Annotated in this window: 47 protein-coding genes and 6 pseudogenes (1 of these 53 running past the window's edge); 30 read left to right on the top strand and 23 right to left on the bottom strand. The window is 57.7% G+C overall.

What is annotated here, in order from left to right; translation table 11 throughout:
• Positions 1 to 382, top strand: the 3' end of a protein-coding gene (locus EDF57_RS24380) for a UvrD-helicase domain-containing protein (RefSeq protein ID WP_166675395.1). The gene continues 2201 nt to the left of window position 1, outside the view; 382 of the gene's 2583 nt are visible here — the last part of the coding sequence; its start codon lies beyond the left edge, outside the window; its stop codon occupies positions 380 to 382.
• 18 nt (positions 383 to 400) lie between these two features.
• Here EDF57_RS24380 and EDF57_RS24375 read toward each other — a convergent pair whose 3' ends face one another.
• The 5 genes from EDF57_RS24375 to EDF57_RS24355 all read right to left on the bottom strand — a co-directional run bounded on the left by EDF57_RS24375 (position 401) and on the right by EDF57_RS24355 (position 5957).
• A complete protein-coding gene (locus EDF57_RS24375; protein WP_208324955.1) occupies positions 401 to 1774 on the bottom strand; it encodes a DNA-processing protein DprA in 1374 nt (457 codons plus the stop codon).
• Positions 1702 to 3780 carry a DEAD/DEAH box helicase gene (locus EDF57_RS24370; RefSeq protein WP_134096246.1) on the bottom strand — a complete coding sequence of 693 codons (2079 nt, stop codon included), beginning with the start codon at positions 3778 to 3780 and terminating at the stop codon, positions 1702 to 1704. Before EDF57_RS24370 ends, EDF57_RS24375 begins: the two co-directional genes overlap by 73 nt.
• Before the next feature lie 91 nt (positions 3781 to 3871).
• The gene (locus tag EDF57_RS24365) at positions 3872 to 4261 is read right to left on the bottom strand and encodes a DUF2628 domain-containing protein (protein ID WP_166675394.1); all 390 of its coding nucleotides are present in this window, start codon (positions 4259 to 4261) and stop codon (positions 3872 to 3874) included.
• A gap of 94 nt (positions 4262 to 4355) precedes the next feature.
• Positions 4356 to 4775, bottom strand: coding sequence for a hypothetical protein (locus EDF57_RS24360; RefSeq protein ID WP_134096244.1), 420 nt, complete (start codon positions 4773 to 4775; stop codon positions 4356 to 4358).
• Positions 4776 to 5264: 489 nt separating this feature from the next.
• A complete protein-coding gene (locus EDF57_RS24355; RefSeq protein ID WP_134096243.1) occupies positions 5265 to 5957 on the bottom strand; it encodes a hypothetical protein in 693 nt (230 codons plus the stop codon).
• Between EDF57_RS24355 and EDF57_RS24350 the strand changes: the two are divergent.
• Together EDF57_RS24350 and EDF57_RS24345 are read left to right on the top strand one after the other, a co-directional pair.
• Positions 5938 to 6606: pseudogene (locus EDF57_RS24350) on the top strand (IS3 family transposase); the annotation flags it as partial. The gene EDF57_RS24355 and the pseudogene EDF57_RS24350 sit on opposite strands and share 20 nt — an antisense overlap.
• A gap of 141 nt (positions 6607 to 6747) precedes the next feature.
• Positions 6748 to 6999, top strand: a complete 252-nt coding sequence (locus tag EDF57_RS24345; RefSeq protein ID WP_208324954.1) for a helix-turn-helix domain-containing protein — start codon at positions 6748 to 6750, stop codon at positions 6997 to 6999.
• A 681-nt stretch (positions 7000 to 7680) separates the two neighbouring features.
• Here EDF57_RS24345 and EDF57_RS24340 read toward each other — a convergent pair.
• The 4 genes from EDF57_RS24340 to traA all read right to left on the bottom strand — a co-directional run bounded on the left by EDF57_RS24340 (position 7681) and on the right by traA (position 13773).
• On the bottom strand, positions 7681 to 7896 hold the full coding sequence (locus EDF57_RS24340; RefSeq protein WP_134096260.1) for a Flp family type IVb pilin: 216 nt from the start codon (positions 7894 to 7896) through the stop codon (positions 7681 to 7683).
• Positions 7897 to 9066: 1170 nt separating this feature from the next.
• Positions 9067 to 9693, bottom strand: a complete 627-nt coding sequence (locus EDF57_RS24335) for an outer membrane beta-barrel protein (RefSeq protein ID WP_134096241.1) — start codon at positions 9691 to 9693, stop codon at positions 9067 to 9069.
• Between the two features lie 549 nt (positions 9694 to 10242).
• Complete coding sequence (locus EDF57_RS24330) at positions 10243 to 10938, bottom strand: DUF6118 family protein (RefSeq protein WP_134096240.1); 696 nt, start codon at positions 10936 to 10938, stop codon at positions 10243 to 10245.
• 9 nt (positions 10939 to 10947) lie between these two features.
• Positions 10948 to 13773 carry a Ti-type conjugative transfer relaxase TraA gene (gene traA / locus EDF57_RS24325; RefSeq protein ID WP_134096239.1) on the bottom strand — a complete coding sequence of 942 codons (2826 nt, stop codon included), beginning with the start codon at positions 13771 to 13773 and terminating at the stop codon, positions 10948 to 10950.
• Positions 13774 to 13944: 171 nt separating this feature from the next.
• Between traA and EDF57_RS24320 the strand changes: the two genes are divergently transcribed.
• From EDF57_RS24320 to EDF57_RS24305, 4 genes are all read left to right on the top strand, one after another.
• On the top strand, positions 13945 to 14271 hold the full coding sequence (locus tag EDF57_RS24320) for a conjugal transfer protein TraD (RefSeq protein WP_134096238.1): 327 nt from the start codon (positions 13945 to 13947) through the stop codon (positions 14269 to 14271).
• A gap of 16 nt (positions 14272 to 14287) precedes the next feature.
• Positions 14288 to 14500, top strand: coding sequence for a conjugal transfer protein TraD (locus tag EDF57_RS25885; RefSeq protein ID WP_134096237.1), 213 nt, complete (start codon positions 14288 to 14290; stop codon positions 14498 to 14500).
• A gap of 823 nt (positions 14501 to 15323) precedes the next feature.
• Positions 15324 to 15905 carry a hypothetical protein gene (locus EDF57_RS24310; RefSeq protein WP_134096236.1) on the top strand — a complete coding sequence of 194 codons (582 nt, stop codon included), beginning with the start codon at positions 15324 to 15326 and terminating at the stop codon, positions 15903 to 15905.
• Positions 15906 to 16275: 370 nt separating this feature from the next.
• The gene (locus tag EDF57_RS24305; protein ID WP_134096235.1) at positions 16276 to 16494 is read left to right on the top strand and encodes an AlpA family phage regulatory protein; all 219 of its coding nucleotides are present in this window, start codon (positions 16276 to 16278) and stop codon (positions 16492 to 16494) included.
• 61 nt (positions 16495 to 16555) lie between these two features.
• Here the strand turns inward: EDF57_RS24305 and EDF57_RS24300 are convergent, their stop codons facing one another.
• Positions 16556 to 16840, bottom strand: coding sequence for a sigma factor-like helix-turn-helix DNA-binding protein (locus EDF57_RS24300; RefSeq protein WP_134096234.1), 285 nt, complete (start codon positions 16838 to 16840; stop codon positions 16556 to 16558).
• The gene (locus EDF57_RS24295; protein WP_134096259.1) at positions 16837 to 17724 is read right to left on the bottom strand and encodes a zincin-like metallopeptidase domain-containing protein; all 888 of its coding nucleotides are present in this window, start codon (positions 17722 to 17724) and stop codon (positions 16837 to 16839) included. The genes EDF57_RS24300 and EDF57_RS24295 overlap by 4 nt, the downstream gene beginning before the upstream one ends.
• 173 nt (positions 17725 to 17897) lie before the next feature.
• Here EDF57_RS24295 and EDF57_RS25700 point away from each other — a divergent pair, with 173 nt between their 5' ends.
• The 4 genes from EDF57_RS25700 to EDF57_RS24280 all read left to right on the top strand — a co-directional run bounded on the left by EDF57_RS25700 (position 17898) and on the right by EDF57_RS24280 (position 21978).
• Positions 17898 to 18071, top strand: coding sequence for a hypothetical protein (locus EDF57_RS25700; protein ID WP_166675392.1), 174 nt, complete (start codon positions 17898 to 17900; stop codon positions 18069 to 18071).
• 434 nt (positions 18072 to 18505) lie between these two features.
• Positions 18506 to 19828 carry a TylF/MycF/NovP-related O-methyltransferase gene (locus EDF57_RS24290; protein ID WP_166675391.1) on the top strand — a complete coding sequence of 441 codons (1323 nt, stop codon included), beginning with the start codon at positions 18506 to 18508 and terminating at the stop codon, positions 19826 to 19828.
• A 723-nt stretch (positions 19829 to 20551) separates the two neighbouring features.
• Positions 20552 to 20932, top strand: a complete 381-nt coding sequence (locus tag EDF57_RS24285) for a hypothetical protein (RefSeq protein ID WP_134096232.1) — start codon at positions 20552 to 20554, stop codon at positions 20930 to 20932.
• Between the two features lie 89 nt (positions 20933 to 21021).
• The gene (locus EDF57_RS24280) at positions 21022 to 21978 is read left to right on the top strand and encodes a phytanoyl-CoA dioxygenase family protein (RefSeq protein WP_134096258.1); all 957 of its coding nucleotides are present in this window, start codon (positions 21022 to 21024) and stop codon (positions 21976 to 21978) included.
• Between the two features lie 149 nt (positions 21979 to 22127).
• Here EDF57_RS24280 and EDF57_RS24275 read toward each other — a convergent pair.
• A pseudogene (locus EDF57_RS24275) lies at positions 22128 to 22592 on the bottom strand (transposase); the annotation flags it as partial.
• 69 nt (positions 22593 to 22661) lie between these two features.
• Between EDF57_RS24275 and EDF57_RS24270 the strand changes: the two are divergent.
• The 5 genes from EDF57_RS24270 to rfbA all read left to right on the top strand — a co-directional run bounded on the left by EDF57_RS24270 (position 22662) and on the right by rfbA (position 26799).
• The gene (locus EDF57_RS24270) at positions 22662 to 22925 is read left to right on the top strand and encodes a DUF6429 family protein (RefSeq protein WP_134096231.1); all 264 of its coding nucleotides are present in this window, start codon (positions 22662 to 22664) and stop codon (positions 22923 to 22925) included.
• A 468-nt stretch (positions 22926 to 23393) separates the two neighbouring features.
• Positions 23394 to 23957, top strand: a complete 564-nt coding sequence (gene rfbC / locus EDF57_RS24265) for a dTDP-4-dehydrorhamnose 3,5-epimerase (RefSeq protein ID WP_134096230.1) — start codon at positions 23394 to 23396, stop codon at positions 23955 to 23957.
• Positions 23958 to 23961: 4 nt separating this feature from the next.
• Positions 23962 to 25023, top strand: a complete 1062-nt coding sequence (gene rfbB, locus EDF57_RS24260) for a dTDP-glucose 4,6-dehydratase (protein ID WP_134096229.1) — start codon at positions 23962 to 23964, stop codon at positions 25021 to 25023.
• Positions 25020 to 25910 (top strand): dTDP-4-dehydrorhamnose reductase, encoded by an 891-nt coding sequence (gene rfbD / locus EDF57_RS24255; protein ID WP_134096228.1) that lies wholly within the window; start codon positions 25020 to 25022, stop codon positions 25908 to 25910. Before rfbB ends, rfbD begins: the two co-directional genes overlap by 4 nt.
• 19 nt (positions 25911 to 25929) lie before the next feature.
• A complete protein-coding gene (gene rfbA, locus EDF57_RS24250; RefSeq protein ID WP_134096227.1) occupies positions 25930 to 26799 on the top strand; it encodes a glucose-1-phosphate thymidylyltransferase RfbA in 870 nt (289 codons plus the stop codon).
• A 47-nt stretch (positions 26800 to 26846) separates the two neighbouring features.
• On the opposite strand, the gene EDF57_RS26260 is transcribed toward rfbA, so the two are convergent.
• From EDF57_RS26260 to EDF57_RS24225, 3 genes and pseudogenes are all read right to left on the bottom strand, one after another.
• The gene (locus EDF57_RS26260; RefSeq protein WP_279587460.1) at positions 26847 to 27254 is read right to left on the bottom strand and encodes an ATP-binding protein; all 408 of its coding nucleotides are present in this window, start codon (positions 27252 to 27254) and stop codon (positions 26847 to 26849) included.
• Positions 27255 to 27736: 482 nt separating this feature from the next.
• On the bottom strand, positions 27737 to 29263 hold the full coding sequence (gene istA / locus EDF57_RS24235; protein ID WP_166675390.1) for an IS21 family transposase: 1527 nt from the start codon (positions 29261 to 29263) through the stop codon (positions 27737 to 27739).
• A 1018-nt stretch (positions 29264 to 30281) separates the two neighbouring features.
• A pseudogene (locus tag EDF57_RS24225) lies at positions 30282 to 31493 on the bottom strand (IS256 family transposase).
• 427 nt (positions 31494 to 31920) lie between these two features.
• On the opposite strand from EDF57_RS24225, the gene EDF57_RS24220 reads away from it, so the two are divergent.
• Both EDF57_RS24220 and EDF57_RS24215 read left to right on the top strand, forming a co-directional pair.
• On the top strand, positions 31921 to 33696 hold the full coding sequence (locus EDF57_RS24220) for a glycosyltransferase family 2 protein (protein WP_134096224.1): 1776 nt from the start codon (positions 31921 to 31923) through the stop codon (positions 33694 to 33696).
• Between the two features lie 50 nt (positions 33697 to 33746).
• Positions 33747 to 37661, top strand: a complete 3915-nt coding sequence (locus tag EDF57_RS24215; RefSeq protein ID WP_134096223.1) for a glycoside hydrolase family 99-like domain-containing protein — start codon at positions 33747 to 33749, stop codon at positions 37659 to 37661.
• A gap of 21 nt (positions 37662 to 37682) precedes the next feature.
• Here the strand turns inward: EDF57_RS24215 and EDF57_RS24210 are convergent, their stop codons facing one another.
• Complete coding sequence (locus tag EDF57_RS24210) at positions 37683 to 39095, bottom strand: BNR-4 repeat-containing protein (RefSeq protein WP_134096222.1); 1413 nt, start codon at positions 39093 to 39095, stop codon at positions 37683 to 37685.
• A gap of 777 nt (positions 39096 to 39872) precedes the next feature.
• Between EDF57_RS24210 and EDF57_RS24205 the strand changes: the two genes are divergently transcribed.
• The 4 genes from EDF57_RS24205 to EDF57_RS24190 all read left to right on the top strand — a co-directional run bounded on the left by EDF57_RS24205 (position 39873) and on the right by EDF57_RS24190 (position 44608).
• The gene (locus EDF57_RS24205) at positions 39873 to 41492 is read left to right on the top strand and encodes a glycosyltransferase family 2 protein (RefSeq protein ID WP_134096221.1); all 1620 of its coding nucleotides are present in this window, start codon (positions 39873 to 39875) and stop codon (positions 41490 to 41492) included.
• On the top strand, positions 41467 to 42267 hold the full coding sequence (locus tag EDF57_RS26135; protein WP_347876970.1) for a DUF5672 family protein: 801 nt from the start codon (positions 41467 to 41469) through the stop codon (positions 42265 to 42267). Before EDF57_RS24205 ends, EDF57_RS26135 begins: the two co-directional genes overlap by 26 nt.
• Positions 42268 to 42668: 401 nt before the next feature.
• Positions 42669 to 43754 (top strand): GSCFA domain-containing protein, encoded by a 1086-nt coding sequence (locus EDF57_RS24195; RefSeq protein WP_347876969.1) that lies wholly within the window; start codon positions 42669 to 42671, stop codon positions 43752 to 43754.
• 5 nt (positions 43755 to 43759) lie between these two features.
• Positions 43760 to 44608 carry a WcbI family polysaccharide biosynthesis putative acetyltransferase gene (locus tag EDF57_RS24190; RefSeq protein ID WP_134096220.1) on the top strand — a complete coding sequence of 283 codons (849 nt, stop codon included), beginning with the start codon at positions 43760 to 43762 and terminating at the stop codon, positions 44606 to 44608.
• Between the two features lie 348 nt (positions 44609 to 44956).
• On the opposite strand, the gene EDF57_RS24185 is transcribed toward EDF57_RS24190, so the two are convergent.
• Positions 44957 to 45193, bottom strand: a complete 237-nt coding sequence (locus tag EDF57_RS24185; RefSeq protein WP_134096219.1) for a hypothetical protein — start codon at positions 45191 to 45193, stop codon at positions 44957 to 44959.
• Between the two features lie 535 nt (positions 45194 to 45728).
• Between EDF57_RS24185 and EDF57_RS24175 the strand changes: the two genes are divergently transcribed.
• Positions 45729 to 46157: a lysozyme inhibitor LprI family protein gene (locus EDF57_RS24175; RefSeq protein ID WP_208324951.1), complete on the top strand. Its 429-nt coding sequence runs from the start codon at positions 45729 to 45731 to the stop codon at positions 46155 to 46157.
• 345 nt (positions 46158 to 46502) lie between these two features.
• Here EDF57_RS24175 and EDF57_RS24170 read toward each other — a convergent pair whose 3' ends face one another.
• From EDF57_RS24170 to EDF57_RS24150, 6 genes and pseudogenes are all read right to left on the bottom strand, one after another.
• A complete protein-coding gene (locus EDF57_RS24170; RefSeq protein WP_134096217.1) occupies positions 46503 to 46817 on the bottom strand; it encodes a hypothetical protein in 315 nt (104 codons plus the stop codon).
• Between the two features lie 130 nt (positions 46818 to 46947).
• Positions 46948 to 47562 (bottom strand): transposase, encoded by a 615-nt coding sequence (locus EDF57_RS26255; protein ID WP_279587458.1) that lies wholly within the window; start codon positions 47560 to 47562, stop codon positions 46948 to 46950.
• Between the two features lies 1 nt (position 47563).
• Positions 47564 to 48367 (bottom strand): annotated as a pseudogene (locus EDF57_RS24165) (IS66 family transposase); the annotation flags it as partial.
• A 283-nt stretch (positions 48368 to 48650) separates the two neighbouring features.
• Positions 48651 to 49004, bottom strand: coding sequence for an IS66 family insertion sequence element accessory protein TnpB (gene tnpB / locus EDF57_RS24160; RefSeq protein WP_134096216.1), 354 nt, complete (start codon positions 49002 to 49004; stop codon positions 48651 to 48653).
• Positions 49001 to 49159 carry a hypothetical protein gene (locus tag EDF57_RS26125; RefSeq protein WP_243841279.1) on the bottom strand — a complete coding sequence of 53 codons (159 nt, stop codon included), beginning with the start codon at positions 49157 to 49159 and terminating at the stop codon, positions 49001 to 49003. Before EDF57_RS26125 ends, tnpB begins: the two co-directional genes overlap by 4 nt.
• A gap of 68 nt (positions 49160 to 49227) precedes the next feature.
• Positions 49228 to 49830 (bottom strand): transposase, encoded by a 603-nt coding sequence (locus EDF57_RS24150; protein ID WP_166675386.1) that lies wholly within the window; start codon positions 49828 to 49830, stop codon positions 49228 to 49230.
• Between the two features lie 235 nt (positions 49831 to 50065).
• Between EDF57_RS24150 and EDF57_RS24145 the strand changes: the two are divergent.
• The 7 genes and pseudogenes from EDF57_RS24145 to EDF57_RS24115 all read left to right on the top strand — a co-directional run.
• Positions 50066 to 50317 (top strand): annotated as a pseudogene (locus EDF57_RS24145) (transposase domain-containing protein); the annotation flags it as partial.
• 303 nt (positions 50318 to 50620) lie between these two features.
• Positions 50621 to 52078: a class I SAM-dependent methyltransferase gene (locus tag EDF57_RS24140; RefSeq protein ID WP_134096214.1), complete on the top strand. Its 1458-nt coding sequence runs from the start codon at positions 50621 to 50623 to the stop codon at positions 52076 to 52078.
• 175 nt (positions 52079 to 52253) lie between these two features.
• Positions 52254 to 53375 (top strand): capsule biosynthesis protein, encoded by a 1122-nt coding sequence (locus tag EDF57_RS24135; protein WP_243841278.1) that lies wholly within the window; start codon positions 52254 to 52256, stop codon positions 53373 to 53375.
• Positions 53375 to 54154, top strand: a complete 780-nt coding sequence (locus EDF57_RS24130) for an ABC transporter permease (protein ID WP_134096213.1) — start codon at positions 53375 to 53377, stop codon at positions 54152 to 54154. The genes EDF57_RS24135 and EDF57_RS24130 overlap by 1 nt, the downstream gene beginning before the upstream one ends.
• Positions 54154 to 54801 (top strand): ABC transporter ATP-binding protein, encoded by a 648-nt coding sequence (locus EDF57_RS24125; protein ID WP_134096252.1) that lies wholly within the window; start codon positions 54154 to 54156, stop codon positions 54799 to 54801. The genes EDF57_RS24130 and EDF57_RS24125 overlap by 1 nt, the downstream gene beginning before the upstream one ends.
• Positions 54802 to 54963: 162 nt before the next feature.
• Positions 54964 to 56085: a polysaccharide biosynthesis/export family protein gene (locus tag EDF57_RS24120; RefSeq protein ID WP_134096212.1), complete on the top strand. Its 1122-nt coding sequence runs from the start codon at positions 54964 to 54966 to the stop codon at positions 56083 to 56085.
• Positions 56086 to 56564: 479 nt separating this feature from the next.
• Positions 56565 to 57603 (top strand): annotated as a pseudogene (locus EDF57_RS24115) (IS5 family transposase).
• Positions 57604 to 57671: the final 68 nt, after the last annotated feature.

The following is a 57671-nucleotide window of genomic DNA, read 5'->3' as shown; positions in this document are numbered from 1 at the left end:
TCGCCCCGAGACCTTTCCCATGGCTGAGGAACGGCGGCTATTCTACGTCGCGATGACGCGAGCGCGCAGACAGCTGAGGATTTACACTTCTACGTCCGCGCCCTCCCGCTTCCTTGTGGAAATGGCCAGGGCCGGTCACGTCACCATCCGGCGGGATCGTGGGGCCCGGCAGATGGGGGCCGAGGCTGCGACCTCCGCGCGACGGATCAGGCTCGACAAGCCCATGGGTGCTGAGGAACTCTGTCCGACTTGTCAGACAGGCAGGATGAAGATCCGGCCCGTCCGCTACAATGCCTTCGTGGGCTGCTCGCGCTATCCCGATTGCCTGACAACGGCGCCCTTGCTTTCATCCGGCCCGGCGATGGGGCGGGTCGCGGACTGACAGGCGGTAACAGGGCGATCAGATTAGGCTGGGGTGATCCGCCACTGCCACATATCCGGCGGGTCTGCTGCTCTTCACGATCTCACCGTCGCCCATTAGGCGGACCAGCCACGCCTTGGCCTGGGCTTTTTCGACGCCGAGTTCCTGCGCTATCTCTGCGTCCTTCTTCACGTTAGTGAGCAGGGGCAGGATTATCATGCGGACGGTGGTAAAGAGCAGGTCTGCAGGGCTTTGCTGGACAATCACCGGGTTCGACGTCGGAGGGGCGACGGGATCGCTTTGGGGCTTGTCTTCGTCCGCAGCGGACGGCGCTACCGGTTGCGGATCCTCAGCCATCTGGAGCAGCGGAAGTTCCGGCGAAGGGGCCTCGGGCGTGGCACTGGCATCAAACACACGCTGAAGTTCATCTGGATTCCGCGGCTCAGGCCAGTCGCGGGCGCCCTTGTTGCGCAGCGCGTCTAGCCCAGCGGAAGGCGAGCCGTTTACCCGAACATAAACGGGGACTAATCGCAGCTTGTTGAGCTGCTCCAGAGCTCCGTCCCGGGTTCCCCCTCTGACCGGATCTGCATCAATCACCAGCGCGGCATCGGACAAGGCGTAGATCAGTTTGTTGCGGGCCATCGCCGCCCAAGGCTGGAACCTTGCGCTGGGATCAAAAGGGGAGCACAAAACGAGCTGTCCGTTTATCAGGGGATCGCGATTAGCACGCTTCAGCACCCCTCGCTCAAGGTCGCCCGATAGGATGCCGATAGACCGGCCTCCTGCATTCAGTGCCGCATCCATGGCGGTCTGGTCCACGCCACGAGCGCCGCCGGATACGATGGGCACGCCGGCATCGGCGCAAAGCGCTCCCGCTGCGGTCGTGTAATCCATTAGCGCCTGATCCCTGTCGGCGTCTCGGCTGCCGACAACGGCGAGCCCTCCCGCCTCCAGCAGAGCACCATTGCCGCAACCATAAAGTATGGGCGGCGCATCCTTCTTCAGGCGGTCCTTCAGTCGTCGTGGATAGGTGGGATCGGCACGGCTGACGACCCAGATCGCCTGTGCCTGCCATCGCTCGACGACTTGCCCGAGCAAGAAGCCACGGTTTAACAGGCCGTAGAGCCGCGCGGTCTCGATCACGCTGGCGCAATCTTTCAATAGCGTATCCGAGCTTGGCAGCAGCAGGTCGGCCGGCTCACGCTCCAATTCCCCCAACCGTTTGGCCAGCTTGTTGTACTCGCCGAGCGACAGCACCTTTTCCCGCTCTCCGCCACCCTTCGCGAGCAGGGGCCCCGTCAGCAGTAGTATTGCTTTGGCATTGGAAGATAGGGAATGCATCAATCGTCGTGCCCTGTCTGGGAAAGCGCCATCGGCCACACCGCGCCGCTGCCCGCTCGGCGCAGCAGCCATGCGGCCACCGTGAATGTCCAGCGGGAATCGACCATGTCGTCAAGTAGGATCAACGGCCCTTGTGGCACGGCTTGGCCATTGAGGGCCAGTGACCCGTCGATATTCCGCGCCTGTTGCGTGCTGTTCTTCATCGTTTTCTGCTCGGGCCTGTCATCGGCCTTGGCCAGAACGGCATGGAACGGCAGCTGCAGCGCCCGCGCCAGGCGCTCGGCGAAATCCGGCACAAGGTCCGGATGGCGTAACGACGGTATGCACGAAACCCAGGTCGGGCGGGGCCGGGGGCTCCATTCGCGCAGCATCGTCACGCAGGCGTCCACTAGTTCGTCGGCAAAGCAACCATCCTGATATTTGCCTCGCCGGACCAAAGCGCCCCAGCCAGCGTCACCCCAGACGCACAGGGCGCGTCCTGGCTGTGCGATGAGAGCGTCGCCGATCCAGCCTTTCACCCCGTATTTCGGCATCCCGCCCTGCGGCCATTGAAGGCGCGGAGCTATCGGCAGGTTGATCCGACGCAGGAAATCAATGGCCTCCTGCACCAGATCCGGGCGGGTCTCGGTTGGGAGCGGGGCAAGCGGTGGGGCGCCGACGCCATCGGGATCGCCGTCCAGGGCATCGATCAGAAATCTCATATGCTCTCCGAACGGCAATCTCGCATATGCCTGCATCTGACGGTGCTCCGCCCGCCGCAGGTCCGTTAACCGTTCGGCCCGCTCCCAGAACTTTTCGCTCAGGGCAGCGGCAGTCAGCTGCCATCGCGTGCCTTGCTTGACGACGGGCGCCGGCGTCTCCAGTGATAGCAGGGACATCGTCTTCTCGATCCGCCCCTTGCTCAGGTTGACGCGGCCCAACAGCTGCGGGATCGACAGGCCATCCTCCTCGTCCTCCAGCGCACCCAGCACCTCGGCTACTTCCGCACGCGTGGGGAAGGCGCTGCGGATGAACCACTCGGTGATGTCGGTTTCCTCCTGTCCGCTGAGGAGTACACCATGCGCGGCATCCAGAGCTCGGCCCGCGCGGCCAACCTGCTGATAATAGGCCACCACCGATCCGGGCATCTGATAGTGGATGACGAAGGCCAGGTCCGGCTTATCATAACCCATGCCCAGCGCAGTGGTCGCTACCAGGGCCTTTACGCGATTGTCCAGCAGCGCCTGCTCGAGAACTTCTCGCCGATCGCCGGTTTCACCGGTATAGGCCTCCACGTCGTGGCCGCGGCTCTTCAGCCACGATGCTACCTGATGAGCGTCGCGCACGGTGAGAGCGTAGATGATGCCGTGCCCTTCAAGCGTCTCCAGCCTTTCGGCGAGCCATGCCAGGCGCTCTGCCTGGCTGGGCATGCGGATGGTCTGCAGCGCGAGCGAACTGCGATTGAGCTCGCCGCGCGAGACTCCGAGGTTCGGCCCGAGCACGCTGACCAGATCGGCCATGACGCGATCGTTCGCCGTGGCAGTCGTCGCGAGGAGGCGCATGTTGTGCGGCATGGCACGTAGGATCCGCTCCAGCAGGCGGTAATGCGGCCGGAAATCATGGCCCCAGTCGGAAATGCAGTGCGCCTCATCGACGACTAGCAACGCTATGCGCGCCGCGATGGGGGCAAGGACATGGGCCCGAAAGTGCTCGTTGGCGAGGCGTTCGGGTGAAATCAGCAGAATGTCGACTTCGCCGGAGATGACGCTGGCTGCCACCTGTTCCCAATCATCCCGATTGTCTGAATTAATCGTAGCAGCGCGAACGCCCATGCGCCGGGCCGCTACGATTTGGTTGCGCATTAGCGCAAGCAGCGGCGATATGAGGAGGGCTGGGCCGCCGCCCTGTTCTCGCAGCAGTTTCGTCGCGATGAAGTAGACGAAGCTCTTGCCCCATCCGGTCTTCTGCACGACGAGCAGGCGGCCAAGCCCATCGACGATGTGCCGAATCGCATCTTCCTGACCATCTCGGAAATGCGCGTCGTTGTTTCCAGTGCCTGAGCGCAGCAGTTGAAGAGCGCGTTGAGGGTCATACGGCATTCCGAATATCAAACCTTCCTGGAATGGCCGCAGCTGGGCGCATTGCCGCTTTTCAGATCGTGTCGGGAAACCTTGTAAGAAGAGGCAACGCTCAATCGAATGTCCCGCACTGGCCGATTGCATCCGCCTTGCTTGCCGCGCTGACCGTTCCGCGCAGTTCACAGCCTTGCCGGAGGTATCGGGCTCTGCGCCAGGTGTTGCCCTTCGCGCCGTAGACCAGACGGATTCCGAGCCCGATGACGGTGATAACGAGGACGGCCATCGCGATGGGTTCGGGCATTTCGCCGGCGTCGCGGCCTCTCTCAAGTCCGTTAGAGGCCACATTGAGAATGAGCTCGATGGGTAGCATGATCAACGCGGCCAGAAAGAATCCGCTGCACAGCGACCAGAACGAGCCGAAGAAGAACGCGGGCCAGCACCATCCGTTCTTCACTGCGCCCAATTTTCCCTTCGGGCTCGAATAAACATTAAATTCCTTCAAAATATCCCCCCTATCTCAATCACAATATTTAATGCCCGCATTCATTAAGTGTGTGAACAATTACAGGCACGACATTCTATATAGCAGCGCGCGTTTAGAACCCGCCATGCCCCAGGATTTCTTTCAGTACGGTGTCAATCTGATCGGCCAAGGCATCGACGGAGCCGGCGATCCTGATCGCATAGGTCTCGAAGAGCTCGTTGAGGAAGCCGCGGTACTCGAGTGATCTCGGACAGGCCTGGGCTGATGGCGATAAGCGCCGGCTTCCTGCCGTCGAGTGAGAAAAGCATCGCGCGCGCGTCAGGTCTGAAAGTTCGAGCACATATGCGAACTCGGCGGCCAAGCGATCACGGGAGCTGAAGACGGATTGCCAGGCGACTTCCAGCTGACGAGCATGCTCTGCCGTGTCCACGACGAGCTTGCGGTCAGGGAAGGCGCGACTGATCGCGTCACGAGTGGCGTGCGTGGAAACGCCTAGCAGAGCAAACGGATTGCTCCGCACATCGAAACTCAACAGAACCCCCCTCAGCTCGAGCCGCCGTTCCTGAATAGCGCTTTAATTAAAAACGATGAATAGGATAATTAGTTAATTTCGCCAGCAATTTCCAAATTGTAATCGGAGGCGATCCTATCGGAGCAAGACCTGCCCGACTGCCGCATCAACGGGTGGATGGCAGACTGATTGCTGTACGAATACCCGGAAGTTTTACGGAAACGTCGCAGCGGGGGTCTGGGTAGCGACCGAAGCTCAATCCTTTTGGAATTCGGCGTGAATGGCTCCGGTTTTAGGGCTTGCCGTAAAGGCTGAGGAAGGCCTCGCTCGTTCAGCGCCTGCACCGCCCGGCCGACGCTCAACCCCTTCGGCCTGCAGGGCTTCCACCCGTGACCGGCTGCCGCGGCGCGCGTCCCTTTTTGAGGAAGCTCACCTATCGCACGGTTTGCTGTCACCTCCGCAGCTTTCGGTCGATCCGGGAAAACTCTAGTCTTTCAAAAGGTTAATGTGTCAGGCCAACCGAGCCCGGTTCCCTTCGACATGACGGAACGCGCGTTCCCGACAGGTCAGAAGGATCACCTGCATCCGCTCCGACGCTTCCACGATCAGGTCGGTCATCGCATCGAGGCGGACATCGTCGGAATAGACCAACGGGTCGTCAAGGATCAGCGAGACCGGTCGGCCTTCCTCCAGAAGCATATCCGCGAAGGCCAGGCGAGTGAGAATCGCCAGCTGTTCCTGCGTGCCCTTTGACAGTTGCTCGCAGGCCTCCTCCACGCCGGCGCGGCGGAGCGCTGAAAGGCCGAGATCGTCGGCGAACGCAGGCTCTGCGCCGGGCAGGATGCGGCCGACATGGCGAGCGGCGCGAGTGGCGACGGGACCGGTTATCGAACGCGCAGTTTCTACCTGCGCCTCCATCAAGGTCTCGCGCAGCAGTTTGAGAGTTTCGGCCTCCTCGCCGATGCGGACGAGAGCCGAGCGAGCGGCTTTGTCCTCTTCGCGCGCGGCGGAGGCATGTTCTGCGAGACCCTTGCCGCCGTCGCTCTCCACCTGCGCTTCGAGGCGGGCGATGCGGGCCTGCAACTCGCCCCGGCTTTCCTCGGTCGCTCGGCGACGTGCGGCGAGCGCTTCAAGACGGCGGGCCAGTTTGGTCTCATCGAAGGCGCGGGCGTTGGCATCGGCCTTCGATGTCGCGCGCTGCACCCTGCAGCGGTTGATGCGAGATCTTGGTCTGCAAGGGGTGATCCGCGGCAAGCCGGTGCGCACCACGGTCTCGGACAAGGCGGCGCCATGCCCCCTCGATCAGGTCAACCGCCAGTTTCATGCTCCGGCGCCGAACATGCTTTGGGTTTCCGACTTCACCTATGTCGCGACCTGGGCAGGGTTCGTCTATGTCGCCTTCGTGATCGACGCCTACGCCCGTTAAATCGTGGGTTGGCGCGTAAGCAGGACGGCGCACGCCAGCTTTGTGCTGGATGCGCTGGAGCAGGCTATCCACGACCGACGGCCCGTTCATCGAGGTGGCCTGGTCCATCATAGCGACCGCGGTTCGCAATACGTGTCCATCAAGTACACCGAACGTCTCGCTGAAGCCGGCATCGAGCCATCCGTCGGCAGCGTCGGCGACAGCTACGACAACGCTTTGGCCGAAACGATCAACGGCCTCTACAAAGCTGAAGTGATCCACCGCCGAGGACCTTGGCGCTCGTTCGAAGCCGTCGAATACGCCACGCTGGAATGGGTCGACTGGTTTAACAATAGGCGCCTGCTGGAGCCGATCGGAAACATCCCGCCCGTCGAAGCCGAGCAACGCTACTACGCCATGCTGGACGACGTCCCACTGGCTGCCTAATTTAAGAAAACTGGCCTCCGGCAATCCCGGGGCGGTTCACTGCGGTGTGGCTGACTCACTACCGAAACCCAAGGTCACGGGAATCTTGCCCAACGGCGCGGGTTAGTACGATGGGCGCAGCGATTGGCTTGGGGGACGATTTTGACGGAGTCTCTTCACCGATTATTACGAAAAACAAAGAGCACGAAACGGGCCCGTCGCCTTCTGGCACTGGCCGAGATTTACGATGGCGAAAGCCATACATCGGCGGCGCGGATTGACCGCGTCAGGCTTCAGATTGTGCGGGACTGGGTGACCCGGTTCAATGCCCGTGGACCCGACGGCCTGCTCGATGGCAAGACGCCCGGGGTCGTTCGCGGCTCAACGATGCTCACCGGCAGGCGCTGGTCGTGATCGTCGAGCAAGCCCCGATTTCGGCAATCCATTGCGTATGAAGAACTCGCCTCAGGCTGTCTGGGTTAGCACGTCGTTCACCTCCGCGATATGAATGAAGCGTTGGAGCGCATCGTCAGGCCTGCTGTGACGATCAACGAACTTGACATCTCAACGCCGCGATCAGGCAGAAATAGAGGGCCGAAGCGACGCTGACGCCATCAAACCACCGTCGCCAGCCTCGAGCTGGCCCAATGCCCAATAGATGGGGTGTCCATCTCACTGATCCATGACCAGCGCGCCTGCGTGCACATGGCTCGGCGCCTTTACGCTACCTACCGAGTTCACCCGTGTGTCGGGTCGGATCAGCGATTACCAATCAACAATCTCTTGGAAGCTTCCACTCAAGGAGCAATCGGAAGCCGTGAGATTGATGGTTTGTTTCTCGACCTGCACCAACGGGCGGGAGAGCCCCATTCCGGGGAAAATTACACTGTAGTTGCCAGCGACGGCACGACGTCGTCTGACTGGCTTGCTCAGCGAAACAGAAACCGTGAGCGCGACTGGTTAGGCGCAGAAAAGCGGCGAAGAGGGACTGCTAAGACCTCTTCGCCGCTTCGGGTACTCCGCAAAAGGGGAGACACCGCCTTCTGCGAAATCTGTTTCGGACCGCCCGCTAACAGGCGGTCCGAGAGTAGTCAATTAGGTCGGAGTAGTAGGCGTGGTGCCGCTGCCGGAGTCAGCCTTGTCCGTGCCTTCCTTCATCTTGTCGGTCGCGGTGGTGAATGTGCCCGAAAGCTGATCACCCAGCCCCTGCATGGCGGCGATAGCTGCAACTGCGATGAGGGCGGCGATCAACCCGTATTCGATGGCGGTAGCGCCCTCTTCGTTACGGCGAAGCTTCTTGAGAAAACGCATCAAAGTCTCCAATGTACCCCCGAGTTTGCGTTGACGCGCTCGGTGACCTTCATTTCCCATAAGAGACTTAAAAATAGGTGAACGATCTTGCTTGCGTGCTTCTTTCATATGGGCACGTAGACTGGCGATAAGTATACCCAACCAAGTCTACAGATCTGGCGATGGTCTCAATCCTGCTCATTCGGCGTAAAATACTGCATATAGATCTTACTTGTTTATTCAAATAATGCGTGGAAAGACGTGTTAATTCAGAGTAACAATAAAAATATGATAGTAGAATTCTTTGATGTCCGGTAGCGTATATTTGCCTGATGAATTAGCTTTTCTTGGGTGAATGGTCGTTAGGCTTCTTTATCCGCCGGATGGTCGATGGTTTTTTTAGAAATAAAGACTTCGGGAATGTGGATGTGTTAGCTTGCCGAATGGAAATTTGACTTCAAATTTGTTGATCAATGGCTACCAGCAAAAGCGATCGAGTATTTATCGGCTTGCGCATTCAATTTCCGTGTGGAAAAAACGTGCCCAAAATAAAAGAGCCGTTCAGAAGGGCGAACGGCGCCGAACGAGGATCGCAGACAGACGGTTTACGACACTCCGCCGGAGCGATAAATGTGACAGGGATGGCTAAGCGCATCACTTGTTTCTTAAAAGATATTAGGTTCAGTCCAACCTTGCATACGAAAAAGCCTCCCTTCGGAAGAAGGGAGTTTTTTAAGAGCCTAATCAGAAAGTAAATCGAGTGGTATAAGCAGGTTGGTCGGACGATTTGGCCTGTCGGTGATTCATAGGTTGATGCAGCCGGGAACGGCTTATTTATCATCGGTTACTCGGAACGAGCCAAGCTTTTCTTCACTTTGAGCCGAAGCTGAGTGCGTTGCCTTCCGCCCGGCAGGCTGCTCGTGAAAACTACTCCGTAACCGCAATCGCGAAAAAACGAGATTGGTCACGGAAATTTCCGCGCAGTTTGGTTTCGTTTGGCACGAGCAACGCTTGTTGCCCTCACACCCTTTCTGGGGCCGTTTAAAATATCTGAAACATGGAAAGCTACTTTTCCTTGCTGGGGAAGCTTGCCTAAAGTCTGCATATCTTAATTTGGCGCAACGAAAGCGTCGCACGGACACTGAAGCTGGACGAGCGAATTTGCAATTTCGCTTTCTCCGTCGCCCAGCTTCAAATTAATTGCCCGGCTTTGAAGCGGAGGCCGCTGATTAAAGCTACCTGATGGCGGGAGACGCCGATGCCGCTATCTACGTCATCGTGGCCGTAGTTGCCGTAGTCACTGTAGCGGTATTCGATACGAGCGAAAGTCGACTGCGTGACCGCGACTTCCGCTCCTGCGCCGAGCCGAAAACCATCAAGATTATCGTGATCTTTGTACTTCTCGCCTTCGTAGCGGATGCTAAGGTTGGCCCGTGAATTGGTGTAGCCGCCCTTGGCATAAAGCAATACGCTGGGGAAAACATGGAAGCCGATGCGCGCGCCGACATAGAGATCGCGGCCCGCCGAAAGCTTCCAGCGGTCGTCGGCAAACAGCAGATTGTCATAGCTCTGGTTGGTTGTCGCGCCGGTGATCTCGCCTTCAACGCCTACGACTACAGGACCAGTGTCATAATCGTAACCAAGCGTTGCGCCATACAGAAAGCCGCCTTTGCTTTCGTCCAGATCATCGTAGCTGAGATTGGTGCTGTCGTAGCCCACCACGACACCGGCCTTAACGCCGCTTGCGGTGGTAACGTCTTGCGCAAAAGCCGGTGAGGCGATCAGCGCGAGTGTCGCTGCTGCGATATGCTTTTTCAATGTAATTCCCCAAAAAAGTGCCGCCGAATGTCGGTGAGCGATCACCTATTATTTGAGGCCTGCAAATCAAGCTGAATGAGCTTGGATATTTATTAAAAAGTTCAGTTATTTCTGGTTGGCATCAAAATTCATGAACAATGGTCAAGATTAAAATTGACGATATCCCAATGTGATTAACCTCATTGCAGAATTTTAATCGAGATTATCTGATTGTGTTTCGCAACGGCCATGGCACTGCTGATTTAATATGCCGGCACCATGATCTTTCCGGAAGCTGCCGAATTTCGGCGCCGTACTGCCTTCGTGCCTGTAGGTATTTAGGCCGTTGCGCGGCCAAAGTGGATCAATCCGTGTCGCGCCATCTTAACGCCAAAAGCCCAGCGGCAGACGTTAGCCGGACCCATTTTAAGGGCGGCAAGTCAACGAGCGCCGGCCCTATTCGCTTCTTCTCGGCAATGCGTTCTTAGCAAAGCCGTCGTCTGAGTAATGATCGCGGCACGATGAATGTCCTTGGGTTTGAAGCGGCAGTCCCTTCGAGACCGGCTCGTGTCACTTTGACGCGTGACCACGATCTTTGCCATTGCGGCCCTTGCGGCGCGCTGCCTTCGGGTTGGCTCCCTCTTTAATCTCCGAGCTCTTGTCCTCCACTATTTCCATGGCAGCTTTTACCCTCATCCAACGCGCCGGATCAGAAACCTCCAAAAGGCGCTCACCAGCAGACCACTTATCCCGCCCAAGGATGTCGGCCGCGCGCTGCTCCGGCCAATGCCAGCTTTCCGGCACGCGGCGATCGATGATCGGTGGAACGAGATGTCCAAGGATAGTCCCCGCCACGAGGGCAACGCTGGCGGCAATGAGCAGCCATATTAGCTGTCTCTCTTCCTCCAAGGCAGAAGCCACGACACGGCCTATGGAATTGGCTGTCGCTTGCAGCTCGTTCTGCGCCTGCCGCCAAGCCGCATGATCTGCCTGACGCCCGTTCTTTCCCGCCGCCTCGATCTGATCCGCCATTTTTTGCGGAGTCAGCGCCATCGCCGGTTTCTGCATCAGCTGGTCAACAAAGCCGCGCACGGATTCAAACCGCGCGTCGATCCTGGCCAGTTCGGGGCTATAGTCGCGTCCGTGCACCTCCTGAAATTTGGCGGCAAGGCCGTCGATCGCGGCGGTTAGTCCTGCCAGGCGCTGGCCCATGGCTTCAAACGCAGCGGCAGGATCGAGCTCTTCGGGGGTCTGGTTCTGGGGCATCCAGCCAGCCTAAAGCCCGAGGCCGCGCGAACGCCAGCGGTCTACCCAACCCTGGATTTCCTGAGATAGCGATTTTTTCTCAAAGGATCCGAAGCCCATTTCGGCGCCGCGCTTGCGCAGACGCGACTCGAGTTCAGGGTCGCGGTGAAGGCTCTTGGCGAGGTGATCGATTCGCGCCATGGCCTGCTCTTCCCCGCGCGCGTTGCCCATCTTCTGCATGCGCATGAACTGCCGGGTCTGGGTCTGCCATTCGTTCACGAAGCGGTCGGCGCGCAGATCGGCCGCGATGCGGATCTCGCTTTCAGCCATCATCGCCTGGATAGCGCGGCGGGTCTGACCCTTGCCGGCTTCATCGGCGAGTTCAGGCTCTTTGCGGATCGCGGCATAGAGATCGCGCGCACCGTGCTCCTGCACGCGGTCGAGATTGTCGGCCGCCCTGGTCATCTCCTGATGCTGCAGACCGATCGGCTTCAGCCCTTGCTCACGCATCCTGAAGATATCCTGCGCCGCGCGCCCATAGCGCTGCACCGCGATCTCGAGCGGCGCAGCCTGCCGAACCTGCCCAGGCGCTTTCAGCCTGAGCCCGGCGAAGGGGTCGCGCCTCACAGCGATGGCGGGTTCCGGCTCGCGCTTCTTCTCGAAGGCGGGGCCGTAATCGGAGGCCATGTCCTTCGAGCGATCCCGGCTCAGCGTCCGCACCAGCTTCGCGCGGTCGGTAAAGTCGTCCTTGCCATAGTGCAGGTCGACCTCCGCCCGGTGGCGCGAGAGCGCCACGTAGGCACCGTGGCGATCCAGCCCGGGCGTCGCGAGCACCTGTACGCGGTCGACGGTCATGCCCTGTGCCTTGTGAATGGTCGCGGCGTAGCCGTGATCGACATCGGCATAGTCCTTGAGATCGAAGGCGACGGAGCGGCCGTCGTCGAGCATGACCGCCATGCTGAAGGGCGAGACACTGCGCAGTGTGCCCAGTGATCCGTTCTTCACGCCCATGCTGCGCTCGTTGCGGAAGAACATGATCCGGTCGCCCACCGCGAAGCTGCGCTCGCCGCGCTCGACCTTCAGCGTCACATCCTCGCCAAGCTCGCCGGCCTGCCGCAGGCGAGCGCGTGCTGCCTGGTTCAGCTCGCCGACTTCGTCGTTGGTATGGGTGAGGATGATCCGGCTGGCTTCGGGATGCGCCCGACGATCACGGTCCCATTGCCCGACCAGCGCCTCTCGCGCCGCACCGCGGGTCGGCGCATGATGGACATGCCCGGCTCGCTCGTAGGCTAGCAGCGCCTCGCCGGTCCGCCCGGTAGCCAGATCGCGCGTGGCCTGACGCTGCCACTCCTCACCCTGCCGGCGCACTTCCATGATTTCGACGCTGCCGTGCCGCTCGGCAATGCTGCGGAAGGCGGCCCCTGCCTCGATCGCCTGAAGCTGCTCGGGATCGCCGACGAGCACGACCTTGGCACCGCGCTTTTCCGCCTCGCGGATCACCCGCTCCATCTGCCGGGTGCCGACCATGCCGGCTTCATCAATGACCAGCACCGAGCGATCGCTCAGCAGCTCGCGCTCCTGCCCCCATTGCCGCTCCAGGCTGGCGATGGTGCGGCTGGCTATTCCAGAACCGCTTTCGAGGTTCTCCGCCGCGATCCCGGAGAGCGCGGCACCGTGCACCTCGTAACCTGCCGAGCGCCAGGCATCGTGCACCACGCCGAGCATCGCGCTCTTGCCGGTGCCGGCGTAGCCGATCACCGAGGAAAGCCCCCGGTTGTTGGTCACTTGCTCGAAAGCGCCGCGCTGCTCGCCTGAGAGGACAAGGCCGCGCGCTTCGGCGCGTGCGAGGGCCTTTTCCTGGATAGCGCGATTGACGCCGTGCCGCCGGCCGGCATCGAGCCTGATGGTGGCTTGCTCGAGCCGCTGTTCGGTCTCGATCATCGCGCGCGACGTGAAACGATCCTCGCCGCGCCCGTCCTTGCCCAGCGCGACTAGCTCGGGCGAGGAGCGAACCGCCCCCAGCACCTGGTCGAACTGCTCCTTGCCGTCGCTGTGCCGGTGGACGAACCTGGCAAGGTCACGGGTGGTGAAGGTCGCTTGGCAGTGCGTGATGGCATCGATTGCAATTGCCGGATTGGCGAGGATCTTTTCGCCGTTCGACCGCGCGATCGCGTGGTGCTCTTCGAGCCGCTCGCTTTCCAGCCCCTGTCCCGCCATGCGCGAGGCGGCGGGGCCGATCTTGTGCTGCGGTTCGAGGTCGATCCCTTGGGCTTCCAGCGAGCGATGATCGATCCGCGCGTCGATATCGAGTTCTGCCAGCCGCTGGTTGACGTGGATCTCCCAGGCTTCGCGCCAATGGGTGAGAAGCTCGGTGCGGTTCCACTCGCGCACCTTGGGCCCGAAACCCTCCTCACTCACTTCACGCATGCCGAGCATCACATGGGCATGGGGCTTGGGTTGGCCGTCTTCGCCGATATCCCAATGCACATTGAGATCGGCGACCATGCCGCGCGCCACGAACTCACGGCTGACGAAGTCACGCGCCAAACGAATGCCCTCGGCCTGGTCAAGCTCGCGGGGAATGGCGAACTCGACCTCGCGGCACAGCTGCGCGTCCTTGCGTTTCTCGGCCGCCTCGACGTCATTCCAGAGGCGCTCGCGCTCGAGCCACTGTTCGGGGGCGTTCTCGGGCAGCAGGATCTCCGAGTGGATGACACCCGCCTTGTTCGAAAAATCATGGTCGCGCTCAAGCCGCTCATCGTGCAGCCGCGAGGCGGAGCGATAGGCGGCGGCGGCCACGGCCGAAGAGCCGGCGGCGCGGGAAATGACTTTGGCCGAGAAATGGTAGATCGCCATGACGGCATACCATTTACACTGCAAAGAGCGCGTCGGCACGACGTATAAGCGCGCCCTCGAACGATTTCATCGCTCTCGGGAACACGAAATCCCAGAAGATTTCACGCTATTGTTTGGGCATGAGAGTCCCGATAACTGAACTGTCCGCCTCCATCAACGAAAGGACGGACAATGCGCAAACCCCGTGACTATGATGCCGAGCTCAAAGCCCTTACCGACAAGGCACGGCAACTTAAACTTCACAGGATCACTCAGCTCGGCGAGCTGGTAAATGCAACGGGCGCCGATGCCCTTGCCGCCGAGGTGCTGGCCGGCGCCTTGCTCGAGGCTGCCACCACGAGCGACACGGCCAGGAAGGAGGCGTGGCGGGGGCGCGGCGCCGCGTTCTTTTCTGCAGGCGGCAAAACCTCTGGCGCAGGAACTGGCAACAAGCCGCGCGGCGCTGCGGCGGAACCGGGCAGCACGCAATTGCCTCTTGGCGAGCCGGGCCCGGCATGACCGCCGCGCGTGGCAAGTGAAGCGGCGCGAACGCACCCGCCAGCTCATCGAACTCGGCGGGCTTGTCGTCAAAGCCGATCTGGTTGAGCTGACCGAAGACGACCGTGCCGTGATCCTCGGCCTGCTCGTCGAAGCTGCAGCCAGGCTGCGCGGCGAGGATCGCGACCAGGCGCTGACGCTATGGCGGCGGCGCGGGGTTCGGGCCTTTAGCGATCCGTTAGAGAGTTAGCGGCAAAACCAGGTTCGGCGCTTCCGCTTGCGCGCGCAGCCGCGCACCCTCGAGGGGCCGAACTGCGGGGTGGAAGAGCGATGTCAGAACGCAAGCCGTTTCGAGCGATTCCAATTGAGCGCGGCCGGCAGTTTCGGGAGCGTCGCCTCATTAGAAAGCGGCAGACGAATGTCGGTAAAATCTGCTCGTGGTTCATGCTCGCCGGGCTTGTAGGCGGGGGAGCTGGGTACCTCAGCCTGCACGCCGGTGACATCGGCAATGCCGCGGCGCGCCTGCTGCCGGAAGGCCGCTCCTCGGCCGCCCCTAACGGCTGGGTCTTCTATGCCGATTGCGACGCGGCGCGCGCGGCCGGCCAGGCGTCGATCCGGTTTGGAGGGCCGGGGTACTGCGCCGAGCTCGATGCAGAGAGATGGCACCGCTTGCGAGCCTTATCGCGGCCATCGTTCGCATCGTCGCAGGATGCGCTTCCACTTCTGACCGAAGTGCGAGCGCGACAGCTTACAAGGCGGCAAGATTAGCGGACAGATTCGCGCGATCCAGTCAGTCCTTGGCCTAAGGATTCCCGTCTGTTATCCTGCCAAGGCGCTGCGCAAAGGGCAGCGCCGGGACTGGTAATCCCGTCAGTAATCCAAGCTCGGAAAACACGGTTTTCCGGGGTGCCGTCGCGCATGTCCAAACCTTCGGGTGAAAGGCGGCGGCGCATGTTACTGACATGTTACCAGCTCCGGCGGCTCCCGCGCGTTAGCGTGCGGGAGTTCGGGACTGGTCCGCATGGTCCTCAGCCTTCCGCCAACCCGCCCTGATGCGGACCCGGAGGTGCTAAATGAACAATCTTGTTCCTGCGACTTCACCCGATGAAATGGCCGCCGTGTCGGCGGCGCTGAACTCCCTGCCGCACGACAATTCCGCGCTCGCAGCGCTGTGGAAAATCTATGGCGCCGAGCCCGTCCGCCTGGTCCGTACGCAGGAGGGCCGCAAGCTTAGCCTCGCGCGCTATCACCGCGCCGAGGAATTCATGGGCAGCCTGGCACATGATACGCCCGGTGGCTGGCCCGATTTCCTTTATTCCACCGGCATCGTCGTCCAACTCGCGCTGTCCTCGCATCTGCTCGATGTCGGCTTTCCGGACAGCTGGTGCGCACGGCACATCAGCCTTAATGTCGACCGCTCGCTGGCTTACGCCAACCTCACTGCGTTCGGCTACGATTGCGCCGAGACGGCGCGGCTGGTCCAGGTGCTGGCGCCCTATTGGAAATGGAATCGGCGGCACCTCATGAGCGGCAAACATCCCGATGATGGCGGCTTCACCGGGGATCAGGTGCGGTCCCTGGTCGGGGGGCTCGTCGATCACGTTTGGCATGTCACCGGCCATGCCCGTTCGCGGCGGCGAGCCATGCCTTCCTGATTTCTTATTTGGAGCAGGTGATCAGCGAAGACCACAGGCTGGGCAAGGCACGTGCCCGAGTGATTCGGCTGCCTAAAATGCAGCGGATTGACCGGTGCTATGTGGGCCGAGACGGCATGAGACCCATCCGTCAAAATTGCGGCTTCGCGATCGGAAAATATTTTTGGGGTCGATTCGGTGCACCCAAGATCCTATCCGGTGCACCCAACGCCATTCCGCGCCGTTCCGCGCCGTTCCGCGCCGTTCCGCGCCGTTCCGCGCCGTTCCGCGCCGTTCCGCGCTGTTCAGCGCACTTGCAAGCGCCTCAGTTTGGCCCAATCTTGCTCACTGGCCGGCCAGTCCACCTCACCCCAACCGGAGGACATGCCACATGAACATGATGCCCCCTGATCGATTCCTGCGCCTCAATGTCGTGCTCGACCGCACGGGCCTGTCCCGTGCCACCCTCTATCGCAAGGTCCAGTCCGGGACGTTCCCGGCACAGGTCCGTATCGCCGAACGGTGCTGCGGCTGGCGCGAGAGCGCCGTGACCGAGTGGATGAACAACCCGATCTCCTACACCGTCGAGGACTTCCCGCCCCGCTCCTGAATGACACCGTTCCAAGCGCAAGATCGGACGCGCCCGCGACAGCGGGCGCGTCCTGACTGCATCACCATCCCTCGCGCTGCTGCCGCTTCTTGGAGCGGATGATAAGCGTCATGGCCCGGCCCATCTCGTTCTGTACCCGCTGAGGGCTGATATGCAGCCGCTCCGCGATCTGCTCGTAAGTGAGCCCGTCGAACCGCATGAGGGCGAACACCTTGTAAGGCAGACCGGGAAGCGAATAGACCGCCCTGGCCAGTCGGCGCAATTCCGGGTCTTCGTACTCGGAAAAGGCATCCCGCACGAAAGCCTCGCGGACCCTCTGCTCGATCCTGTAGAGATGCCACCTCATGCCGCGTCCTCCGCAAAGGCGAGGAGGAAATCGGCCGCCTTGCTGGCCGCGCTTGCCGCCCGGAAGATCGCCTTCTCGTCCGCGCGCATGACTTCGAGCCACGCCCCCAGATAATCGCTATGCCGCACGGTGGGCTGGATACCGAGCGAGGCGCAGGAGAACGCCGCGGCCATCTCGGCAACGAGTTCCTCCCTGGCATACTGGGCCGAGCCGAACTTTCCGGACATGTCCCGGTTCAGCCTTGCCTTTCCGCCAGCCCAATGACCCATCTCGTGAAGGGCCGTGCGAAACCAGTTTATCGGTTCATGGAAGGCAGCCTGCGGCGGCACCTGCACGTAATCCCGGGCCGGTGAATAGAACGCCTCATCGCCGCCGATCCGAAAGTCCGCCCCGCTGGCAGCGATCAGCCTGTCCACCCCGGCAATCTGCAACACCGGATCTGGCACCCCGGGTTCCGCCATCAAGCGCTCGGGCAGCCCCTCCACCTGATCGAGGTTGAAGACCACAAAGCGCTTCAGGAACGCGATTGTCCTCGCCTCGCGGTCGCCGTCTGCAGCCTTCTCGGCCTCGTCCTTCGGGGTGAAGCGATCCGCGTAGCACACGACTGTGCCCTTCTCGCCCCGCCGGACATTCCCGCCCGCCGCCAGGGCCTGCCGGTAGGTAAGCCAGCGCTGCGACGTGAACTGCCGCTCCGCTGCCTCGCACCACAGGATGAGAATATTGATTCCCGAATAGGCCCGCCCGGATGCAGCATTGCACGGCATCATGCAGGGACAGCGCGAACTGTCCCAAGGCTGCACCCAGGGAAGCCTGCCCTCTTCGAGCTCAGCAATGATCCGCGCGGTGACTTCGCCGTAAAGGCTTTGGCGATCTGGCTTGTTCATTTTCTCCTGCTTCCTTCTCCAACCGCCATTGACCGGCGCCGGAGTGGCGGGGGGCGGCAGGAGCGGACCACAGGCCTCGCCTCGAATGGCGGGGCGCACCCGCAGGGCCGAAATGAAATGGAGGAGGCGGGCAAAGCCCGCCTTGCGGCGCGACATGGCGGGGCCAAGGGGCCGTGACGCCCCCCGCCAGCCAGGAGCAGGGCAAGCTCCGACGCGCCGAAGGTGCGGAGACCGCTACGGGACGCGCAAGCGCGTCCAGCCCCGACAGCGATCGTCACGGCTATGCCGACGAGACGCCGCAGGCGGCTCGGTTGAGCGTCAGCGAGATAGAGCGCGGCCGTGCGTAGCACGGGGAGGCCGAATCAGGCAGATACCTTGCCCCACTCAAGTGTCGGTGCTGTGATCAAAAGCTCGCCAGGGGCAAGAAACGGCTGGAGCTCTCTCCTACGAACTTCAGGTGTTCGGATTTCCGCAGCCGCAGATCGCCATGCGATCCTTCAGGGCGTTCTGTTGCAACTCGGCGCAGGGGGCGGACGGCTGTGCTGTTTCTGAGGGGGAATATCGCCGACAAAAAAGCGATCATAGCTATTTCTACACTGCCACAATAAACCGGCGGGCCGCGCGCGATCCGTGCATTGTACGAGACGACTAGCGCCAGCGGTTTGCGCAATGTAGGAACTGTTGAAAAAGGCTGTCTATGGGTCTTTCTTTTGGCGATGAACTCTCTTGGGCGTAGGAGCGCTTGCCATCAAGGCATGAGGAACAGAGATCAGTAATGCAGATGGATAACAAAAGCCGTTTCCCGATTTTCAATTGGGCTGTTCGCAAGCTGAGACCTGTCGGTGCTATCGATGCGTTGGCGGGGGGGCGCATTGCCGGATGGGCAGCAGGCGGCAGCGACGTTCAGATTGAGGCATGGCTGGGAAATAAGTGCGTTGTCCGTAGCAACACGTCAATTCTGAGGCGTGATGTTGCTAATGCACATCCCCGGCTCGCCGGGGCGGAGACCAGCGGTTTCGCGTTTGATCTGCCGCGTGAGGCGGTCGAAGGTGATTTCCTGGGCGAACTGCGCATCCTTGCCCGGGTAGGCCGCAGCTGGCGGCCGCGAGCGACGCTTGCAACCATGCAGATCGCCGGAGCGGAAGCTGCCCGTGCACTTAAGCAAGCTCCTGCAAGCGGCATTACCGGCCCTTTCCCGCCCCTCGTGATTGACGCCGTGGCTTCGCGCTGGCCGGAAGACTGCGCGGCACTCGGTACTGTTGCTGGGCAACGGCGTTTCGCTGACCGGTTGCTGAGGCTGCTACGTACGCCGGATCTGAACGCCATTCCTGTAATTGCCGACTACGCGCGTTTTCTCGTGATGATGTTGGCGCACTGCCGCTTTGTTGCGCGCCACTTTCCCGCAACCAACACTAAGGCTGCGGTCGGATCCGCAGATTTCCATTGCAAGCCCAACTCTATCCACGAACTCTTTACGATCATCCACCAACTCTATGTGCTGAAAGCTTCTGGAGTGAGAGGCGATTTCGCGGAGTTCGGCTGCTTCAAAGGATACAGCACTGCTATGTTGAGCCAGGCTTGCGCGCTGCTGGGCCTGCGGATGCACGTATTCGATTCCTTTGAGGGCCTGCCGCCATCGCTGGATTCTGGTTATGAGGCAGGACAATATGCCGGTAGCCTCGACGAAGTGCAGGATCATGTCGCGCGTTTCGGCGCGCTGGACGCAGTTACTTTCCATAAGGGCTTCTTTGCCGACAGCCTCCGCCACTTTACGCCGCCTCCGCTGCTCTGCCTGTGGATGGATGTCGACCTTGAATCCTCGGCCGAAGACCTTCTGTCCGCAATTGATCGTCTCGATCCTCGCGGTACGCTGTTCAGCCATGAATGCACCGCTACGATGTTTCAGAATGGTGAAATTGTGGCGTCACCCGCGCCCGACAACCCGGTTCCGCCCGTCATGATGCGAAGCGAAGCGCTTGGTCGGCCGCTTACGGGCCGGTACGTTGCTGGCTATACCGGTGCTTTCTGGCCGCGGGCAGGCGGCACGCCAGTGGTCGACGCCGCGGTGCTGATGGAACTGGCGGAGGCGCTAATACTGAGATAAGCGCTCGATATCGGCATGGGAGTGGGATCAGCAAGGGGCGATCAGTGCTAGAAACTTCTTTGCGGGGTTGGGCCGTAATCGGTGGACAGGCGTGGGTCAGCATGTCGCAGTTCGTGAGGATTTGAGCTGAAGGAGCGAATTGAGGGTTCCTACCTGACGGATTGTCTGCATCTATGTGGCGCGCCTGCCACGGTTCAGACGAGATCACCGCAGTGACCGCATTGATTCCGTTCTTAGCGGCTCAATATGGTCTCCCATCTTCGGCGGAGACCGGGCAAGCGCTTCGAGCAGCACTGTACGTTGTTGTTTGCGATCCTGGCGATCGTCACCGGAGCGGCCCCGTACCGTTGACCGAACTCGACGTGATCGGGATAGTTATGGTGCTTGACGCTATCCACGGTCAAAAACCATTTTGATCGCTGGAACAGGAAGCATAGATCTCATCGTCCGGCTCAAAGCAAACCAGAAACCGCTGCTAAGACAGGCTAAGACCCGCTGCAACGCCGTTGTGCTCCGACACGACCTTTCAGACGGTCAATCCGCGCGAGCACGATCGACATGAGGCGTGAACGACCGTGTTAGATGCCGCCGCCTTCATCTCCGCTCCCAAGAGGCGAACTCCTCTCAACACGGTCTATTCGCGTTGAACGGATCGTTTAGGCATTCCGACCCGCTACCGGTACGTCAAACGTTCCGGTTAGATCATCTACTATCTGCTCGACCATGGCTGAGCAGGCCGCCGAAGCCGCGCGCCCGCACTGGCAAATCGAGAACCAATCGCAACATGTCTGCGACCTCAATCAAGGCCAAGACTCCCCCCATTCGCAAAAGAAAAAATCATTTCGTCAGACCGCACCGCTCGCCACGTACATACTACGCTTGAGTCAGGCCCGCTTTGCCCTACAATTCAGATACCCCTTCGCCTCGCTGGCTTCGACCGAATTGCCAAGTTACGCTTCAATTGATAGAATTGAACAGCTTCGTGGGATCAAGCCGCGTTCCGCTTGCAGAGGCGGGCGTCTTCGTCACCGGCTCAATCAACATGTTCGTGAGTTGAACTACGAAGTTGCGATACATCGTTGCGAATGGGAAATAGCAGCATAACAGGTTTTGCGCGGCACGACGCCACTTTTGTTGATGATGCTTTTGAGAAGATTGCAACGTAGCGTTCGGCGGTTTATCAAGTTGCGGTGATTAAAAATCTTCTCCCCGGTCTGCCGCTGATTGAATCTCCGTTATATCCGATGATGAAGGCCGAAATGGGTCTGACTCCTGAGGAAATGCGGATTGCAGACGACTTATATGAGCGCGGCTATGCTGTATTCGATTTCCCGGATCGCGATGTCGAAGCTCGGATTGATCGCGTCAAGGCGAATCTTGCGCCGCGTTATGGGGTGGATTTCGATAGTCCAGAAGGGACCAAGAACGCAGGCGAACGTCGTATTCAGGATGCATGGAAATTCGATGAAGATGTGCGTTCCTTCGCGGCTAACCAAGCGGTATTGGATCTTCTGTCAAAGCTCTATGGCCGTCGTGCTTTTCCGTTCCAGACATTGAACTTCCCGGTCGGTACAGAGCAGGCAGCGCATTCGGATTCGGTACATTTCTCCAGCTTACCCGAACGATTTATGTGCGGCGTTTGGCTGGCGATGGAAGATATCGGGCCGAATTCAGGGCCGCTGTTCTATCTGCCCGGTTCGCATCGCTGGCCGATCATGACCAACAGCTTGATCGGACGGCGCGGTTATGGCGGCAGCCTCGCTTCGGCGCAAGATCCTTATGGGCCGGCGTGGGATGCGCTTTGCACCGCTTTCGGTGTACAGCCGGAACATCTCATCGCACGCAAAGGGCAGGCTTTGATTTGGTGTGCGAATCTGCTTCACGGGGGCAGTCGTCAGAACGATCCCAAACTCACCCGCTGGTCGCAGGTAACGCATTATTATTTCGAAGATTGCATCTATTACACGCCCGCCTTTTCGGATGAAACCGTGGGCCGTCTACAAATGAGGGAGCTCGTATCCATCGAGGATGGCAGAGCACGGCCAAACACCTTTATGGGGGAACTGGTCGAGCGATCCGGCTCGAAATATTCTTTTCATCACTCCCTATATGAGCGGGTTAGGCGGGCGATCAGAGTCAAAGTCGCCTAATTTTTTGAATTGGAACCGATGTTCCTCGCGGGCTGAATTCAAGGCAGGATGGTCGGCCAGGTTGACGTATCCACTATCCTCACTGGCGTTGCAGGCATTGCTCGCCAGCAGGCTACGCACATAGCCCTCGAACACACGTCCGCACCTTTGGGAGCGACCAGGCTGAACGTCTTCATAAGGCCGTAGACCTGGTTGGACAACTGGGTTGCCACCTTTAGCAGCTGGCTGTGCGCGGCGATCAACGTGCGAATCAGCATGCTGTCAAAACTCTTTACCCGCGCCTCGCGGTGAAAGCCCACCTCGGCAAGATGCGCTAGTTCGTCTGCGTCATTCGCATGAGTCTTGTTCGTCGCTATATCCGAAGCTGCCTTGGCATGGCGAGCATCGATGCAAATCGCCGGTAAGCCTTCCGGCGTCAGCGCATGATAGAAAGAGACCGCCTGAGGCCCCGTCTCGAACACGACGCGTTCCGCATTCTAAGCAGGCTTGCGGATGACTTCTACTGTCAGTTTGCGATCGGAGGAGCAATTGCCACCCCAGACCCCGTTCGCTTCTTCCTGCACCGAGACGAACGTATGTTTCAACGGCACGTTGAGGCCGATAAATGTACGCATGCGATAGCGGACGCAGTGGAGTGAGGGACCAAGATGTGAGATTATCGGTAGCGCCGCGAGGAGCTGCCTATGAAAGAGCAGGATATCGATAGCGACAGGATTGATGAGGCGGTCCTGGCTCTGATGTTTTTGACGCTGCACGACCTGGATCGGACGTCAGGGACTTGTCGAGCCTGGAAGCCCTTTGATTGGGATGCGCTGGGACGCTTGTACAAGCGAGGATTGATCCAGAATCCCGTGGGCAAGAAGAAGTCGGTAGGATTGACCTCAGCCGGCCGTGAGCGCTGCGAGCAGCAATTTCGTCGACTGTTCTGCGCAAGCCGCAAACCCTAGGTTTAAACGTAAGCGCGAGATTCCGCGCACCTGTACGGTTGAGTGACGTTGTGTGAGGGATGGTCCACCAAGAATGAGGTGGACACATGGAGATGGCGCCGATGGGCAGGTCACAGCCTGCGCCTCATCAAGCACGGTCGCTGCGCCGAAAAAATGACAATTCTTGCGGGTCCCAGCTCGGCCATCCATTTTGACGATCCGCTTCGATCGCCTTAAACGGTGTCAGGACGGCAGCTAGGGCCGGCTCCATTTTGGTCTGACCTGTCACTGGAGGAACAGACTGGTGATACGATGCGGTGCTCTGATCGTTCCAACCGGATCGGTGCTCACGATGGTCTTGCGCGCTGCAGATGGTGCCAATCTCTAATTTGGTCTTTCCCCGGCGATGGTTTACGATGATGCAGTTAATCGACAGGTCGGTTGGTGCGGGGCTTTTGCGAGCACAGAAAGCTGGCTAAAGGAAGCCCCATGGAAATTACATCCCTCAGCATTCCCGACATCAAGTTAGTTGCACCCCGTCGCATTGGTGATGAGCGAGGCTATTTCGCCGAGACTTTCCGCGCCGATGTATTCGCGCGGGCTTGCGGTGCCGGGGCTTTCGTGCAGGATAACGAATCCCGTAGCGCGAAAGCTGGCACCTTACGGGGTCTGCACTTCCAGAGCGAGCCACACGTACAGGGCAAACTAGTGCGCTGCACCGCCGGAGCGCTGTTCGATGTCGCGGTAGATATTCGCAAGGGTTCACCTACTTACGGCCAGTGGGTTGGCGAAACGCTCACACCGGAGAACGGTAGGCAGCTGTGGGTTCCCCCCGGTTTTGCCCATGGGTTCTGCTCACTCGAGCCCGACACCGTCATCTGCTACAAGGTCACCGATTACTACAGCGCCGAATGCGATATGGGTCTTGTTTGGGATGACCCCGCAATTGGTGTAATCTGGCCTGATCTCGCCGACCCTGAGACCCTTTCGGGTAAGGATCGCGCTCAGCCGCGTCTTGTCGATCTTCCCGAATATTTTACCTGGAGTCAGTGACCTCATGCGTGTGTTAGTTACCGGCGGGGCCGGCTTCATCGGCTCGGCCCTCGTGCGCCATCTGGTGCTCGACAAGCACTACGACGTTCTCACCGTCGACGCTTTGACTTATGCGGGCTGCGAAGCGTCGCTGCGGGCGCTGGAGGGGTGTAACACGCACCATTTCCTCAAGGCCAACATCTGCGATCGTGCCGCGATGGATACGGCGATCGCCGATTTTAGTCCCAACCGCATCATGCATTTGGCCGCCGAAAGCCACGTCGACCGTTCGATCACCGGTGCAGCCGACTTCATCCAGACCAACGTTGTAGGCACTTTCACTCTGTTGGAAGCCGCTCGTGGCTACTGGGACGACCTTGATGCCGAGGCGAAGGCCGCCTTCCGCTTTCTCCACGTTTCAACTGACGAAGTCTACGGCTCGCTGGGCGACGATGATTTGTTCGAGGAAACAACGCCCTACGATCCCAGCTCGCCCTATTCGGCATCCAAGGCTGCGTCGGATCACCTCGCCAAAGCGTGGGAGCGGACATACGGAATGCCAATCGTGGTGTCCAACTGCTCGAACAATTACGGGCCTTACCACTTCCCCGAGAAGCTGATCCCGTTGACGATCCTCAATGCGCTCGCTGGCAACCCCCTACCGGTTTACGGTAAAGGCGAGAATGTGCGTGACTGGCTCTATGTGGATGACCACGCCCGCGCGCTCGACACAATCATCGAGAAGGGGCGGACAGGAGAAACTTACAACGTCGGTGGTCGTAATGAGCGCCGCAATATCGATGTGGTGCGCCGTATCTGTGCTGTGCTCGACGAGCTGGTGCCAGGCGACGCTCCGCGCGAGAACCTGATTGAGTTCGTCACCGACCGTCCCGGGCACGATGCCCGCTATGCCATCGACGCCACCAAGCTTGAGAACGAACTGGGCTGGCGAGCCGCCGAAACCTTTGACACCGGCATCGAGAAGACGGTGCGTTGGTATTTGGAAAACGACTGGTGGTGGGCACCGCTGCGTGAGCGATATAATGGCGAAAGACTGGGGCTTTCCGCAGTAAAGGTTCCCGCGTGAGAATCGTCGTAACCGGCAAGTCCGGGCAGGTCGTCACTGCTTTGCTGGAACGAGGCGAGGTGACGGGGCATGAAGTAATTGCGCTGGGCCGGCCGGAAATGGATCTTAACGACCCCGTCTCGGTCATACGCGCGTTGCAAGCGGCGGCGCCCGACGCGATCGTTTCCGCTGCAGCCTACACAGCCGTAGACAAGGCCGAGACCGAAGCCGACTTGGCCCACGCTGTCAACGCTGCCGGTGCTGGGGCGGTTGCACAGGTCGCGAAGACACTTGGCGTGCCGCTGATCCATGTGTCCACTGATTACGTGTTCGACGGCAGCCTGGACCGGCCCTACGTGGAAGACGATGCCGCCTGCCCGACCGGAGCTTACGGCGCTTCCAAGCTGGCAGGTGAGCAGGCGGTGCTGGATATCTATGCCGAAGGCAGCGCTGTCGTGCGCGTGGCTTGGGTCTATAGTCCGTTCGGCAGCAACTTCGTAAAGACCATGCTGCGCCTCGCGGGCGATCGCGACGTAGTCTCCGTGGTCGCGGACCAAGTAGGAAATCCCACCAGCGCACTCGATATCGCCGATGGTATCCTTACGGTGGCTTCTAATCTTGCAGGAAGTGATGACGCGTCCCTGCGCGGTGTGTTCCACATGACCGCGAACGGCGAAGCCAGCTGGGCGGACTTGGCCGAAGAAATCTTCGCGGTATCCGCTTCCCGTGGCGGCGCCTCTGCAAAGGTGAAGCGCATCACCACTGCCGAATACCCCACTCCGGCCTCCCGGCCGGCCAACTCGCGGCTCGACTGTTGCAGGATCGCACAGATCCACGGCGTGGCGTTGCCTGACTGGCCCACGGCGCTGCAAACTGTCGTTGCCCGTCTGCAAAGCGCGACAGTCTGAATTTAGGAATACGACGAAAATGAAGGGTATTATTCTGGCTGGCGGCAGCGGCACTCGCCTCTATCCGATGACGCTTTCTACATCGAAGCAGCTCATGCCGGTCTACGACAAGCCGATGATCTACTATCCGCTGAGCACGTTGATGCTGGCCGGCATCCGTGAGGTGCTGATCATCTCTACCCCGCGTGATCTGCCTGCCTTTCGCTCGCTGCTAGGCGACGGATCGCAATGGGGTATGTCCGTTGAATATGCCGAGCAGCCCAGCCCCGATGGACTGGCCCAGGCGTATGTCATCGGTGCCAACTTCGTGGGGGCAGAACCTTCAGCACTGATTCTGGGTGACAATATTTACCACGGGCATGGCCTTCCCGAGCTGCTAGCAAACGCGTCCTCGCGCACTAGCGGCGCCAGCGTTTTCGCTTACCACGTCAATGATCCTGAACGGTACGGCGTCGTCGCCTTCGATCATGCAATGAAGGCTCTCTCGATCGAGGAAAAACCGGAAAGGCCGCAGTCCAACTGGGCGGTGACCGGCCTGTACTTCTACGACGAGCAGGTAGTGGACATTGCCGCGAATCTCAAGCCCTCGCCGCGGGGAGAACTGGAGATCACCGATGTCAACCGCGTCTACTTAGAACTTGGACAACTGTCAGTCGAGATCATGAGCCGCGGCTACGCTTGGCTCGATACCGGCACTCCCGATAGTTTGCTCGACGCAGCTGAATTCGTGCGAGTTCTGGAAAAACGCCAAGGTTTTAAGATCGCCAGCCCGGAGGAAATCGCTTTCCGGCAGGGTTTCATCGACGCGACCCAGATGGAGAGTGCGATCGGCCGGCTCGGCAAGTCGGACTATGGTCTTTATCTTCAACGGATACTTAGAGAAGGGTAACGGGGTGCCGTCTATGGCGCTGCGCTTCCTTTTGGAGCGAATGTCTTTCAATCGGTAGTTCGCTGGTTAGAAGTCGGGAAGCCAGGTTGTGGGCTCCCGCTTTTCTGAGAGGGGTAAACGCCGCCTTGGGTCACGGAGTCAGTTTCATTTAAATTATTTTCTTCCTTACCTGCTCTGGGCACGGGGTATGAGCTGGAGACCCGCAAAAACCTGTAGCGGCGCTTGTAGCGCTCCTCAAAGATTTCAAGCAGATCGCCGTGCTGCTGTTCGGTCAGCCCATGGCTGCCCCAATCGTCGAGCACGAGCAGTTGGATGCGGCTAAGCTTGTCGATCAGGCGCGGGAAGCGACCGTCGAGCCGGGCCATTGCCAGATCTTCGAATAGTCGCGGCATGCGCACGTAGAGGACCGAATAGTCGAGCCGGGCTGCCTGACGGGCGAACGCACACCCAGCCAGGTTTTTCCCGTGCCGGTTGGCCCTGTAATGATGCTCACGGGCCTTGAGCCCGTCTCCCTGTCAAGCATCAGCCCGAGCCATTCATCGCGGGCAAGCCCTTCGCTTCCCGCCTGCCTGGCAAGTTCGCGGTAGGCACTCGCCATCCCGGCAAGCCCCAGCGTCTGCATCTGGTCCAGCATGGGGTGGGGCAGCATGATCGTAAGCCCCGACAAAACGTGGTCTTGCGGGGATCGAAACAGGCGTGAATTTCGCAATGATGCATGGAGGCACTGCGAGTGGATATCGAGGAGTCAAAATAGCGTCGTATGAGTGCTCGCCGGGATGGCGGAGCGGTCGTACGGGTAGAACGTCGCCGGCATTCGAGCGACGAAGAGAAGCTGGCGATCCTGAAGGAGACGACGCGGCCCGGCGCCATCATGGCGGTCGTTGCTCGTCGGTACGGGATCGGGACCAGAGTGGGATGCTTCAGCATTCTTGCTCCTTCAGTTGTAGTAGCTTGAGCCGCGGATGTTGGAGTGGATGATCGGCTCTTGCTCGGGAGATTGGGGAACGGGCACCTGATCGAGGCCCTTCTCGAGGATCGATTTGACCGACGGGTAATTGCGCGCCTGGATTTCCAGCGCGCGCAGCGCCGCGGCTTCGAGCCGCTGGGCACCGAAGCGTCTCTCGAGCCCGATGATGCCCAGGCATGACCGGTAGCCCTGTTCCGGATGGGGTTTTGCCTCGATGACCTTCTCCATCAGCAGGGACAGCATCGGTCCGATCCGGCTCGCCTCTTCACGGATCTTTGCCGGCGTCCATTCGCCGTAGCGCCGATGGCTGGAGGGCATGTGCTCGGGGACTGTAGTGTGCCGGCCATTCCCGTTGCCGCGCATGTGCACGGCGATGCGCTCGCCTCCCAGGAAGATCTCTACCGTGCTGGCAGTGAACCGAGCTTCGACCTCGCGGCGGGCGAAGCGACGCGGGACGGAGTAATGATGCCGATCGATCGCGATATGGTAATCGAGCCCAACGCGGCAGCGTCGCCATTCGGCGTGAGTCCACGGCTCTTCCGGCAGCGGCTTCAGGTTCGGAGCATCGACTTCGTCGAACAGTTGGCGGCGCGTCTTGCCGAACTGGCGTAGCACCCGCCGATCATTGAGATCGGCAAGGCATTCGGCGATCGCTGCGTTCACCTCGGCGAGTCTGTAGAAGATCCGGTCACGTAAGCGGCCCAATAACCAGCGCTCGACGATACCGACGCAAGCCTCGACCTTGGCCTTGTCCCGCGGCTTGCGCGGCCGGGTCGGCAGGATCGCCGTGCCGTAATGCCGCGCCATGTCCGTGTAACCGCGGTTTACCTGAGGATCGAAGTGACAGGCCTTGATCACCGCCACCTTGGCATTGTCGGGTACCAGCAACTGGGGAACGCCGCGGAAGAAGGCGAAGGCGGCATTGTTGCCCGCGATCCAATCAGGAAACTGCTCGGTCCACGTCGCCAGCGAAAACGACAGGCTCGATCCGCCCATCACGGCGACGAAGATGTGGGCACCGCGGACTTCCCCGGTCCTGCGATCCACCACGACCGGCACCGTATCGCCAGCGTAATCGAGGAACAGCTTCTCGCCCCCGGCATGGCTCTGGCGCATGACCAGCGGAAAGCGGCCCTCCCATCGGCGGAACAGATCGCAGAACCGGCTGTAGCGATATCCGTCCGGATGCTCGGTCTGGTACTCCTCCCAGAGCACCTGCAGCGTCACGTGTTCACGCTTCAGTTCGCGCGCTACCACCGGCCAGTCCGGCTCCGGAAGCTTGCGTCGTCCCGGCTTTACGCCGGAGGCGCCATACAAGCGTCCCTCCAGATCTATGTCGCCGATCTCCGACGGAACCGGCCACGCCAATCCCCAGCGATCGAAGCGCACGATCATGTCGCGCACTGTAGACCGAGCGAGGCAAGTCAGTCGGGCGATCTCGCGCATCGGGACACAAGCCTCGCGATGCATTCTCATTACTTCGCGCACATGGCGCATCTTCGGCCTCCTCGTCGGCATCTCCATCCTCCGACTGCTGCGCCGATAAGATGGACCCAACGATCGGGCTTCTCACTCCCTCTCAGGTGGCCGGGAATTGCTCGGAATGGTGGCCGGCATCATCTCGGAATCCCGGCCGGGATCAAATCGGAATGGTGGCCGGGATGACCCCGGAATCCGCAGCTGCCGCCATTGGCAAAGATGTATCTGTCGCTGGCACCGTGCGACATGCGCAAGGGCTTCGATGGCATCACGGCGCTGGTTCGTAACATCCTCCAACTCGACCCCTCCTGTGGCGCGGTGTTTCTGTTCCGCGGAAAAAGAGGCAATAGATTGAAAGCGCTGGTTTGGGACGGATCAGGGCTTTGTATGTATGCGCAACGTCTCGAGTGTGGAGCGGCGTGCAAATTTGAGTCAGTCCCTTTTTTGCATGCCGATCCACATCACCAGCGACTCCAGTGGCGTTGGCATCAGACCATATATAATCCGACGTAAACAGATGCGATCCTGGACCGCTCGTTCACGATGCCTACCGGCTCAAATTCATGGTCAATCCATGCGCGCAGCCGCAATTGCATCTGCTTGACCAAGCCGCCGACATAGATGCCACAGACCGACCAAAGATCAGGCATCTCAACGGTGTGCAATCAGAACGGAACGCTGCGCAACGTCAAATCGGAATGCCTGGGGGGCGACCGTTGGTATCCGAAGGCTGGGCGAAGGTCGGCTGGAAGAAACTATATTCGTCGGATGCCTTCGGTGACTGGCATTTTGTCGAGGGACCCGCGCCCCAGCATCTCGTATTTTAGTTTCAAGATGTCGCGCGGATCGAAGAAGCCACGCCTCTTGAAATGTCGCTCTGCGGATCTCATCGCGATCGACGACGCAAGGGCTTGCGACTACGAGGCCTACATCAAATGAGAATGCAGGGATACGTGACCTCGCCGAGATACAAATACCGATCGTGTCCCGCGGCGTGGTGTAGCTGAAGCCGAAGAGCCACCATTTCGGCGTCAGTCTAGGCCGCTCGTGCGCCTGGTACAGCCGAGAGCATGGTGATGGGATTGTCGCTGACCGGTGCCATGGTTTCTAGGGTCATGTATCGAGCCCGCTGAACCGCCCATTCGTCGGACTGCTCCATGAGGATAGCGCCAATCAGACGAGTAATGGCAGCTTCATTCGGGAAAATGCCGACGACTTCTGTGCCGCATTTGATTTCGCTGCTGAGGCGCTCGATGGGTTTGTGCTGTGTAGTTTGGCGCGATGATCGCGCGGGAATGTCATGTAGGCCAGCACATCGGGTTCAGCGTCATCCATCAGGTTTGCCAGTTTGGGCAATTTAGGTCGGACCTGATCGGCCACGGCACGCCATTGCTGGCTGGCGGCCTCCGGTGTTCCTGTGGGAAGGCAGTGGCAGTGAAGGCGGAAACAACTCCGCGGCCGCTTTTGCCCGCATGAGCCAGTGCATTGCGCAGGAAGTAGACCCGGCAGTGCTGCCACGTGGCACAGAGCAGCTTGGAAACAGCTGCCTTGACGCCTTCGTGCGCGTCGGAGATGGCCAGCTTGACGCCGCGCAGTCCTCGGCGCGTCAGCTTGCGCAGGAAGGCGGTCCAGAAGGGCTCCGCTTCCGACGGCCCAATGTCCATGCCTCGCACCTCGCGGCGTCCACTGCTGTTCACGCCCACCGCGACGATCACCGCCACCGAGACGATGCGCCCGTTCTGCCGCACTTTCACGTAGGTGGCGTCGATCCATAGGTACGGCCAGTCGCCTTCGATTGGGCGCTCGAGGAAGGCACCGGCCTTCTCGTCGAGTTCCTCGCACAGCCGGCTGACCTGGCTCTTCGAGATCCCATCCATACCCAGCCGCCTTTACCAGGTCATCAACCGAGCGGGTGGAGATGCCCTGGATATAAGCTACCTGGATCACCGCGGTCAGCGCCCGCTCGGCCATGGGGCGGGGCTCGAGTAAGCCGGGGAAGTAGCTCCCCTTCCTGAGCTTGGGGATGCGCAGTTCGACTGTCCCGGCTCGTGTTTGCCAGTCGCGCTCGCGGTAGACGTTGCGCTGGACCAGCCTCGTCGCAGATTTCTCGCCGTGGCCGGCACCGGTCAGATTGCCGACTTCCATCTCCATCAGCCGCTCGGCGGCAAACGAGATCATTTCGCGTAGAAATATCTGCATTCGCGACCTTCTCTACGAGCGAACGCAAGTGCATCATCGGATCGGTCATTGTGATTCCTTCCGTCAGGTTTGAGCTTCGCAACCCAAACCTACCCGAAAATCACGATGACCACCTCAGCCTTCAGCTACACCACGTCCTGGGACACGGTCCAAATACCGCCCGCAAGAATGGTCAAGCTTCGAAATCAGCTTGTCGGTGAATGGCTCTCCTTTTAAAGGACCTATTTTCATAATTGTGCTCACTTCTCGGCGCGCGTCATTTTCCGGAGCCAGCGCGAGGGTGAGACGGTTTGTCTGTTCTTCGGCGTCAAAACGGTCTGGAAGGAATCGGAACAAACATCACGCCGGCTCTTCGCGGCGTGCTGAAATCGTATAGGCCGATTTTTCTTCTACCGCGTGCCCAGCGGCTAGCTGGCGAAACACAGTGTTGCTAATCTTTCCGCTCCGCGAGATCAACTAAGGTAGTGCAGCCCCGCATGAATCCGAAGCTTGAAATCATATTCCTCCTAATCGCCTGCTGCCCGTTGAAGGTAGCATCAGCAGGGTTTTGGTTCGTCATGGGACGGCGTGTCCGCGCTCGCAACCGTGTCGCCGAAGCTATCTCAAGTCTACCTTTTGCTTGTTCGCGATGGCAGCGGATTAGCGGTCGGAAGGACATGGAGTTTTTACGTAATCATGAACCAGAAGGGACAGCATATCGCATTGCGGTCCATATCCATTTGGCGGCTGAAAGCGCGCCTGCTGACATAAGCGCCGCGATCCGCTCAGTTTTGCGCCAGAGTAGAGAAGACTGGAGCCTTTATCTGACTTCTCATGACGGGCAGCTGAAAAACATGTTCCGTGATAGCCGGATTTTTCTTGTCGGTGGAGCATACGGCGATCGGATGACTGGTTTGTTGGCGGCGCTCCAGGCAGCACATCATGACAAAATCGACCACCTTGTGCCGCTCGAAGAGAGCAGTCGACTATCGTGTTTTGCCCTCGCGGCCTACGCCGCTCAATCTTTGGCGGCGTCGTCCGAGCGACCCATGATCGTTTACGGAGACCAAACCGAACAAACGAAATTCCTGGCGGCACGAAACCCTTGGCTCAAGCCACCGTGGGATCCGGAAATGTTCCTCGAGCAGGACTACATCTCTCGATCATGCGCCTTGCCGGTAAAATCCGCCATAACGTGGATGGTCAATACGACAAGGCCGCTAGAAAGCGTTTTTTCGCTAGTCTTGGAACTGGCGATGCTCGCCGATGTCGCTGTGCAACACGTGCCACGTCTAACTGTTATGACACCGGCCGGCGCATGGCGATACAGTAACACCTGTAGAGAGCGTGCCGTTCGACGATATTTGGACTTATGCTCTTGTCCGGCAACGATTGCTGAACGACAATATGGCATCTTATCAATAACCTACGATGTTCCGAAGCCGGAGCCCTTGGTCAGCGTCATTGTTCCTACTCGCGACCACCTTACTGTCTTGCGAACATGCATCGATGGTATTTTAAGCAACACTGACTACCTCAATTTTGAGATCATCGTAGTTGACAACGGAAGTACCGATCCTGAAACTTTGGATTACTTAGATGAAATTCGCCAAAACTCAAAGATATCATTAATTAATTGGCCTCACGAATTTAATTACTCGAAAATAAACAACTTTGCTGCGGAAAAGGCTGGCGGCGAGTTTCTATGTTTTTTAAATAACGATGTTGAAATTATCGACGGTCGGTGGTTAAGCTCACTTATAGGGTATGCGGCCCGGCCCGAAGTCGGGGCGGTGGGGGCTAAACTTCTCTATCCCGATGGCACAATTCAGCACGCCGGCGTGGTGGTTGGAATGGGTAACGCGGCGGGCCATGCTCATAGGGGGGATCAAGATAACGCCCCGGGGTATTTCGGCCATTCTCTAGTGACAAGAAGGGTAAGTGGGGTCACGGCTGCTTGCATGGTAGTTAAAAAATCTAACTTTTTATCGGTCCGAGGCTTCGATGAAGAAGGACTCGCGATAGCTTATAATGACGTCGATCTCTGCCTTAAATTAATCAGCGCTGGTCTTAAAAATATATATGTTTCTTCGGCAAAGCTAATTCATCATGAAAGTAAATCGCGGGCCAACGATATGGCGCCTGAGCAACTTTCTAGATATATGGCCGAGCTTTCAGTGTTGCAGCAGCGTTGGTTAGTAAACGGGCGCAGAGACCCTTGGTTTCATGAAAAGCTCGATTTGGATCGTGAAGTTTACACAACAAAATTTTAGACCACTATTGCCGTCAATAGACGATCACATTTAATTTTTGCAGGGCTTCGATGAATAGATCAATTGACGAGAAATCCAGACAAATTCTCCTGGAACGCAAGCTTTTTGATCCTGATTGGTACCGTTCCGAATACACCGACGTGACCATGCTTGAAATGGATCCGCTTGAACATTTCATCGCGTTCGGAGCGCGCCTCTTGCGTAGGCCTTCGCCGACCTTCGATGTGCAAAAACTGCGCAGCACAGATGACGTCCTCGGTCTCCTGATGGAGGAAGCTACGCGTGTCGATACCGGCTTAGCAGCACGATCTGACATCAATTCTCCGGTGATGCCCAATCGATCGCGATCTCACCCAGCCCCCGCTTTCGAATTCCACACGGAGCACAGATCGCAAGCGAATGGACCGGCCGTAGAGTTACATCCGGGCTCTATATCTGACATTGCGTTCGAAGGTACGCTGGCGGTTCATGTACATCTGTTCTACGTAGATATGCTCGCCGAAATCAAATGCTGGTTGTCCTCAATTCCTGTACCGTTTGACCTTTATGTCAGCGTTGCAACCGAGGAAATCCAGCTTCTGTTGCAAGACGTTTTCGATGATATCGCATCGCTGAACCGGTCAGCGGTAGAAGTCCATCCGAACCGAGGACGGGACATTGCGCCCTTGGTTGTCGGCTTCGGCCCGAGGATCGCTAAGTACGATTATGTTGTCCATTTTCATTCAAAGAAAAGCGATCACACCGTAGGAAAGCGGGACTGGGGCACACATTTGGGCCATCACCTGTTCCATTCTGCGGATTATACCTCGCAAGTCTTGAATCTTTTTGCCAGCCAAAAGGATCTTGGTTTAATCTTTCCGATTTATCACGACAGCGTAAAAGGGCAGATCAAATGGGGCGCAAATCTCTCACGCGCCGATGCAGAATTGAGGCGTCTGTGTTCCGGGCAGAACCTTGTCGAAGGCGACCTTTTGCCATTCCCCGCAGGATCCTTCTTCCTCGCTAGGGTTGAGGCAATCCGCCCGTTGTTGGAGGGAGGTTTTAAGTTAGAAGATTTTGAAGTTGAGCAGGGGCAAGTCGACGGAACCCTAGCACATGCAATTGAGAGACTTTTCGTTTTGATAGCCGATCGCCGAGGATTTACGTTTAAGCAAGTGATGGCGACGAAGCCCCATTCCCTCGGACGCTCGTATCTCGATGACGGATGCATATATAGGTCCGAGATGCTCGAACGCGTGCGGCGAGGCGGCAGAGTCCCGGCCCCGGTCTACTCGGCGCCAGCCTTACAGGGGCTGCGCATCCGTTTCTACACGTGCTCGACTGGCGGCTATGATGAGCCACTGCCATTTGAGGCGTTCGTCGAGGGGGCGGATTACCACTTCTATTCGGACTTGGAAAGCGAGAGCGAACTGGCCCAGTGGACCATCCGTCCGCTCGCGCTTTCGGATCCTCATCCGGTTAAAGCGGCACGGCGGCATAAGTCGCAGCCGCACGACATATTCGATGACGTTGATATTGCGGTTTGGATTGATGGTAATATCGCTCTGTCCGGTGACGTTTCCGGACTTATAGCCAAGGTTATCGAAAACAATGCGGCCTTCGGCGTCATTCCCCATCCCTATCGAAGCAAAGTGTCGGATGAGTTGGCAATGCTTTGCAGGGTTGGCCTCGATGACCCAAGGGTTATGAATGCTCAGTACGAACGGTACCGTAAACAGGGATTCGAAGACGATCAGGGACTTACTGAGACTAATTTCCTCGTAATGGATTTGCGTCGGAGTGAAACGCGGGCAGCTCTCGACGTGTGGTGGAGCGAAATTAAACAGGGCAGTCGTCGGGATCAGCTGAGCTTCGATTATTCTTGTTGGAAAGTGGGGGCGAAGAAAGTTTCGCTTATCACCAATGGCCTGTCAGCAAGAGCGGATCCCCGCTTTGCGTACTTCTCTCATGGGGGCAAATCTCATCCCGGGTTAGACATGCGGGCACGCCTGTCCAACTTATGGTTCAGTCGGCACGTAGCTCCGGACGAGGATCGCCATCTCAGCAATTCTCTTCGGGTCGACGTGGTCGTTTGCGTACATAATAGTCCCGATGATGTAGCCCGTTGTCTCAGGGCACTCGCCTTAAATCGCGATGGGCGAACCCGAATTGTAATTGTGGATGATGGGTCCGCTAGCCCGACCCAAGCGGTTGTGGCCCGTCATCTACAAAAAAACCCCTCGGATCTGCATGTTCGGCATGAAGAAGCAAAAGGCTACACTAAGGCTGCAAATGCCGGGTTACGTGCGTCTGATGGAGATTACGTCGTTCTACTCAACAGCGACACAATTGTACCGCAAGGTTGGGTTGGTTCTTTGGTCGATGCTGGAGAGGCCGATCCGGACGTTGGCATCGTCGGTCCTTTGTCGAATGCAGCGAGTTGGCAGTCTGTGCCCGAGACGCTGCAGGCTTCTGGAGATCTTGCGATCAATCGTGTCCCCGAGGGAATGTGCATTGATGAGCTAGCAGAAATATGCGGACGCCTTCCGGCAAAGCCGGTTTACCGATGTTCTGTCGTAAATGGCTTCTGCTTTGCCATAAAGCGAAAAGTCATTGATGCCATCGGCTATCTCGATGAAGCTGCTTTCCCGCAGGGGTATGGCGAAGAAAATGATTACTGCTTTCGTGCTGGCGAAGCGGGAATGACCTGCGGATTTACTCTCTCAACATATGTATATCATGCAAAGTCAAAAAGTTTTAATCATGAGCGAAGAAAGGTTCTGAGCCAACAGGGCTGGAACGTGCTCGTTGAGAGGTACGGAAAGGAACGGTTAGGTAAGATTGTTGAGGAAATGAAATGCCATCCGGCGCTGGAAATGGCGCGTAGATGGTTTAAAAGCCAGACATGCCGCATGCAACCAAAAGCAAAGGCTATCGGCCTATATCTTCCTCAATTTCACAGCTTTTCATTCAATGATACAGTGTGGGGGGCAGGCTTCACTGAGTGGCGTAATGTCGTCAAGGCAAAACCTCGGTTCGATGAGCATATTCAGCCCCTTCTGCCGGGAGAACTCGGTTTCTACGATTTGCGAACCCCTGAAACTCTTGCCGCTCAGGCTCGTCTGGCTTTTAAGCACGGACTATCGGGAATGGCGGTATACTACTATCGTTTCGGCCGGGAGAGGTTGATGTCGGCGCCTACAGATCGGCTTTTGTCGGTGCCGGGCGCGAAGTTGAACTTTTTTTACTGTTGGGCGAACGAGGACTGGACCCGCGCATGGGATGGGCAAACAAGCGATGTATTGCTAAAGCAAGACTACTCCGACGAAACGTTGAAGCTTCTTGTTGAAGATCTTATCGATGCGTGTGCAGACACACGATATATAAGGATTTCTGATCGTCCGGTCCTCATGATTTATCAGCTGAATCGGCTCCCCAACGCGAAAGCGGCAATTGATCGCATTCGGGCGCTGGTAAGAGAAAGCCTTTCGGTCGATCCGATGATTGGTACTACTTGGAACAACGAATTTCGTGACGAGTGGGAAGCCTTGGTAGATTTTATTGTTCAGTTTCCGCCTCATCGCACTCCCCGAGTTTCTAAACGAACCCTGCTAAATCGAAACCTTGTGCCTGGCGCACGCGAAAACACAGCTGATCACCTGGAAAGCTACGATCTAGTTGTAGAACAAAGTATTGAAGCAATGGATGTGTATGATGCGCTCGCGCCGGGTGTCTGCCCAGCCTGGGACAATTCACCACGTCGCGCACGGAGCGCCAATATTTTGATCGGATCTACGCCGAACAAGTTCGCTAAGTGGACGGCGAATGCCTCGGTGAAAGCGGTAGACAAATTTAAAGAAGGGAAGCTCCCTGCGCCGCTATTGTTCGTGAACGCGTGGAATGAATGGGCAGAAGGCGCCGTTCTTGAGCCGTCGGAGCGGTATGGGCGGGCTTACCTGCGCGCGCTTTACGAGGGATTGGCGTGACGTGATTGCGGAAGAAAGCGGTTAATCGCTATCTTCCGCAGTTCGACTGAACCAGAGCAGCGGGGATGGATGGGGATGACACGCTCGCGGCGCACTTTGGGTGCAATCCCAAGGTTTATCGGCATTCGCTTTTTGAACAAACCATCGAAGTGTACCGACGACAGGTCCATCCACGCCGTTCCTTCGAACGACACTTTTCGGTACAATTACGTTTGTCATCCCCTCGGCCTGATTACGCAGCGCAATGGCTTGTACAGAGTGGGAATCGGGCAGAGCCCGATAGGGCACTTCTTTCAACGTCCAAGGATCTAAGCGAAAGTTGCGGATATCTGTTCCGAAGGCAATCCGGACGTCAACTTGACCGTCACGGCTGACGCTTGGGTTAACGGTGGGCAAATCAGGAAGGGAACCACCCCCGACAATTTCTTTTCGTGCATGGGCGACGGAGATCGATTTGCTGTTCCACCGCATTTGCGTTCGCCGCGCTATGAAAATAGCGTTCCGACCGTCGGCCTGATACCGCGTGTAAAATATGAGAGGCTCGCCACCCGGGAGGACGACGAGCTTGGCGTCATTGACCAAGCCGTTGTTTTCACCTGCGGAATCTACTGCTTCCATCATTTCAGGTCGCAGCGGTCCGACAATTGTTTTACCGTTAACCTTCCAATGTTTGAAGTCCTTGGTCGAAGCATAGGTCAGTCGGAAATTCGTTGCGACATCCCATGTGCGGCGCCAGACCACGGCGACATGATAGTTGCCTTCGGCTCCCTTGACGAAATTAGTGGGATAAGCGCTTACTGGCCCATGCGAGTCTGCACCATCAAAGATGCCCGCGATCCGCTTCCAAGTTTGCCCGTTCCATTGATTGACTAGCCACCGGCCGGCTCCGGATGCGCCGTCGCGGTATAGGAATAGAAGCTGCCGCTGGCCATTAAACATGAAATGCGGATAGGTCACTGATTTCTCATCCCGTCCCGTCATATCAGTCAGTCGTAGTGTGCGAAGGTCATCGGCTCTGCCCGAGGCATACACGAGGGGGCTCGCGTGCATATTCCCGGCAAGATGCAACGATCCATCTGGAGGTAGAACGAGTGTTGTCTCGTTGTGGCCATCCCATCCTTGGAAAAAGGAATCTAGCTTTCGCCGGCAAACCTGACGTGATTTCAAGTCAAACCGGGCAATAGTCAAATTGCGGTCTGGCGCGTAATAGGCTGCGAAAATATTCCCTTTGTCATCGGTCGCGCTGCCAATGGCCGTCGCGGCGCCCGTCCAAACTAATGCGATTTCGGTTCCCTGATCTTTACCTTCCACACGCTGCGCGACTTCGCAGGAAACGAGGCCATCGGGCGTGGTCTGGTGCGTGGCAGCGGCATTATGACTAAGTAGGCAGCTTGAGAGGCCAATTATCAGCCGCGGTACGTCTAACAGGCGCATAAGTTGTTCAACTCGATTAATCGTGAGGGAAGTGCAAGCCGTCACAGCCTAGCGTACTTTGCCATCACTTAGCAAAAATGTCGAAACGTACCTACGGCGGCGGGCCTTGCCTGGGATTCCGGGGCGATCGCTCGCACCATTCCGAATTGATGCCGCGCAGGATCCCGAGACCCTCGCGCGCAGTTTGAGATGACGTAAAGGCTGATAGTCGGGACCATTTCCTGGTTGGGCGTTAGACCGTTAGACCGTACGTCCTCGCTCGTTATCCCTTATCGCGATCGCATTGCGCGATTTCGTAACATCGATTCCGATGAACACGTCTGTATGGTTCTCCATGGCTCGTCCTCCTGCGTTGAGGATCGGCTCGGACGGTCTTGGCAACCCCCGGAACCACAGTTTAGGGTGAGCCACCCTTCAGGCGGAGCGAGGACATACGGTCTTTCGGTCGAGCAGCCAGGTGGGTTGGATGCATGGCTAGCCGATGTGCTCGCTCGCATCGACATCCCATCGCCAGCCTCGACGAATTGCTCCCCTGCGCACGCATACCATCCAAACTCCGCCGTCGCCGCGTCTGAGCACTGAAAAACCGTCAATTGACCCGGCAAATCCCGAAGCCAGTTGCAAACGTTAGTGCTTGCCCCATGCCCCCTCCCAGGCCGGGACGATCAATGACGGAGGGCCTTCGGCGGATGCGAACGTTCAGACAGACCGAGCCAACTCTATCTTTTAGAATTGTTCACTTGTGACTATGGTAAAAATTGGTATGGGCGCTCCGACATGCCGACAGAACGTTTTGAGCTTTTTTCTCGTATTTGGCGATACCGATGGCTCCGGCTCATCGTGCATCTGGATGCCTTCCGTCTGGCTCCGATTGAATATTTAGGCGCATCTTGGTGGCGCTTAATTGGGAAGAGGGTTAGGGCGAGAGCTCATTTCGCACCTTTGCTCGGCCAATCAAGCTTGAGTTATGGTCTTTGGCAAACAACCGAAGAATCGTTAGATGAAGACGTCGTGACATCTGGCTTTCCTTCTCTCGTGGCCTTGGTCGAACAGGGAAGCTGCAGCAGATCGCTCGAGCGAACGCTCTTCAGTCTCGCGTCCGAAAACGTCCAGGCACACGTTTTGCCTAGTGGGGGCTTGCCGGAAGTAGCTGAAGCTGAAGCCCGCGACGAAAGCGGACAGCCTTGGTTCATGGAAATGCAGGCTGGTGACATTTTAGCCCCCGGGGCCGGAAATTTCTATCGGGCTCTCGCTGCAAATACGTCGGCCGAAATCATTTATTCCGACGATGACCTTATAGTCGACACTGGGCAGCGACGAAAGCCACACTTCAAACCCGAATGGAATAAGGAACTCTTTCGTCACCTCGACTACCTTACAGGAGCATCCTTCTTCAAATGTAAATGGGACGTGCTGGTTAGTTCTAAGGATGGGGACGTTGCAGGCAGTGTTGTCCGGAGATTAGCGTTGGCGGATGGAGCAAAAGATCCGCTCCATGTTCCTAAAATTCTTCATCACCGCGTATCCCGACCTGCTCTACGCATGCCCGCAGCACCGACATTGGTAGGGCATTCCTTCCCTTCCGTCAGCGTTATCGTTCCGACCCGGAATAGGAGTGATCTATTAAGGAAATGTCTAGAAGGTCTTGATCGTACTGATTATCCAAACATGGAGGTCATAGTGGTTGACAATGGCAGCGATGATTCCGAGACTCTGGCGTTCCTAGCCGGGCTCAATCGTAGACGATATCGCGTCGAGTGTATGCCAGGACCCTTTAACTTCTCTCGGCTCAATAATCGCGCGGCGCGTCTGGCGCGTGGCACGCTCCTGTGCCTGCTAAACAATGACATCGAGGTCATTGCCCCCGATTGGCTGAAAATTCTCTCTCTTCGTGCAGTGCGCTCTAAAGTCGGCGCTGTGGGTGCTCGGTTGCTGTATCCAAATGGCCTAATTCAACATGCCGGAGTGGTCACGGGCATTGGCGGAGGAGCAGCCCATGCTCACAGGCTTCTTCCGCCGGACGCAGAGGGCTATTTCCATAGACATTCCTTACCTCAAGTTGTTTCGGCAGTAACAGCCGCCTGCCTCGTGGTTCAACGCGACCGATTCTGGGCTGTAAACGGCTTTGATGAGGATCATTTTGCCGTGGCATTTAATGACGTTGATTTATGTATGAAGTTAAATCGAATGGGCTGGCTATCATATTATGAGCCAAGTGCAACACTCATCCATCACGAATCTGTATCACGTGGCTTAGACAAGGATCCCAAAGGCTCCGCTAGATTAGCCAGTGAATTAGCGACTCTTAAAGAACGTTGGTTAACCGATGTCAGCGTAGACCCTTATCATCATTCACAACTCAGTCCGTTCAGTGAACGCTTCGTTGTTCGTTTGTGATACTATTGTGGCACGTATCTATCTTCCTCAGATCACACTCTGCGCAGTGACGTCTGTAAACCTTCCGGCAACTCTCCAGGCGCTGGAACGGAGTCTTGACCAGGTTCGTTTTGGTAACTGTATTCTGCTCACACACACCAAGTTTACGCCAGATCATGCTGAGATCGAGTGCAGACAGATCGGCCGACTTACCTCGTCAAGGGCATATTCGTATTTTATTCTCAATGAGCTCGTCGATCATATAGCGACTTCGCACTGTCTTCTGACTCAATGGGATGGACATGTGCTCGACGCTGGTCGGTGGCGGAATGACTTTATGGATTTCGATTACATTGGGGCAACGTGGCCGCAATTTGAGGATGGCTATGATGTAGGTAACGGCGGCTTCTCCCTGCGTAGCCGTCAGCTGATGGCCGCGTGCCGCCAACCAGATTTCATAGCACATCACCCGGAGGATGTAGCAATTGGTCGAACCAACAGGGCCGAGCTTGAGCGGCGGGGGATAAAGTTTGCGCCCAAAGCTCTCGCTGACAAATTCTCGGCGGAACGAAACGGGAATCCGGAGGATACTTTCGGTTACCATGGCGCCTTTCTCATGCCGAAAGTTCTTGGTACAGAACAGTTTTGGAAGATCTATCGATCTCTTGATTGCCGGTCGGGCATGCGCCAGGATCTTCCAAGTTTTATCAAAGGCCTAGCGACGGGCCCGCGGCCGATCCGGCGTTCGTTGAGAGTGCTCGGAGATCGAGTGAAGGATAGCTTATTGCGGTATTAGTAAACCGTCCGAAGGCCTCAAGTGCGCAATTCGTAGCACGCGGCCTCGGCTGGCAGGGCGGCCTTCCTAATTTACGCTGAGCACTGCCATGCAGTTCCGGCGGGGCGGGTGGCACTTTCGAAGTTGAATGACAGTAGATTGTCGATATCGGCGTCTCCGGGTAAACTTCGACGAGCCGCGCCTGACCGCTACTGCTCATGAGGTGATCGCATTTGTGAGACAGCTTGCGCATAGACAGCCGTTTTGACTTGCCGCAGCGCCCAATTAGAACCCTATGTGCCTACGTCTGTGTCGTCGTCCTACCTTGCAACAGCTCCACAGTGATACGAGAAACGTGCAAGTTTCCATTTTATAGGTTAGAAGCGAACTAGTTAGCGCACCCGTTGCGCGGATCCGCGGTAATGGCAACATATGGGATAAACATGCATCATCCAGAGCTGCGGCACCCTTATAGCGATGTGCCACCTTACCAGTTCTGGAAGCGGTCGGTCTCCGCTGTCGAGGCACATCTAATAGATCCGGTAACGCACGCGCGCTTCACCGTAGGCAAGGACGACGCGGTCGCAACCGCTGGCAGCTGCTTTGCCCAGCATATCTCCCGTCGTATACGTCGCTCAGGATACAGATACCTAGTGACCGAGGAGCGGGCTGATCTGTCGGCCGAAGAACGGACAAGGGCTAACTATGGCGTGTTCCCAGCTCGTTTCGGCAACATCTACACCACGATGCAGCTGTTGCAGCTATTTGAGGAAGCGTTCGGTGAGCGGGGTACCTCGTCTGAGGCATGGCTGCGGCCCGACGGCAGATATGTTGACGCCCTGCGGCAGCAGGTCGAACCAGGCGGCTTTGCCACGCCCGACTGCGTGGCACGCGACCGCGCTCTGCATCTTAAATGTGTCAGGCGGATGTTCGAGCAAGCGGACGTGTTCATCTTCACGCTGGGGCTGACCGAAGCATGGCGGTCGCGCGACGACGGCACCGTATTCTCCGCCGCGCCAGGTGTGCTGGGGGGCGCATTCGATTCAAACCGTCACGAATTTGTTAATTTCTCCGTCGAAGAGACCTATTGCGCGTTGCGTGATTTCCTCGCCAAGTTCCACGCGATCAACCCTACTGCCAAGGCCTTGTTGACCGTATCTCCGGTGCCGCTCATCGCTACGTATGAGGATCGTTCGGTCCTGGCATCTAACGCCTACAGCAAGTCCGTCCTGCGCGTCGCGGCGGATATGACGATCCGAGATCACGACTGGGTCGACTATTTCCCGTCTTACGAAATCATCACGAACAGCTCTGCCGGCGGTCTCTATTACCAATCAGATCACCGGGAAGTGAATTCGCTCGGCGTTGCGCACGCGATGCGTTGCTTCATGCGCAACTATACTGCAGACGGCGGCAGCTGTTATGCGACGCCATGGGAGATTGAGGATTATACGACGAGCCGCCAAGTGATTTGTGATGAAAAAATTCTAAATTTGGCAAGGGACTAACTTAAGTGGAGCGCTGGCTGGTCATGTCGAATTGCCAGACGGTAGGTCTGGCAAACTGCCTTCAGGCACAAGCTCCGGACGTCGCGATCACACCGCTTGATCCAGGCAAGTTCAAAGCAAGGCCTTGGCGGGCCAATCTGAGCATGCGCAACTTTGAACGGTTGCTCATCTACCCGCCTGCTAGACAGGAGGTGCCGAATGCTAAGGTCGATCGAATTGGCAAGCATGTTGAGCTGCCGATCATTACGTTCCGAGGTTACCACCCTGATCTGATCTACATCTTTAATCGTGCCAAACCGCTAAGCGGTCCGATTAGCCACTATCATTCGGCAATCGCATTCGCCTGCTACCTTCAAGGCATCAACGCGGCGAACACAATCGCGTACTTCACCGGCGCCTTCTTCGAGCAGTGCGGATATTTCGAGGTCTGGTCTAGAGAGCGCGATCGCTTGCTGGCGGACTTCGATGCTGTCGGCGTAAACATCCGGCCCTACTTCCGGGACTGGGGGCGTACTACTTCTTTCATGTATTCGTACAACCACCCTCGTATTAAGCCGCTATACGACATGGCATCGGCGCTGCTGCTGTCGGTGGATCGGACTCCACATAGGTCCGACCTGATTCCCCACGACAATTTGGCCAACAGCGCAGTCTTCGCCGTCTACCCAGAGGTCGGAGAATCCGTAGGGGTTAATGGCGGATACGAGTTTCGGCGTGCCGGAGATTACCGATCAATGGGGCTAAAGGAATATATTGAGCGGTGTTTTTCGCTGTACGCCACCCTGCAGGTGGATCATCTCAAGCCCTTTCCAGAATTTACGAAGCAAGTTGAGCACATTAGAATGTTACTGTAAGTTCGAACGATCGGGCACAGAGATCGCCTAGCCTCTACTATTCACTGAATTCGGAATGACCGGGCGGCTTACGTGCGTTTAAGGGGGGAGCCGTAACGAGATTTGGTTGGCGACACTATCTTAGTCAGGATAGAAAAGCCCCGCAGCGACGGCCGACAGCGAGGTTAGGCCCCCCGGTTTTCCTTGCCAGTCATCGGGCAAGAGAAAATGAGTGCAACATTCGAGGGCATACGGTCTAACGGCTGACCTCGGATCGTGGCGGTCTGCTACTGGCGCGGGCCGAGCAGTACGCATCCGGGGAAGGTCCTGCGTCGCTGACGGATGTGGTTTTAGAGGTTTGCCACATGACTAGGGGATGTGCAGCCTGTCAGGTAACTGTTTTTTCCGGCGCAAAGGTGGCGAAAATGAAATTTGGGTGAGAAACTGGCGCTGGGGCAACCGTCCATGGCGCTCGGCGCGGCGATCGCAGAAGCTGTCCGCGCTGCGGATGTCATTGTTTCGTCGATGTAGGTGGCGACGGATATTGATCAGTGCAGCGCCTGAAGCGCCGTCGTTGGCGATCCAGTTCGCCGAAGTTTCGACCAAGCCGGATTAATTCGCAGCGCCGATCAGAGACACAGCGGTCTTGATGGAGCTTCCAGCGCCAAGCTGCGGATACACTCGACCTCTTTCGTTGTTTGGCGTTTCTCACGTGACTCCGGTTCTAGGGCGTGCCCGCAGATGGATTGCCACGGGCACGGATACGAGGAAGGGGATGGCCGCGCTTGTCGTGCTGGTCCAGAAGAGCTTTGGCCGCAACCCACCTAACGGGGATCCTCACCTGTTCCGCGGGAGGCGCGGAGGTCTGCTGAAAATCATATAGCACGATTGCGTCCTACCTCGGCACATCGTTTATACCAACCGGGTCGACAAAAGGACCGATACAAAAGACGCTCTGATCTCTGTTGATGCGTACCCATCCGGTGGGCCCCGCCTTGCCGATGAGGTGATCGACCGTAAGCGTCCGCCCGGGACCGTTGGCGGCAGAAACGCCCCAAAGCGCCAATTTACGCCATTCCACCTCGCCCCTTCCAGCTGTTTCAATCTACGGGCCCGCTGCCTATAAGCGGCCACTGCAAGCATGAGTAAAACAGCGATGAACTCGACTTATCTGCTTCCACTGGTGGTAATATTGGCCTCGCTTGGCGCGGGGGCGCCTGCCCACGCGCAGCACATGAATGCGGTCGATTCTTCCTGTAGGTCAGCGGGTACGGGTGCCGACCAGTCCAACTGCTTCAATCTCGCTGCCCAAAAAGCGGATGCTGATCTGAAAGCCATCTATCAACGAATCTTAGGAGTTCTTGCAGGACGCGACCGTCAAAAACTCCAAAGTGCCGAGCGCACTTGGCTCATGTATCGGGACCAGACATGCGCCGCTGAGCGCGATCTTTACGAGGGCGGCACTGGCGGTCTTGCGACTTACCCCGCCTGTCTGGAAGCCGTGACACGCCATCGCATAGACGACCTTAAAGCGGCATATTGGTGGAGGGTCGAAAAGTTTGGCGGCTAAGGCTTATTGTCGGCTGACACCTGTCCGACGGCTCTCCACCCGTTTTCGCCATTTCGGGCGGCGAGTGCTGCGCTCTATAGCCGTCCGTCCGGTGCCCGCCGCTCGAGAAGAGATGCAGCCTGGCCGGATAGGCCTCATTGCTGCCATATTCGATCAACGCAAATCAGTTCTGCCGCCTGTTATGGATAGCTCGCTCCAAAACAATGTAGACCGATCAATCCGCGAGATTTTGTCACCGTCCAGTGTGAGTGTTTCGGTAAGATAGTATGCGCAGCAATCGCTCGGCACGCCATCGCGCGATCCGAAATTGCCAACCCGCTCTACGAGCATCACCTGTGAACGATGTTAGCCGTCAACGGTTGTTGCTCCCTGAAAAACATGAGTGATGGTCACGACGAAAGCTGGGTTATCGAACGCGACTTTCATCTCGCGCAACCAGGTCGCACGGTCGATTGGCTCACTGTCCGATGACTTTCGAGCTACAAAGTCGTCCGTAAGGACCCGGCTGTAGCCGTCAAAGTCTTTCTTAGTGAGGGAAGCAATAACGGATTGCGCAGCTGTAAGTGTACCGGGCGACGGTGGAGGTGGTGGCACTGCGATTGCCGGGGAAGAAAAACTAAGCGCAATTGCTACAAATGCCAAGAAACCTACGTTTTTCACTGCACACTCCTATCCCGCCCTTCAAGTCTACGCCGTTCTCCATGAATTGAAATCGCAATTCACGCGAAAGGAGCACTAGGAGACATTGCAACTCCCTTACCCACGGCAGCAAACTACCCAAAAAGCGCGTTCACGCCTGCGGCGTGGTCCAGTTCCAAGGCAACAGTTTGTCGATCCGATTGATCGGGTGGCCCTTGCCGATTCTGTCGAGCACATCGGCCAACCATTCCTGCGGGTTGACGCCATTGAGCTGGGCCGTTTCCAGCAGTGAATTTATGACAGCAGCACGCTCGCCACCACAGTCGGCACCTGCGAAAAGCCAATTTTTGCGGCCGAGGCAAATACCCCGGAGGGCATTCTCTGCCGGATTATTGTCGATCTCCAGCCTGCCGTTGTCGGTGTAGATGAGCAGCTGCGGCTTCAGCTTCATGGCATAGCGCAGGGCCTCGGCCAGTGGCGACCGGGCCGAGGCCCTGGACAGCACATCGTCAGCCCAGGCAAAGAAATCCAGCGCCTTGAGCTTTGAGAGCTTGCGAGCCTTGCGACGGAAATCCGCCGGTTCGCACCCGATCTGCCGCTCGACATCGTAAAGCTCGCCGATCATCTGCAGCCCCTGGAGCGCGACCGAGTTCGGGTCCGCCTTGTAGACATCGTTCAGCTTGCGCCGGGCATGGGCCCAGCAGGCAACGGGCGTGATTGGCGCAGGCTTGGCGGTCACTCGCGTATAGGCGCTCGAACCCAGCATAGGCATCCGCCTGCAGGAAGCCCGCAAAGGTTTTGAGATGCTCGCGCGGTCGCTCGCCTTTGCGATCTGGACTGTAGCGGAACAGCGCAGCCGGCTTGTCCAGATGGGTCCATCGTCGGTTATCGCGCAGGTACACCCATAGCCGCCCAGTTGCCGTCTTCCCGGTCCCCGGCGCCAGCACCGGAACGGGTGTGTCATCGGCATGGAGCTTTATGCTGGCCATGACGTGATCGGCGATCCGATCGACCAGCGGCTGTAGCAGCCAGCTTGCCTGGCCGAGCCAGTTCGCCATCGTCGAGCGGCTGATCTCCACGCCCTCACGGGCGTAGATCTGTGACTGGCGGTACAGCGGCAGATGATCGGCGAACTTGGAAACGATAACGTGGGCGAGCAGGCCAGGACCAGCGCGGCCACGCGGCACGGGGAGCGCCGGCGTTGGTGCCTGACTGATCGCATCGCAGCGGTTGCAGGAAAGCTTGGGTCGAACGTGACGGACGACGCGGAAGCGGCCGGGGACATATTCCAGCACTTCGATCACGTCCTCGCCGAGCTTGCCCATCGAGCCCCCACAGGCGGAACAGCCGTCGGCATCCGGCGCTGCGTGCATAACCTCATCGCGACGAAGATGGTCGGGCAATGGTGCACGGCGAGGCTTGCGAGGGGCAGCCTTGGTCGGAGAATCTTCGGGCGCATGCCCCTCGATCACACACTCGGCATGGGCATGCTCGGCCTCGAGATCCTCCAGCGTCAGTTCGAGTTGATCGGCTTGGAGCGCAAGTCGCTCCGAGGACCGGCCAAACTTCATGCGCCGGAGGCGGGCCAGTTGGACCTTGAACTTCTCGATCTGCAGCGCCGTCAGCTTGATCGAGTTCTGGGCGTTCTCGAGCTTCCCTCGGGTCTCGTCATGGGCCGCCCGTTCGGCCTCCAGCGCCTGCTCCGAAGCCGCCAGACGTGCGCGCATCGCCTCGGCAAAAGCGCGGTTCTGCAGGATCGGCAGGGAGTTCGAGATCGATGGGAGACACGCTTCCCGATAGCAGAATCCGCCCTTCTACCCAAGCAGAAAGCCCGGAAATGCGGCGATTGTCGCGTCAAACCTGCACCGGCAGACGGGGCGGATCGGGGGCTACGGTGCGCCGCCAATCCATGGCTTCGATCAGCAACGCGAACTGCGCCGGGGTCAGCACGACGCCGCCCTCGATGAGCGGCGGCCAGATGAAACGGCTGCGTTCCAGGCGCTTGGCGAACAGACAAAGCCCGCTCCCATCCCAGTGCAGAGCCTTCAGGTAATTGCCGCTCTTGCTGCGGAAAAGGAAGACATGCCCGCCGTAGGGCTCGACCGCGAACAGCGGGCGGACCAACGCCGCCAGCCCATCGAAGCCGAGCCTCATGCTGACCGGCTTGCTTGCCAAGTAGACCTTCGTTCCGGGAGCCAGCGAAATCACGAGACATGCCGGAATGCGCGCAGCACGCGGGCCAGCGCCTTCTCGTTCACGTAGCTGTCCACCGACAGACGAACGCCGCTGGGCAGGTCTATGTCTATTGCGCCGGGGCGGGCACCGGGATGCGGACGGATCAGTTCTTCCGGCACTGACGGCATCGGCGACGAAACACCTCGCGGCGCCTTCTGGGGCTCCGGCACCGCCGGCGCAGCCACAGGCTCCGTCGTTATAATCGCGCCATAGGGATTTCCGCCAGCTGCGTTGATATCCGCTCCATTTCTATCATCAAGCGACGCAGCAGCCCAAACTCCTCCTCTGGAAGCGGCAAGCTGTCAAGCCATCGTTGTCCCGCCTTGCCGAAGAGGTGGCCTTTGTAGGGAGGGATCAGGTTTGCGTGGAGAATGGCTTTCATCCGGCCTTTGATCCGAACGAGCTGCGCCAGCACGCCCGCTCGTTCAGCGACACGGCGACGGCTGCGGTGAGTGTCCTCGTCAGCCACCCAGACCTCCGGTATGAAGCCCGCCGCATGGAGCTTTGCCAAGGTTATGGCGTCGATCTTGTCGGTTTTAACGCGCGCGTAGGCGATAGCGCGAACGAGCCTGGGATTCGCGACGACGACACGCTTGACGTACGGTCGCATGAGTCGCTCTACGGCGGCGCTGTTCCCAGTCACCTCAATCACGACCTCATCCTCGAGGCTGAGGGTCTTGGCGAAGGCAACAAGCGGTTCATGAGTAAGATCGACGCGAAGTTGTTTGATGACCGTGCCACTCTCAAGAATCGCCACCTGCGCGAACGATCGATGAATATCCATTCCGATGATCTTCATGTTGTACACTCCAACTGTGGGAGCCAGTGGCTTGCACGACATCTACGGATCCGCGCTCGCAGCGCAGCCGGGCAAGTCGTAGGGGCGGCCAAGTAACAACGCGAGCTCGCAGCTCATGGTAAGGACGGCCTGCCACCGTTTCGTGCTCCCGACGCCCCTATCCCGGACGGAGCAAGCTACTCCGATGGAGCAGTTCGCGCTACCGAATCGAAGCGCCAGAACCGCTATGCCCTTTAACAACGCCGCCGAACGTGCGCTGCGCTGCGTGCCACTCGGCAGGAAGGCCTGGCTGTTCTGCGGCTCCGATCGTGGCAGCGAGCGGGCTGCCGTCCTCTACACCTTGATCCAAACTGCCCGGCTGAACGACGTCGATCCGCAGGCTTGGCTCGCCGATGTACTCGCTCGCATTGCTGAGCATCCGGCCCGACAGCTCGATCAGCTAATGCCCTGGAATTGGCAACCAGCACAGCGCCCGACCGCCATCTGATCCGAGCTACGCCGTGGCTTTCACCGGATGGCTACGTTGATGCTGCTGTCTTCGGGGTATAAACCCCGACAATCTGGGTGAGAACGGTGACCTTGCCAGCGATGATCAAAACAGGCACTAATTGCCGTGTCGCGACAATCGCATTCTCGTCCTGATTGACGCGCAATCTTCGTCCTGTTTTCGCGCTACACCTTGGCGTTCGGCGTAAAGCGAACTACGATAGGCACAGCGACTGATAGGACGTGGTAATCCGACGATTTCGGTCGATCTTTTTTCGGATATTAAAGAGAGTTGAGGCACGGCATGCACGACACGGCGTTGGAAATTGGTCGCCTGGCGATTGAGATCTATGCGGACAGTCCGAAGCCGCGTATTCTTGAAATCGGTGCGCTCGATGTAAACGGATCTCTCCGGCAGTTCGCTCCGGACCATGGGACTTACGTCGGCGTTGACTTGTCGGAAGGCAAGAGCGTTGATGTTGTCGTTGAACCGGGTGAACCCCTGCCTTTCGACGAGAAATCATTCGATTTAGTCATTGCGTCTTCTGTGTTTGAACACGACCCGGCGTTTTGGATGACGTTTTTGGAACTCATTAAGGTCGTTCGTGAGGGCGGTTATCTTTACATTAATGCGCCCTCCAACGGTAAAGTTCATCGATATCCGGAAGATCATTGGCGTTTCTACCCGGATTCTGGACATGCCCTCCAGCGGTGGGCGAAAAGCCAGAACTATGATGTTACGTTGGTGGAGAGTTTTACGGCGCCCCGAGTTGGAGACATGTGGAACGACTTCGTTGCTGTGTTTCGGAGGAGTGGCAGCGACGTAAGCTTGCCGGCGAAAAGACTTCACACCCAATTTGTCGGTACTAACGTTTGGATCCCTGGTGAGCGCAGTCCGCGGAATCCCAAGGATTTTACGGAAGACATGGAGCTCCTGGCCGCGGCCGAAGAGAAACTCGAAACTCTCAAGGTCCAAATTAGCGACAGTGAGGCTGTTTCCGGCAAGGCTGCAGCCGATCGGCAAGCGAGGATTGCCATTTTGGAAAGTACGCTGCGTCAGCGCGAGGAAGAAATCGAGCAGACGCGAAGTGAACTGGCAAATGTGGGGGCCAAAGCGCAGAAACTAGAAATCCTGCAAAATAGGCTAGATGACGCTAACTCTTGGGTGTTTCAACTCGCTGGCGAACGGCGGTTGGCTCAACAGAATGCGGAACGTCAAACTCGCCGTGCTGACGAATTGGCTTCTAAACTACGGTCGCACGAAACCCTCGGCCGTCAAATAAAAAGATTGCGCGCGTCGATTTCCGAACTGGAAGGTATTCGGCAGGAGCAAGCTGAGAAAATTTCCAGCGATAAGTTCGAGATAGATGGCTTACAGAATGCGTTGAACCAATCGCGAGCCGAACAGAAGAAATTGGCAGACTCGTTGGATGCTGCCGAAGTCAGTATCTCGAAACGATTTGAGGAAGTTGCCGCGCTCATAAAGCTCTTGGATAAGGCAGAGCAATCCCATCTTCTGGAAACCGAACATAGAAAGTGGCTGGCGGAGGTTATAATGGTGTTGTCGCGACGACCTTTTTGGTGGGCGTTTATGTCCCCATCATGGGTGCAACGCCAACAGCAGCGGTCCTTACGTGCTCACGCGTTATTTGATGCAGAGGCTTATCTGAAACTTTACCCAGATGTGGCTGCCGAACGGGTCAACCCCGTGCATCATTATATTCTTCACGGCATGCAGGAGGGACGGAAGCTTGTGCGCTAGGTCGAAATCGAGCTAGTTCGATCTTGATTATCTGATCGATGGCGTCCATTCGGTCCGGTGGCCAGTCCAGAGAACCGGCCCAACCTTATGGTTGGGCCGGTTCTCGTTCGGAGGAATTCTTAGTTTGGATATGCAGAGTAATACCCTTGTCCAATCTCCTTCTAAGGATGATGGAATGGGCCGCAAGATCATAGAAGGCTTAAAGCGCTGGCGTTGGTTCGTGCTGTTCGTGGGCGTCCCAACCCTAATAGCCAGTATCTATTACGGCATGATAGCTTCGGACGTATATGTCTCGGAGTCGCGTTTTGTCGTCAAAACTTCGGGGCAAAAACAAAGCGCGATGCCGTCGGCGTTGTCTGGCCTCATACAGACAGCCGGTCTGTCGTCCGGGCAGGATCAAGCGAGAGAAATCGTCGACTATATCCAGTCACGTGACGCGCTGCAGGCGTTATCGAAGAGAATAGACGTCCGCGACATCTTTATGTCTGAGAAAGCGGATTGGCTTAGCCGCTATCCCGGCTCATTCGACGATGATAGCTTTGAAGCTCTTTACCGCTATTATCAGTCAATGGTCGGTGCTGCAACGAACGTTGAGTCCGGTACAACTGTTCTTACTGTGAAGGCTTTCGACCCACACGAGGCGCAGGCGCTTAACCAAAGACTGCTTAATCTGAGTGAAGCTCTCGTAAACCGGCTGAATGAACGAGCAAATGCGAAGGAAATTGCTGAGGCGCGGACTCGTGTTAATGAAGCTCAGATGCGGGTTCGCAAAGCTCGAATTGAACTGAGCCAGTATCGCAATAACTCAGAATTATTGGATCCGCAGCAGCAGGGTTTGGGTGTGCTCGAGGTTTCCAATGGTCTGATAGCCCAGCAAGCTGCACTCAATGCTAAATTGTTCGAAATCCGAAAAGCGGCGCCGAATCACCCGTCCATTCCGGCTTTGAAGCAACGAATTGCAGCGCTCTCGCAACAAATTGCCGCGCAGTCCGGACGGGCTGTGGGTACGCCCTCAGGCATTGCCTCTAAACTGAGTGGCTATGAAGCCCTGACTGTGGAGCAGGAATTTGCGACTCAGATGCTTACAGCGGCGAATGCGTCTTTGGAACAGGCACGCGCTGATGCTGTGAAGCAGCAATACTACCTTGAGCGGATAGTAGAAGCGAACACGCCAGACGAAGCGATGCTCCCGAATCGGATGAAGCAGATTGTAACTGTCCTTTTTGCAAGCCTTTGCCTCTATCTGGTCGGATGGATGCTTGTGGTTGGCATTCTCGAACACGCTCCGGACGATTGATGGAACGCTTCAAAGCAGCGCTAAGGATTCAGTTCCTTGTCCTTAAAGCCCTGATGATTCGGGAGCTCACGACACGTTTTGGTCGTGAGAACATTGGTTTCCTTTGGCTTATGGCCGAACCCTTGTTGTTTGCAGGCCTTGTTGGCATTGTCTGGACTTTCATGAAAGGGCCCGAAAGCCACGGGATCAGCGTGGTGGCGTTCGTCGCGAGCGGGTACATACCATTGACGTTTATGCGGCATGCATTCAGCAAGTCAGCGTGTATATTTGTCGCGAATGGCGCGCTGCTCTATCACAGGCAAATAAAGATTCTGGACTTTGTCATCACCCGTGTGGTCATCGAAGCTATTGGAGCGATGATGGCTTATGTCTTTATTGGTGCTGTACTTTGCTACTTCGATCTTTTCCCCGTGCCGGCGGACGTGAGTTCTCTACTGTTAGGTTGGGGGATTTACGTGCTTTTCGTGCTTTCTATCAGTTTGGTCCTCGCCCCACTATCGGAAGTATCGGAGGTGGTTGAAAAGCTGGTCCCTGTAAGCACATACATCGCTATTCCATTTTCGGGAACTTTCAACATGACCTCATGGCTCGGTCCAACAGCAGGATCTTACCTGATGTGGTCACCCATGGTTAGCGGTATGGAATTGATGCGCGCTGGCCTTTTTGGAGCGGCGGTGACGCCATATTATGACATAACGCTTGCGCTGTCGGTCTCGCTTGTTTGCCTGACAATTGGTCTAATTCTATGCCGCCGCGTGCGGAAGATACTGGCCGTCTAATGATTACCTGCGAGAACATTCATAAAGAGTATCGTATCGGCCACGCTCGCAAGACAGTGTTGCGAGGCGTGAATTTGACCATAAATCGAGATGATAAAATTGCTCTACTCGGGAGGAATGGAGCCGGTAAAAGCACATTGATCAAATTGATCGGCGGTGTTGAAATGCCGACGTCCGGTAAAGTCATTCGAAAGATGAGCTGTTCATGGCCTCTTGGTTTCACTGGTGGGTTCCAAGGGAGTATGACAGGCTACGACAATGCGCGCTTTATTGCGCGCATATATGATAAGCCCTACGTGGCGATGCGCGAATTTGTGGAAGAGTTCACGGAACTCGGTAATCAACTTCGTATGCCGGTTAAGAATTACTCCTCCGGTATGCGTGCCAGGCTAGCCTTCGCGCTGACGCTTGCGATCGACTTCGAATGCTATTTGATCGACGAAGTTATCATGGTTGGTGACAAAAACTTTCAAAAGAAATGCCATTCGGAGTTTTTTGAGAAGCGCAAGGATAAGGCGCTACTACTTGCGTCACATAGCACAGATTTCGTCAAAAATTATTGCAATCGAGCTGTCGTTATAAACGGGGGGCATGCCACATTATACGACAACGTCGCCGAAGGTTTGGATGTTTACACCAAATTGTAATTTGAGTTTTGAGAAGCGCGAGGCAGCCTCTTTATATTATTCACATTTCGTTTTGCGGTAACGAGTAATCCTTGAGCCGGAAGTATGGACTTTCCATGCCCGAGCCGAGCCTTACGGTCAGAGCGCGACCAAGAGAAGCGACGTCAAGAGAACGTGGTATATATGCAACACAGAAAGTTATTCGTTTTTGCTGCTGCCTGTCTTCTGGGGGGCTGTTCCACGTTGCCCAGGAGCGGGCCCACTGGCGCGCAAGTCGAGGAGTCGGCCACCGCCGACGGCCAGTCTATCGTGATAGTAGAGGTCAATAACGCAAGCGTCATCCCGGCGCGTTCCGAAAAGACTAGATGGATATTCCCCGATCGTGCCGCGCCGCCCACAGACATGGTGGGCCCGGGTGATATCCTCGCCATTAATATTTATGAAGCTGGTGTTCCGCTATTTGGAGCGAATGCCGTCCAGACAATGGCAGGGCCAGCGTTTGAGCCAGGGGCCTCAGTACAGGCCTTGCCGCTAATTCGCGTGGATGATAACGGTGACATCGTCGTGCCTTTCGCGGGATCTCTGCATGTGATAGGTAAAACCGTTGGAGAGGTGCAAGATCAGATCCGGCGGTCTTTGCGCGGCCTCTCCGAAAACCCGCAAGTCCTAGTATCCCGGCAGCAGGTGATCACGAACTCTGTTATCGTGGGAGGGGAGGTGATGCGGCCCGGCCGCCTTGTTCTTGATACAAATCAAGAGCGTTTTTCTGATGTACTCGCTCTATCAGGTGGTTACCGGGGAAATGCTAAGGACTTAGCCCTGCGCGTGAGCCGCGGTGGACAAGTCGATGAAGTGCGTCTAGACGAAGTCCTCGAGAATACACGCGCCGATGGTCAAGCTTATCCAGGAGACAGGCTGACCGTTGTCCAAGATCCCTTGCTGTTTTCCGTGCTGGGGGCTTCTGGTCACGTCCAACACGTTCCGTTCAGTCGATCGAGCATGAGCTTGCTGGAGGCTATAGCGACTTCAGGGGGGCCGAGCGACAACTCCGGCGACCCGGCAGCTGTTTTTCTCTTTCGCTATGAGCAAGGACCGGATGGGTTTATGAAGCCGGTTGTTTATCATGTTAACATGATGAAAACAGGTTCCTACTTCTTAGCGCAGAATTTTCACTTGAAAAATAATGACATAATATACTTCGGGAGCGCCGCTGCTAATCAGCCTCGTAAGTTGATCCAGATGATCAGCCAGCTCTTTGCTCCGATCGTCACCGTGACAAGCGTCGCGAACAACGTTGGCAATTAAATCGGATAGATTTCGCTTAGAAAAGGGGAATAACGGGATCTGATCTGTAATTGTTGGGTTCTGGCACCTTGGGCCCTCGGGGTATGGTGGATATGTCAGTAGCGCGGCAACTCCGTATTCATCCGGCGAGGCCCGCCTTGCTGGGCTAAGGACCAGTCTTACGAGCGCGCTTAGGAGCGGTGATAAGCCGGATAAAAATGTTGTCGGGGCCAGAGCGGTGGCGGCGATGGACACCTGAAGAGCGACGATCAATCCTGTCTGTCAACCGAACTGAGGGTTTGCCCCCGCATTGCCTCACCAAAAATTGTTACCGAGTTATGTGGGCGAGAGATGGTCGGTATCTTCCCCCGCCGAGGCGGGGGAAGATACCGTAAGGTCCTTGATCCAGTGGCCATCAAGAATGATCTGGACACCCTGATTTACCTATGGCGGTGTGTGCGGGATTGTGATTCCATCGAGCTGAGCGATGGAGCCGTGAAGTGTCGGCACAGCGTGGCTTTTTCGATCTCGACGAGCGGTATGCAGCCTTGTCCGCGGCGGGCGATCCGCTGGAGAAGCTGGCCGGTCTGATCGACTTCGAGATATTCCGGCCCGCGCTGGATGCGGCCTTGCAGCGTTCTGATGGTAGCAGGGGGCGGTCGCCCGCCGCTTGACGCAGTCATGATGTTCAAGACGCTGATCCTGCAGACACTCTACGGTTTGTCGGACGCGCAAGCCGAGTTCCAGATCCTGGACCGCCGCAACTTCGGTCGCTTCCTGGGGCTCGACGATGGCGATAACACACCGGACGAGACGACGATCTGGCGTTTTCGCGAAGCTCTGGTTCGGGCCGATGCGATCGAGACGTTGTTCGCTCGGTTCGACGCTCACCTCAGTCGCTGAGTTATCTGGCCATGGGCGGGCAGATCGTGGATGCCAGCATCATCTCGGCTCCGCGCCAACGCATGACCGACGAGAAGCGCGCCATTGTCAGGGACGGCGGCATTCCCAAGGCCTGGGCGGCGAAGCCGGCGAGGCTCGCACAGAAAGACCGTGATGCGCGCTGGACGCTCAAGCGGGGGCGGCGCAAGAAGGGGGGCGGATGGAAAACTCCTGGCGGAAATCGCCACGCCCATGTTCGGGTACAAGTCGCATATCGGCATCGACCAGCTCCATGGCTTCATTCGTACCTGGTCGGCCAGTGACGCCGCCCGTTACGACGGCCGGGAATTGCCGGAATTGATCGATCCGGCCAACACCGGCAGCGCAATCTGGGCAGACACGGCCTATCGCAGCCAGAAAAATGAACGCGCCATCCTGCGCGCCGGGCTCATCTCGAAGATCCACTTCCGCAGAGCGCCGGGCAAGCCGCTCCCCGGGCAGCGCCAGCGCGCCAATGCCGCCCGGTCCAGGGTCCGTTCCGCCGTCGAGCATGTCTTCGCCACCCAGAAGCACCGAATGGGCCTGTTCATCCGTACCATCGGCATAGAGCGTGCCAAGGCAAAGATCGGTGTAAGCGCCGACGGAACCCGGCCTTGACGCTAACCGCTTAGGCTGCGCAGCAGCGCTTGTACTTCCTGCCCGAACCGCATGGGCACGGATCATTA

This window comes from Novosphingobium sp. PhB55, assembly GCF_004368805.1.
Lineage (GTDB): Bacteria > Pseudomonadota > Alphaproteobacteria > Sphingomonadales > Sphingomonadaceae > Novosphingobium.
The sequence above is the reverse complement of the archived record's forward strand: the minus strand, read 5'-3'. Positions and strand labels throughout refer to the sequence as shown.

Bases quoted from the DNA above. Each gene is read 5' to 3' on its own strand.
- EDF57_RS24375 (WP_208324955.1), bottom strand. From the start codon at position 1,774: ATGGCTGCTGCGCCGAGCGGGCAGCGGCGCGGTGTGGCCGATGGCGCT.
- EDF57_RS24370 (WP_134096246.1), bottom strand. From the start codon at position 3,780: ATGCCGTATGACCCTCAACGCGCTCTTCAACTGCTGCGCTCAGGCACT.
- EDF57_RS24340 (WP_134096260.1), bottom strand. From the start codon at position 7,896: ATGCGTTTTCTCAAGAAGCTTCGCCGTAACGAAGAGGGCGCTACCGCC.
- EDF57_RS24330 (WP_134096240.1), bottom strand. From the start codon at position 10,938: ATGCCCCAGAACCAGACCCCCGAAGAGCTCGATCCTGCCGCTGCGTTT.
- traA (WP_134096239.1), bottom strand. From the start codon at position 13,773: ATGGCGATCTACCATTTCTCGGCCAAAGTCATTTCCCGCGCCGCCGGC.
- EDF57_RS24320 (WP_134096238.1), top strand. From the start codon at position 13,945: ATGCGCAAACCCCGTGACTATGATGCCGAGCTCAAAGCCCTTACCGAC.
- EDF57_RS24310 (WP_134096236.1), top strand. From the start codon at position 15,324: ATGAACAATCTTGTTCCTGCGACTTCACCCGATGAAATGGCCGCCGTG.
- EDF57_RS24305 (WP_134096235.1), top strand. From the start codon at position 16,276: ATGAACATGATGCCCCCTGATCGATTCCTGCGCCTCAATGTCGTGCTC.
- EDF57_RS24300 (WP_134096234.1), bottom strand. From the start codon at position 16,840: ATGAGGTGGCATCTCTACAGGATCGAGCAGAGGGTCCGCGAGGCTTTC.
- EDF57_RS24295 (WP_134096259.1), bottom strand. From the start codon at position 17,724: ATGAACAAGCCAGATCGCCAAAGCCTTTACGGCGAAGTCACCGCGCGG.
- EDF57_RS24290 (WP_166675391.1), top strand. From the start codon at position 18,506: ATGGATAACAAAAGCCGTTTCCCGATTTTCAATTGGGCTGTTCGCAAG.
- EDF57_RS24285 (WP_134096232.1), top strand. From the start codon at position 20,552: ATGGCTGAGCAGGCCGCCGAAGCCGCGCGCCCGCACTGGCAAATCGAG.
- EDF57_RS24270 (WP_134096231.1), top strand. From the start codon at position 22,662: ATGAAAGAGCAGGATATCGATAGCGACAGGATTGATGAGGCGGTCCTG.
- rfbC (WP_134096230.1), top strand. From the start codon at position 23,394: ATGGAAATTACATCCCTCAGCATTCCCGACATCAAGTTAGTTGCACCC.
- rfbB (WP_134096229.1), top strand. From the start codon at position 23,962: ATGCGTGTGTTAGTTACCGGCGGGGCCGGCTTCATCGGCTCGGCCCTC.
- rfbA (WP_134096227.1), top strand. From the start codon at position 25,930: ATGAAGGGTATTATTCTGGCTGGCGGCAGCGGCACTCGCCTCTATCCG.
- istA (WP_166675390.1), bottom strand. From the start codon at position 29,263: ATGCGCCATGTGCGCGAAGTAATGAGAATGCATCGCGAGGCTTGTGTC.
- EDF57_RS24220 (WP_134096224.1), top strand. From the start codon at position 31,921: ATGAATCCGAAGCTTGAAATCATATTCCTCCTAATCGCCTGCTGCCCG.
- EDF57_RS24215 (WP_134096223.1), top strand. From the start codon at position 33,747: ATGAATAGATCAATTGACGAGAAATCCAGACAAATTCTCCTGGAACGC.
- EDF57_RS24210 (WP_134096222.1), bottom strand. From the start codon at position 39,095: ATGCGCCTGTTAGACGTACCGCGGCTGATAATTGGCCTCTCAAGCTGC.
- EDF57_RS24205 (WP_134096221.1), top strand. From the start codon at position 39,873: ATGCCGACAGAACGTTTTGAGCTTTTTTCTCGTATTTGGCGATACCGA.
- EDF57_RS24195 (WP_347876969.1), top strand. From the start codon at position 42,669: ATGGCAACATATGGGATAAACATGCATCATCCAGAGCTGCGGCACCCT.
- EDF57_RS24175 (WP_208324951.1), top strand. From the start codon at position 45,729: ATGAGTAAAACAGCGATGAACTCGACTTATCTGCTTCCACTGGTGGTA.
- EDF57_RS26255 (WP_279587458.1), bottom strand. From the start codon at position 47,562: ATGCTGGGTTCGAGCGCCTATACGCGAGTGACCGCCAAGCCTGCGCCA.
- EDF57_RS26125 (WP_243841279.1), bottom strand. From the start codon at position 49,159: ATGCCGTCAGTGCCGGAAGAACTGATCCGTCCGCATCCCGGTGCCCGC.
- EDF57_RS24150 (WP_166675386.1), bottom strand. From the start codon at position 49,830: ATGAAGATCATCGGAATGGATATTCATCGATCGTTCGCGCAGGTGGCG.
- EDF57_RS24140 (WP_134096214.1), top strand. From the start codon at position 50,621: ATGCACGACACGGCGTTGGAAATTGGTCGCCTGGCGATTGAGATCTAT.
- EDF57_RS24135 (WP_243841278.1), top strand. From the start codon at position 52,254: ATGGGCCGCAAGATCATAGAAGGCTTAAAGCGCTGGCGTTGGTTCGTG.
- EDF57_RS24130 (WP_134096213.1), top strand. From the start codon at position 53,375: ATGGAACGCTTCAAAGCAGCGCTAAGGATTCAGTTCCTTGTCCTTAAA.
- EDF57_RS24125 (WP_134096252.1), top strand. From the start codon at position 54,154: ATGATTACCTGCGAGAACATTCATAAAGAGTATCGTATCGGCCACGCT.
- EDF57_RS24120 (WP_134096212.1), top strand. From the start codon at position 54,964: ATGCAACACAGAAAGTTATTCGTTTTTGCTGCTGCCTGTCTTCTGGGG.